We start from the raw sequence: 57,671 nt of genomic DNA, 5'->3' as shown, positions 1-57,671 counted from the left end.
ACGAATTTTCTCTGCTGCCATTTCGGTGTAGCAGGTCGTTGAGCCGTAAAAGAGTCCGATTTTCATTATATTCGTCGTTATTTGTGTTGCTGTTGTGGAAGATTCTAACCATAAATTGAGGAAGATTGCAGCGAATATCCTATGTGGGATGATTTTTTATGGTATTGGATTGGCAGGTGCTTTAATCTAAATACTGTAAATATAAACAGATAAGGAAGCATTCATGACGGCACAACAGCCTGTCAATCAACAAGATTTTTCGCTTGTTGAGCAATTCTTAGATGCGATGTGGATGGAGCGTGGTCTATCAGAGAACACGTTGGCTTCCTACCGAAACGATTTAATGAAGCTGCTCGTGTGGATGGAAAAACATCGATACCGTCTTGATTTTATCAGTTTGTCTGGCTTGCAAGAATATCAAAGCCACCTTGTAGACTTAGATTACAAACAGACGTCCCGTGCGCGTATGTTGTCGGCTATTCGTCGTTTATTTCAATACCTGCATCGTGAGAAGGTGCGCGCTGATGACCCGAGTGCGCTCTTGGTTAGCCCTAAACTGCCACAACGTTTACCCAAAGATATTAGTGAAGAGCAAGTGGACGCGTTGCTCGAAGCGCCAGACCCGAATGACCCTATAGAATTGCGCGATAAAGCGATGCTAGAGCTACTCTACGCGACAGGGTTGCGTGTGACAGAGCTCGTCAGTTTGACCATGGAAAATGTTAGCTTGCGCCAAGGGGTGGTGCGCGTGACTGGTAAAGGTGGTAAAGAACGCCTGGTTCCTATGGGGGAAAACGCGGTCGATTGGATCGAGACGTTCATTCAACAAGGGCGCCCTGCGTTACTTGGTGATACATCATCTGATATTGTTTTTCCTAGTAAACGCGCAAGACAGATGACTCGTCAGACGTTTTGGCACCGTATTAAATACTATGCTTTGATAGCAGGGATTGATACTGATCAGCTGTCGCCGCACGTACTGCGTCATGCCTTTGCCACGCATTTATTGAACTATGGCGCAGATCTCAGGGTCGTACAGATGCTTTTAGGACATAGTGACTTATCGACCACGCAAATTTATACTCACGTGGCGACTGAACGATTGAAGCAGATCCACAGTCAACACCACCCAAGAGCATAACAATGGTTAGATTCATCCATGTCCTCTTGGAAAAACGATTTTACATTAAGGTGAATTTCATGAGCGTATTACGCCGACTAACTCTGCTGACTTTACCATTTTTTGTTACCGCTTGTGGTGCAGAAGAAAGTCAGGCTCAAACGGAGACTCCTGCGCAACAAGTGGCGCCAGCTGCACAAAGCGGCTTTGATGAAGCAGCATTAAAAACTAAGTTCTCAAAGCTTGGTTTATCTATCGTTGATATTCAACCATCAGACGTCGCTGGCTTATTGGAAATTCAAACCAATGGCGGGATCCTGTTTGCTTCAAATGATGGTAGCCATTTTATCGCCGGTACGCTTTATGCCATTAATGATGATGGCAGTTACAAAGATGTCATAGCAGAGCGTCAAGCGCCGCTTAACGCCGAGAAAATTGCGCAGTTCTCCGATAGCATGATCGAATACAAAGCCGACGATGAAAAGTACGTTGTGACCGTATTCACCGATATCACCTGTGGTTACTGTGTGCGTCTGCATAGCCAAATGCAAGGCTATAATGATCTAGGTATTACAGTGCGTTACATGGCTTACCCTCGCCAAGGTGCAACTGGCCCTGTAGCGGAGCAAATGGCAACGATTTGGTGTGCTGAAGATCCGGCGTCGGCAATGCACAACGCGAAAGTGAATCGTACATTTGATAACCCTGCGAAAGACTTGAAACAGTGTAAAGAAACCATCCAGGCGCATTACAATCTAGGTCGCCAATTGGGTATTTCTGGTACGCCAGCAATCTTCTTACCGAATGGCGAAATGGTTGGTGGCTACCTACCACCTGCAGAGCTATTGAAACGTTTAAAGCAACTATAATCCATTAGGAGCAGAGTCGGCAAAGTTGTCGGCTCTTTTAAGCATGATAGAAATTCAACGACGTCCTGAACCTGATCTTTCCCTTCTTCCTGATTCCATTCCTCCGATTCTTAAACGTATCTACATCAACCGTGGGATAACGGATCTTTCACAATTAGAAACGTCGGCCCGTGGGTTGCATTCATATCAAAAACTCGGGGGGATTGAGCAAGCTGTCGATCTTTTGTTTCAGGCGATAAAAGAACAAAAACGCATCATCGTTGTCGGTGATTTTGACGCTGATGGCGCGACAAGCTCAGCATTATCAGTGCTCGCGCTGCGTATGCTTGGTAGTCACAATGTGGATTACCTAGTGCCAAATCGTTTTGAAGACGGTTATGGGTTAAGCCCAGAAGTCGTTGACCAAGCCTTAGAGCTTGGCGCTGAGATGATCATGACGGTGGATAACGGCGTCTCATCAATCGAAGGCGTGCGTTACGCAAAAGAAAATGGCATTACTGTGCTTGTTACCGATCACCACTTGCCAGGACAAGTGTTGCCTGATGTGGATGCAATGGTGAACCCAAACCTTGAGAGCTGTAGCTTTCCATCTAAAGCGCTTGCGGGTGTAGGGGTCGCGTTTTATCTCATGATGGCACTATGCGTTCATATGCGAAAACACAATTGGTTTGCAGAACAGGGGATGCAAGAGCCCAAATTGATGGAACTGATTGACCTTGTTGCACTGGGTACCGTCGCCGACGTCGTTCCATTGGATGAAAACAACCGCATTCTTGTACACCAAGGTTTGCAACGTATTCGTGCTGGCAAAGCGCGTCCCGGCATCCAAGCATTAATTGAGGTCGCGAAGCGCGATGCGCGTCGTTTAGTTGCGTCTGACTTTGGCTTTGCTTTAGGTCCACGTATTAACGCTGCAGGTCGTCTTGATGACATGTCTTTCGGTGTTGAACTATTGATGTGTAACAACATCCACGCTGCTCGTCGCATGGCAAGTGAATTGGATGGCTTGAACCAAACTCGTAAAGAGATTGAAGAAGGCATGAAGCAAGAAGCGATGGCTTTCTGTGAGCGCCTTCAGTTTGGTGAAGGCAATGAGCTTCCTTATGGCTTAGCCTTATTCCAGCGTGATTGGCACCAAGGTGTGATTGGTATTTTGGCTTCGCGCATTAAAGAGAAGTTTCACCGTCCAGTCATTGCATTTGCTGATGGCGGAGAAGGGACGATTAAAGGCTCGTGTCGTTCTATTCCGGGGCTACACATGCGCGATGCGTTGGATTTCATCGACACACAAAACCCGGGTTTGATCATCAAGTTTGGTGGACACGCCATGGCAGCAGGCTTAACGATTAAAGAGCAGGATTTTGAGCGTTTCAGTCGTTTGTTTGATGAAGTGGTAAAAAAGGAACTCGATGAAGCGGCGCTAAAAGGCGTGATCATGTCCGATGGCGAACTTAAGCCGGAAGAGTTCTCTATGCATGTTGCTGAACAGCTGCGATCGGGTGGCCCTTTTGGACAAGCTTTCCCAGAGCCAATCTTTGATGGTGAGTTTAAAGTACTGCATCAAAAGCTGGTGGGTGAGAAGCATCTTAAATTGATGTTAGAGCCGCTTTATAAAGGTCACCCTACCAATGTGATGATCGACGGTATCGCATTCAATGTTGATCTACGTCGATGGCCAGATGCATCGGTTAAAACAGTACGTCTCGCGTATAAGCTGGATGTGAATGAATTTCGTGGTAATCAATCATTGCAATTGATGATCGACCATATCGAAGCTAAGTAATACCTAGATTAACCTTTCTTATAGAGTACGGTTGTCCCTAAGTGGGTGTAAAATTTTATGACCGTGCTCTCTCTCACCGCAATCTGATTTCTCATCCGAAATTTTCCTGTATCTCGGTCACATTTTTCAGTAGAATTTCTCGGTTAAATTCTATTCTAAAATGTTGAGTAAACATGTTTGAAATCAATCCAATTAAAAACCGTCTGCAGGACGTGTCTCAGCGCACAAATGTCCTGAGGGGGTATCTTTGACTATGACGCGAAGAAAGAGCGTCTAGAAGAAGTCAACGCAGAACTTGAACAACCAGATGTATGGAACGAACCTGAGCGTGCGCAAGCACTGGGTAAAGAGCGTGCATCACTAGAAGCGGTTGTTGAAACCATTGATCTACTAGAGCAAGGTGTGGAAGATGTAGAAGGTCTTCTTGAGCTGGCTGTAGAAGAAGAAGATCAAGAAACATTTGACGAAATTGAACCAGAACTTGCTGAGTTGGAAGAGAAGCTAGAAAAGCTTGAATTCCGTCGTATGTTCTCTGGCGACCACGATAGCTCTGATTGTTACATCGATTTGCAAGCTGGCTCTGGTGGTACAGAAGCACAAGACTGGACTAACATGCTGCTGCGTATGTACCTACGTTGGGCAGAAGCGAAGGGCTTCAAAGCTGAAGTGATTGAAGTCTCTGAAGGTGAAGTCGCGGGTCTTAAGTCGGCAACAGTTCGCATCTCTGGTGAATATGCGTACGGTTGGTTACGTACTGAAACGGGCGTTCATCGTCTTGTTCGTAAATCTCCGTTCGATTCAGGCGGTCGTCGCCATACGTCATTTGCTTCTGCGTTCATCTATCCAGAGATTGATGAAAACATCGACATCGACATTAATCCTTCCGACCTACGTATTGACGTTTACCGTGCGTCAGGCGCAGGTGGTCAGCACGTAAACACCACAGAATCTGCGGTACGTATTACGCACGTACCTACGAACACAGTGGTTCAGTGTCAGAATGACCGTTCTCAACATAAGAACAAAGATCAGGCAATGAAACAGCTTCGAGCGAAGCTATTTGAGCTTGAATTGCAAAAGCAAAATGCGGAAAAACAAGCTAATGAAGACGCTAAGTCTGACATTGGCTGGGGTAGCCAGATCCGTTCTTACGTATTGGATGACTCACGTATTAAGGACCTCCGTACGGGCATTGAAAACCGTAATACTCAAGCGGTTCTTGATGGCGATCTGGACAAATTTATTGAAGCTAGCCTGAAATCAGGTCTATAAAGCTTTTCACCGACAAAAACAGGATACATCGAAAATGACTGATGCTGTTCAAAACGAAACTGTACTAGAAGAAAATAAGCTGATTGCTGAACGCCGCGCTAAACTGGATGCAATCCGAAAGAGCTGCAAAGCGAACGGCCATCCAAACGACTTCCGTCGTGACGCACTAGCGGGCGACCTTCAGAAAGAGTTCGGTGAAAAGACGAAGGAAGAGCTAGAAGAGCTTAACCACGTAGTAGCAATCGCTGGCCGTATCATGGCTAAACGTGGTCCATTCTTGGTAATTCAAGAAACTTCTGGCCGTATCCAAGCTTATGCTGACAAAGCGGTTCAAAAAGTACTTAAAGAAAAATACCAAGGTCTAGATATCGGTGACATCATCGGTGTTAAAGGTGCACTTCATAAGTCTGGTAAGGGTGACCTATACGTGAACATGGAAGAGTACGAGTTGCTAACCAAAGCACTACGTCCACTTCCAGAAAAGTTCCACGGTCTAACTGACCAAGAGATGCGTTACCGCCAACGTTACGTTGACCTGATCGTTAACGAAGACTCTCGTCAAGCGTTCGTAGTACGTTCTAAAGTAATGTCTGCAATCCGCAACTTCATGATCTCTAAGCAGTTCATGGAAGTTGAAACGCCAATGATGCACGTTATCCCTGGCGGTGCGAGTGCGCGTCCATTCATCACGCACCACAACGCACTAGACATGCCAATGTACCTACGTATCGCGCCAGAGCTATACCTGAAGCGTCTAGTTGTTGGTGGTTTTGATCGCGTATTCGAAATCAACCGTAACTTCCGTAACGAAGGCCTTTCTCCACGCCACAACCCAGAATTCACAATGATGGAATTCTACATGGCGTACGCAGACTACAAAGATCTGATGGACCTAACTGAAGAACTACTAAGCTCAGTGGCGCAAGAAGTTCTAGGTTCAACGTCAATGCCTTACGGTGATGAAACGGTTGAGTTTGGTGGTACTTACACTCGTATGAGCATGTTCGAAGCAATCAAGCACTACAACCCAGACCACGCGCAAATCCAAGCGCTAACAGAAGAAGACCTACAAAACCGTGATCTAATGGTTTCTATCGCGAAATCTGTTCACGTTGAAGTAGAACCTTTCTGGACATGCGGTCAGCTTCTTGAAGAGATCTTTGGTGAAACAGCAGAACCTAAGCTAATGCAGCCTACGTTCATCACTGGTTACCCAGCAGATATTTCTCCGTTGGCTCGTCGTAGCGATGATAACCCGTTCTTTACAGACCGCTTTGAGTTCTTTATCGGTGGCCGTGAAGTAGCGAACGGTTTCTCAGAGCTTAACGATGCTGAAGACCAAGATGCACGCTTTAAAGCACAGGTTGAAGCGAAAGAGTCTGGTGACGACGAAGCAATGTTCTACGATGCAGACTACATCACTGCTCTAGAGCACGGCCTACCGCCAACAGCAGGCCAAGGTATCGGTATCGACCGTTTGGTTATGCTACTGACTAACACGCACACTATCCGTGACGTGATCTTATTCCCTGCAATGCGCCCGCAAGCGTAATTCGATAGGATGAGTAAAAAAACCACCTTCGGGTGGTTTTTTTTTGCCTTTTAGTTAAGGTAATTCAAGTTGTTGCACTTGCCTTTTAATGGGATATGCAAATAAACATTCGCCAAATCTCAATCTATTGCATAGTCTTAATACTGAGACAGACGTGAGGGGGCGGAGTCTCGATAATGTTACCCGCTCGCAAAGATAAGTTTGTGGCACAAAATTTCTATTAACAATGAAAAAGGGTTAGAGAATGGCTGGGCAGTTTAAGATGGATTCCATCCCGGGATCGCTTGTGGTAGTTGGCGGTACTTATGAGCCTTGGTTATCGGTACTGGAGCAAGTGGGCTGGAAGTGTCATCAAGTAGGTGACTTACGCAAAGCTAATACGCTGTTAGAAGATATTGGTCCATGTATCGGTATTGTTGATCTCAGCCATGACGAGTTCAGCTTGAATGGTTTGGCGAACTTAGTCAGCTCTCACAAACACGTACGTTGGTTAGCGTTTATTCGTGAATCTCAGCTTGGCACTGACACCATATGCCAGTTCATTGTTAACTTTTGTATCGATTTTTTCACAGCGCCGATCCCAGATGCACAGTTATTAAGCACAATAGGTCACCAGCTTGGCATGCTTAAATTGGAGAAAAAAGTTTGGCCTAGTTTTGGTAGCAGTTTAGATATGGGTTTGATCGGTGAATCTATCCCGATGAAACGTTTACGCGATCAAGTGAAGCGCATTGGTCCAACGGACGTCAGCATTCTGATTTCTGGGGAAAGTGGGACTGGTAAAGAGGCGGTTGCTAGGGCCATCCATAAAGTCTCTTCACGCTCTCATAAACCGTTTATGGCAATTAACTGTCGCGCACTCAATGAACAACGTTTCCAAGCTGAAGTATTTGGTATTAACGCCGATGAAGATATGGAAGCATGCCTGCTTGAACAAGCAGATGGTGGCACCGTGTTGTTTAATGACATTCTTACCATTTCAAAAGAGCAGCAAATGAATCTGCTGAGATTCTTGCAAGAAGGCACCATTGATACCAAAGATGGCGTAAAAGCGGTTAACGTGCGTATTCTTGCTGCTAACTCGTCGGATGTTGAAAAAGCTTTGATTGACGGTGACTTCAATGAAGAGCTTTACCATTACATCAACGTTCTGCGCATCAATGTCCCTAGCTTGAAAGAACGTGCGAGTGACATCGCATTGCTGGCTCGTTTCTACTTACAAGAGTTCTCAAAAGAGTACAACTCGCAAGCAAAAAGCTTTTCTGAGGATGCATTCAAGGCACTGACACGTTATTTCTGGCCTGGAAATGTGCGTGAGCTGATGAACCAAGTGAAGCGAGCGGTATTAATGTCCGACAGCGTAATGATTGAAGAGCATCACTTAGATTTACCTCAACGTAATGACTCAAAGCGCAGCTTGAAATCAATCCGTGAGAAGAGTGAACGTGATGCGTTGCTGGTTGTTTTGGAATCTCATTCTGGTCAAGTTTCAAATGCGGCGAAAGAGCTCGGAGTTTCGCGTGCAACCATGTATCGACTACTTAATAAACATAACTTGATTTCCGAACAAGCCATGTAGTTGGCCTTTCCCTGTGTTAAATAGGCGAATAAATACAATAAAAGAGAGTGGCCACAGAGCCGCTCTTTTTATTTTTTGTTTGGTTTGATTTATAAAATCCGCAAATTTATATATTCCTCAGGTGAATATGTTATACATAAAAGTATATGAAACTAAATTGCGGTGTATTGATTTGTTTTTAATCAAAAAGGCAAAAAATGTTTGATATATATTCATCAAAGCTTACAATTTAACCGTAACTCAATGAGTTATACCTTTCATAAACGGATTAATTTTTAGCTAGGAGGCGCAAGATGAAACATTACGTTGTTAACACCACTGCTTGCGCTGATCGTATGCCTATCGCTCCGATAACCCTTAAATCGGATGATACCAATACCACTGGCTCACAAGATAAAAATTAATCCGTAACCTAATTTATGTTTACTAGGCTGCGGAAAAGTAGCGGCTTAGTATCAACAGAATATTTCTGTTCATTTTACGCACTATTTTTCCCAGTCGAATACATCGATAATCGGAGAAAATATTATGCGTCACTCTATTTACCTACAATTGGCCACTTTGCTATTGAAAGCAGACCTTAAACGCGAAGAAAAGCAATGGCAGCGCACCATACGCCGAACTGCTCATGATATTCCATGGACGAATGTTCATCTATTGAGAGATATTGGTTTAGATCGCGATGGTCGTTCTACACGTGCCAATGTTCCGGATGCAGTTAAAGTTGAACGTCGAGTTCGTCACCTTCGTCGAGTTTTAACGTCGCGAATAATGACGTAATCGTTAGCGTGTTGGACTGACTGAGTTGCTAACGAGTCATTCAACACGCTTAACTTTTTATATGAAGTATGACTTCATTGGATAAACAGCTGATCTTGAAGATCAGCTGTTTTCGTTTGAAGGGAGCTTTACTGTTAAGGGCAAGGATTCGAGTAAGTTGTACCTATTGCTTGAATTTCAGTAAGTAGTTCGTCGCTAAGTTGCAAATCAATACTGTCGATATTGGCTTTTAATTGGTCTAGGTTTGTTGCTCCGATAATGTTAGAAGCAACAAATGGACGCTGATTGACAAACGCGAGCGCCATTTGTGCAGGGTTTAGACCATGCTCTTGAGCTAAATTGACGTAAGCTTCGGTCGCTTTAACACCTTGTGGAGTGAAGTAGCGCGCAAAACGCTCCCACTTAGTACATCGAGCGCCTTCAGGTTTTGCCCCGTTTAGGTATTTACCACTCAGGCAGCCAAATGCCAAAGGAGAGTAGGCAAGTAACTGAACGCCTTCGTAATGGCTGATTTCAGACAAGCCAACTTCGAAGCTGCGGTTCAATAAGTTATATGGGTTTTGAATGGAGACAATTCTTGGCAAATCGTGTTTTTCTGCCAAACGCAGTAGCGACATTACACCCCAAGGCGTCTCGTTGGATACGCCGATATAGCGCACTTTACCTGCATTCACTAATTCAGTAAGCGCTTCCAACGTTTCAATTAACGTGACTTCTTCTTGTTTGTCAGGGTATGGGTAGTTGAGTTGACCAAAGCAGTTGGTTTGACGCTGCGGCCAATGTAGTTGGTACAAATCGACATAATCGGTTTGTAGACGATTAAGGCTGTCATCAATTGCTGTATGGATGTGGCGACGATTAAGGCTCATGTTGTCTCTAATGTGAGGAACATTGCGAGGGCCTGCCACTTTTGTTGCCAGTACTACTTTTTCTCTTTTGCCGCTTTTTGCCAACCAATTACCGATGTATTGCTCGGTGAGCCCTTGTGTTTCCGAGTTTGGCGGTACAGGGTACATCTCTGCGGTATCGATGAAGTTCACCCCATGAGCGAGGGCAAAGTCGAGCTGCTCAAAGGCGTCCTTTTCTGTGTTTTGCTCGCCAAACGTCATAGTGCCGAGGCAGATTTTACTGATCTCAAGTGATGAGTGCGGTAGTTTTGTGTATTGCATATCACGTCCTTGAAGAGTTACCGACTAAATAAGTGACTCCAATATAGGGGATTTTTAGCCGCAATCGCAAATGATTTACGTATAAAGGAAGAGCAAACTCGAAAGCTACAGTTAGCCTAACTACACTTAAATGATCGTGTGAAGGAGGTATGTTATGCAGAAGCATCAATTGGACATGTGGTTACATGGTCCACATAAAGATACTTATAAAACTCCCAAAGTATTTGTGATTGGGTGTTCTGATGTCTCTGACTATCTTTTAGCTGTGGAGTACAAGCATCAACTTGAGCCGATTAAAGACGGTGAAGACCCGATACATTTTGGCTCTCTAGACTTAGTAAAAGAAGAACTATTGAGGCTAGGGGTCGATAAAGCGTATTTAAGGCTGCGCAATGCGTATGACGAATGTGGCACTGAAGAGGCAGCCTCGTACTGCGATATTGAGTTATCGCTCGTGACGCACTAAATAGCTGATATGGTTTTATTCTGGTTGAGTGTTAATGTAGTGCTTGAGTAAGATCTGTTCAGTAAACTGTGTTCTAAGGTAAAAGCCTCGGGGCAGAGTTTTCATCGGCTTACCATTTGAGTTGTATGCTTCGGTGAGCGCTTTTGCATTTGCGGCTTTAGGGCGAAGATGCAGCGCTTCTCCGTGTCTGGCGGAAATTTGATCAAATCTTCCCAAGACGATCATCTCCATTAACTCTTCCCAGTCATTTCGCAAAATCCGTTCTTCTTCTTCATCTGGTGACCAAATGAGTGGACTGCCCACTCGTCTTTCAGCGAGTGGGATTTCTCGTTCTCCTTCTACGGGTACCCAAAGCACACGAGATAGCTTGTTTCGAACATGACTTGTTTCCCATGTAAGACCATGAACACCAGTGAGGGGGGCCACAGAAACAAAGGTTGTTTCTAAAGGTTTGCCAGAGTAACTAATCGGAATACTTTTCAACTCGATCCCTAGTTTTGCGAAATCTTGTTGAGGTTTACTGCCTGCTGGAGCGCCCAAGTGCCATTCGAGTAATTGACCCACCCAACCTTTATCACGTTTTAAGTTTTCAGGAACAATCATATTCGCCTCGGCGGCCAACTCAGCAAAACTGAGTCCTGCCATATCATGCGCTCGTTCCAATAGCTCTGCTTCTGTTTGTGGTTCTGGTTTCATAGTTACAAGGTGGTATTACAAAAAATATAGTTTATCAAACTCCGACCAAATCTACTGTTTAAGATTTCACCGAGGCGGTGTAAGAACGATCAATTCATAACTTATCCACAGGTGGAGGAGGTATTGATAAGATCCTGACGAGGTCTGTATGAATAAACAGGGGTTAAAATGCATTTTTGGGGTTGATTTTGTTGTAATCATCTAAACGAATAGCAGGTAAGTGTGGATAAATAGCCTGTTGGTGGATCTTTGACCGATCTGAGTTTGGTGAAAAGATCATCAAGAAATTGAAGATCGAATTATCGTTATTTTTAAAAATAAATACTTTTTTATCAATGTGTTATGTTTGTTTTTTTGTTTATTCATTTGTTTTTCATTTGATGGGATTGAACTGAATTACTCATTTGAATTGAATTCTTCACAAAGTTATTCACAGAAAAGGTGAATAAATGTGGGCAATGTCTCACTCTTGTGTTGATAAGGTATGGTTTGATTAAAAGATATCCAAAAATGCTGAAAAGGTAATAAATCTTGCTCATATCACATCAGTAAGTTTGCTAGTAATGGGGATATGTGGAAAAATCACGGTAATAAAAAATTTATTCATAGAGGTTAGCCAGTGATAGATGGCGATGGTTACCGACTTAATGTTGGTATTGTGATATGTAATAACCATGGTCAGGTCTTCTGGGCTAAACGATACGGGCAACACTCATGGCAATTTCCACAAGGTGGGATTGACGAAGGTGAAACCCCTGAACAAGCCATGTTCAGGGAGTTATACGAAGAAGTCGGTTTAACGAAAAAAGACGTTAAGATCATTGCAACAAGTCGTCATTGGTTAAGATATAAGCTACCAAAGCGATTGGTGCGTTGGGACTCCAAGCCTGTTTGTATCGGCCAAAAACAGAAATGGTTTCTGCTGAGATTAGAATGCGATGAGTCTCGCATTAATATGCAACGCGGAAAATCCCCTGAATTTGATGGTTGGCGCTGGGTAAGTTACTGGTATCCAGTTAGGCAAGTTGTTTCTTTCAAGCGAGATGTTTATCGACGAGCGATGAAAGAATTTGCATCCTTAGCCATGCCTTTTCGAGAGAGAAAAGCGAAAGGGAAAAGAAAAAAGCAACGTAGAGGATAATCATGCTCAGTCAGCTAAGGGAAATAGTTGAGAAAGTCTCCAGGGTCGATGATGTGCATCTGGCACTCGATATATTGGTGAAAGAGACTTGTGCTGCCCTTAGTACTGAGTGCTGTACTATCTATCTTGCTAATGAAGAAATGCAGCGCCTTGAGTTAATGGCAACTCAAGGCCTTATTTTTGAAGGTGATAGTATTCATATCAACTTCAATGAAGGCTTGGTTGGGTTGGTAAAACGAAGCGCTGAACCCCTTAACCTTGCCGAAGCCTCAAAACACCCCGAGTTCAAATTCTTTCCTCAACTCGGCGAACAGATTTACCACTCTTTTTTAGCTACTCCAATCATTCATCGTAAACAAGTTTTAGGTGTGTTGGTGATCCAACAAAAAACGCCGCGCTTGTTTAGTGAAATGGAAGAATCGTTTCTTGTTACCTTATCCGCTCAGTTAGCGGTGCTCATTGCACATGCGCAGAATCTTGGGCATTGGCAGTTAGCATCTAAACCCACGGTATTAAAAGGTTTGCCTGCGTCTACTGGTGTCGCGATTGGAGAGTTCTGGTTCGACAATACCCAGCCGAGTTTATCGGATATTTTCCCTTCGTCCACGTTAGATAAGGAACGCGAGCACGAGACACTACTGGTGGCCATAGAGCGAGCGTTAAATGACTTTCGCCGCATGCGGAAAAAACTGGACAGTGAAATCAACAAAGATGCGCTGGCGATCTTCGATCTGTTTACTCACTTACTGAATGATCCGATGCTTCGCGGTGATTTGAAGAAGCAGATTGAAAAAGGAGACAGGGCAGACTGGGCGTTACGCCAAGTTGTAGAGTCATACTCGAATCGATTTGCCAGAATGTCGGATGTATACATGCGTGAAAGAGCGCAAGATATCCGAGAGTTAGGGCAAAGGCTGCTCTATTTTCTGCACAACAGTGAGCAAGAAAATTCTGCAATTGATCGTCCCATTATTTTGGTGGCGAACGAACTCACTGCCACCTTGCTCGCTTCTGTACCTAAAGAGTTCTTGTTAGCCGTCGTATCATTAGAGGGAGGCGCAAACTCTCACGCTGCCATTTTATCTCGAGCTCTTGGGGTCCCTGCAGTCATGGGCGCCAACATTAATCCGGATGTGGTGAATGGCAAACTCGGGATAGTCGACGGCTATACGGGTGAGATCTTCTTGGAGCCAAACCGCCAGTTGTTGCGAGAGTATCGCAGCTTAGTAAGCGAAGAGTCTGAATTGTTTGCCATGGTAAACAAGGACCTCGCACTCCCTGCGGTTACGCAAGATAATCACCATATCGAAATTATGCTGAATGCGGGACTCAGTGCAGACAGTAATATTGCCATCAACACAGGTGTTGATGGTGTTGGGTTGTACCGAACTGAGATTGCATTTTTACTTCAGCATCACTTTCCTTCGGAAGATGAGCAGTATCATCAATACCAAGCAATACTTAACAGCTATCCGAATCAACGAGTAGTGATGCGTACTTTGGATATTGGTGGTGACAAACCTTTGCCGTATTTGCCCATCGAAGAAGATAATCCGTTTCTAGGCTGGCGTGGCATTCGTTTTACATTGGATCATCCAGACATTTTCTTGATCCAGCTGCGTGCAATGTTAAGAGCGAGTGCAGAAAGCGGAAACTTAAGTATCTTATTGCCAATGGTCTCAGGGGTAAAAGAGCTAGACGATGCCATTAGCTTGATTAATCAAGCTCACAGCGAAGCCGTTTTGCTTGATGATAGAATTCAGTTCCCACAAATTGGGGTCATGATTGAAGTACCATCGATGGTGTATCTGTTGCCAACGATTGCTCACCGTGTTGATTTTGTTTCTGTCGGGACAAACGATTTAACTCAGTATTTATTAGCGGTAGATAGGAACAATTCGCGCGTAGCGGATGTCTATGAATCTATGCATCCTGCGGTACTGTTAGCGCTTAAGCAAATCCATGAGGTGTGTGATAAATATCAGGTGCCCGTGTGTATTTGTGGTGAGCTAGCGGGTGATCCATTTGGCGCTCTTCTCTTACTTGGGTTAGGGTATACCAGTTTGAGTATGAACACCTCCAACGTGGCTAAGGTGAAATATTTGATTCGTCATAGTCAACAAGAAGAATTAGAAAAATTAGCGGAGCAAGCAATGACAAAATCCTATGGGGAGGACATTCATCAAATGATGCATGACTTCTTCATTCAACAGGGCTTTGCGGGCTTTATCCGTGCAGGTAAAAAGTAGGAAATCGTGACCGTCTCTTTATTTTTGTTATTGTTGGCGCTAGGCGCTTTTGTGGGTGTGATGGCGGGGTTACTCGGTATCGGTGGTGGTTTGATTGTGGTTCCTGCCTTGTTGTATTTGCTTCCTCTTGCTGGGATCTCTCCAGAAATGAGTATGCACATGGCCTTAGCCACTTCGTTAGCGAGTATTATTGTCACGTCTGGCTCATCGGCGATGAATCACCTTAAGCTCGGCAATGTCGATATGTTTGTCGTAAAATGGTTGATGCCTGGTGTGGTCATTGGTGGCTTTGTTGGTGCCAATATTGCTGAGTGGATCCCTACACACTATTTGCCGAAAGTGTTTGGTGTCATTGTTCTTTGCCTGTCAGTACAAATGTTTCGTTCCATTAAAGTTACGAGCAGTAAACCTATGCCGAGCAGCCCTGTGACTGTAGTTTACGGCACGGGAATTGGTGTCGTATCAAGCCTTGCTGGTATTGGTGGTGGCTCACTGTCGGTACCATTTCTAAATAAACACGGGATAGAGATGCGTAAAGCGGTGGGTTCATCCTCCGTTTGTGGTTGCGTGATTGCTATTTCTGGTATGATCGGCTTCATCTTACATGGCTATAAAGTCGAAGGCTTACCTTCATACAGTATTGGTTATGTTTATCTTCCCGCTTTATTAGCGATTGCTATGGCCTCGATGCTCACAACAAAAGTGGGTGCGAAGCTGGCAACTAACCTTCCAACTGCGGTATTAAAAAAGATATTCGCGGTGTTCTTAATGTTTGTTGCAGCGACCATGCTGCTCTAAGTTTGTACCCAAGTCATTCTCGCTGAACCAAGCATCTAGAGGTTACTTGGGTATATTTATTTTGTTGTGATAAGAAGAGAATGATTTATGTCTCAGGGATATATTGAATTTCCCAATATTGATCCGGTTTTAATCTCTATTGGTCCTGTTTCGGTTCGTTGGTACGGTTTGATGTACCTTGTTGGCTTTATGTTTGCTCTATGGTTAGCGAACCGACGTGCGGATAAGCCTGGAAGTGGTTGGACACGAGAGCAGGTTTCTGATTTGTTGTTCGCAGGCTTCCTTGGCGTGGTGATTGGTGGCCGTGTAGGCTACGTGCTTTTCTACAATTTTGAGCTCTTCCTGGCTGACCCTTTGTATCTATTTAAAGTGTGGACCGGTGGTATGTCTTTCCACGGGGGCTTACTGGGTGTGATTACTGCGATGTTCTGGTATGCACACAAAAACGGGCGAACTTTCTTCGGTGTTGCTGACTTTATCGCGCCGCTTGTGCCATTTGGTTTGGGTATGGGGCGTTTAGGTAACTTCATGAACAGCGAGTTGTGGGGCCGAGTAACGGATGTGCCTTGGGCGATCGTTTTCCCAAATGGTGGTCCACTGCCACGTCATCCATCGCAGCTTTATGAAATGGCGCTTGAAGGTATCGTCCTTTTCTTCATTTTGAATTGGTTCATCAAGAAACCTCGTCCTCTAGGTTCTGTTTCAGGACTCTTTCTTGCGGGTTACGGAACCTTCCGTTTCCTAGTAGAATACGTGCGCGAACCAGACGCTCATTTGGGTTTATTCGGTGGCTTTATTTCCATGGGACAGATTTTATCCCTGCCAATGGTGGTTATCGGTGTCCTCATGATGGTTTGGGCATACAAACGTGGTCATTACAAAGACGAATTACCACAAAAGACGAAGTAAGGTATTGGTGTGAAACAGTATTTAGATTTGTGTCAACGCATCGTTGACCAAGGTGTTTGGGTTGAAAATGAGCGTACAGGCAAGCGCTGCCTGACCGTAATCAACGCGGATTTAACCTACGATGTTGCGAACAATCAATTTCCGTTGGTCACCACACGTAAAAGTTTTTGGAAAGCAGCCGTTGCAGAGCTACTAGGGTACATTCGTGGTTACGATAATGCGGAAGATTTTCGTAAGCTGGGCACGAAAACCTGGGATGCCAATGCCAACCTAAATGATGCCTGGTTGAATAACCCATACCGTAAAGGCGAAGACGACATGGGCCGTGTCTATGGGGTTCAAGGGCGCGCCTGGGCGAAACCTGATGGTGGTCATGTTGACCAGCTACGTAAGATAGTGGATGACTTAACGCGTGGCGTTGATGACCGCGGTGAAATCTTGAACTTCTACAACCCGGGTGAGTTCCACATGGGGTGCTTGCGTCCTTGTATGTACAGTCACCATTTTTCATTGCTGGATGATACGCTTTACCTGAATAGTACTCAGCGTTCGTGTGATGTACCGCTTGGCTTAAACTTCAATATGGTTCAAGTTTACGTGTTCTTGGTGATTATGGCGCAAATTACGGGCAAGAAACCTGGTCAGGCATTTCATAAGATTGTGAATGCTCACATTTATGAAGATCAGCTTGAACTGATGCGCGATGTTCAGTTGAAACGTGAGCCATTAAAAGCGCCGACGTTCCATATCAACCCAGAGATTAAATCTCTAGAAGATTTGGAAACATGGGTCACACTGGATGACTTTTGGGTTGAAGGGTACGAGCATCACGATCCTATTCGTTACCCATTCTCAGTGTAACGAGTATCGTTCTTCAAGATATAGAAAAAGCTCCGAATGGAGCTTTTTTCTTTTTTGTACTTAGAAGGTATTATTTTAGTGCACTGACAATATAACGGTGAATTGGGTTGGTCTGCATCGGTGTGGACAGTGCCGGGCTAATAAACTTAGGTTGAGTGAATATTTCTTTACTCACTAATGAACGGATAAGCTCAAAGTACTTCAGCTCTGTTTTCCCGCACAACAATAGTGAAAAGTCATCGCCCAATTTATCATAGGCATTGAGCACCTCTCGGAATCCTCTAAGATACAAGTAATCCTTCGTTAAACCTCCACCTCGATACACTCGGGCAGTCGTTGTAAATGCTTGAAGATCAGAAGCTTTATACTGTTCTTTTAATAGCATGAACGTATGGCGGAAATCGCGATCCTTGATCATCGACTCTACTGCCAGAACTCGTAAGGCTAAGGTTCTTAGGCGCTTGATACTGAAATGTCCTGACAGATACTCACATAATATAGCCAGCCCTTCTTGAGTGTTGGTATTGGCAGGACAACCTAAGCTCAGTACTTTTAGCGGTTGTTGACGACCGTTAAGCGTAGTCAGGAGATGTACTCCCATTTCATGATGTGCAAGAGCCTCCAGCTCATCAGTGGTGATGTACGCCGCGTGGTTAATTTTGACTCGAGATCCTGAAACTAGTGCGTTTGCTAACATCCCGTCCAACACCTGTATTTCACATTCATACCCATTGCGTTGAGCAAAATTTTGCATGAAACGTGCTATTGCACGGCTATCGTGCTGAGGTTCTTTTTCTTCTTCTGTAGGAAGGTGCAATATGAAATGGGCGTTGGCAATATCTTTGGCGCTCGGTTCCCCATAATAGCGTAAGGAGTTATAAAGAAACTCTTGCGTACCTATGGTATTCACTTGATCCAGTTTATCTGCATAAGACTGAATTACATCCGCGTACAGCCTCTGCAGTTGGGTGTCTTGAATGTTTTCTAGAGGTAGCTCATATAGACGTCGCTTTGCACTGTGGGTATCTACGTTAGTAATTGAATATTGAAAATTAGGCTCTTGAGAATATTTGTTTTTAATGAAACGTTCTCTTTCTTGAGCATAATTAAGAGGATTCACGCTACTAAGGATATCAATATCAGCAACCAGTTGGGTTAGGTTTTCGTCTATTGCGAGTAGCTGATCAGAAATAGCGTCATTAAGCTGCGTCATGTTGTCGACTCCAAATGAGATAGCTCAGCATAAGCATGCTGATGTGGCTCAAATTATCACCGGACAATCGATTTGAACAGTTTAATTATCATAAAAAAGGCTCCACGATGTGGAGCCTAAACAATAAGCGATGGTATGTCGTTGTTGTTACGTTGTTAGGGCTAGAATTGCACCTGGTAGAATAACGAATACTGACATTAGGTAACCACCAACAACTGCTTTATTCTTAATAGCCATTTCAGAAATCATCTCAGCGCCTTTAACCGGAATCTCACGTAGGAATGGAATTCCAAAGATAAACAGCGTCGCCATGATGTTAAATACTAAGTGGACTAGAGCGATTTGTAGTGCGAATACTGCGAACTCTCCAGATACCGCTGTCGCTGCTAGTAGTGCCGTAATACAAGTACCTATGTTAGCACCCAGTGTGAAAGGGTAGATATCTCGTACTTTCAACACGCCAGTACCAACCAACGGAACCATTAAACTTGTCGTGGTTGAGGAAGATTGCACTAGAACGGTCACGATTGAGCCTGATACGATGCCGTGAATAGGACCACGACCGATGGCGTTTTTCAAAATTTCACGTGCGCGACCAACCATTAGGCTCTTCATCAATTTACCCATCACGGTGATTGCAACGAAGATAGTCGCAATACCCAAAGCAATAAGCATGACGCCGCCAACAGTATCACCGAAGGTAGAAAGTGGCTCTTTAATTGCGCCTACGACTGGCTTTGTAATTGGTTTAATAAAGTTGAAGCCTTTAATGCTCATATCACCAGTAGCAAGCAGTGGAGAAACAAGCCAGTGAGAAACTTTCTCTAAAATGCCGAACATCATTTCCAACGGAAGGAAAATAGCGACAGCAAGCAAGTTGAAGAAGTCGTGAATGGTTGCACTTGCAAATGCACGTTTGAACTCTTCTTTACAGCGCACGTGGCCAAGAGACACAAGCGTATTGGTCACTGTGGTACCAATGTTAGCACCCATCACCATAGGGATAGCGGTTTCTACAGGTAAGCCACCTGCAACCAAGCCTACAATAATAGACGTTACAGTACTTGAAGACTGAATTAAGGCTGTTGCCACCAAGCCGATCATTAGACCTGCAACTGGGTGTGCGGCAAATTCAAATAGCACCTTAGCTTGATCGCCAGTTGCCCATTTAAAGCCACTACCAACCATAGATACTGCTAGAAGAAGCAGATATAACATGAATGCCAAGTTAGCCCAGCGTAACCAACGAGCTGTGCTCGAAATTGGTGCCACTGTTGAAGTAGCTTGGTTCATCATAATTTTCTCCGTTGACCTTTCAGTTCATTTTTCGGTCTGTAGTTGAATCTGCGGGCGATGTTAGAGAACAAATATTTCAGTAATATTACAGATTTCTTGCTGTGAGAGATTTTTATTGTTCTTTTTGATAATGGCGTAAAAGAGGAAGAAAATTAATTTTTAACTTGTTGATTTTAATGGTTAAATTTTGATTTCGTTTTGTTTGGTTTTTGCGTTTTTTTTGTAGAGAAAATGCGCCTCAGTTCAACTTTTATGACAGTGTTGACTTTATACTTTCGGTAAAACTTATGCTTTTGTAAGGTATTGTATGGTTTTGTCGAGTTTATTGTTTGTCTCTGTCACATTTGGTATAAAAAGTATCACTTTCTTTTCGGGACTCGATCATGTCACATCTAAACTACAACCATCTCTATTATTTCTGGATGGTGTGCAAACAGGGCTCTGTAACTAAGGCGGCTGACGCGCTCTTCCTGACACCGCAAACCGTGACAGGACAGATTAAAGCGCTTGAAGAGCGCATGAAAGGAAAGTTAACCAAGCGCAATGGTCGTACAGTTGAGCCCACTGAGTTAGGTCAGCTTGTGTTTAAGTACGCCGACCGGATGTTCGGTTTGAGCTATGAGATGTTAGATATCGTCAATTACAGCCAGCACTCGAACATTCTATTTGAAGTTGGTGTAGCCGATGCATTATCTAAGCGCTTGGTCAGTAAAGTACTGATGACGACCGTCCCGGAAGATAACAGTATTCATTTACGCTGTTATGAATCGACCCACGAACTGCTACTTGAACGCCTTTCTCAGCACAAGCTAGATATGATCCTTTCAGATTGTCCCGTTGATTCTACTCAAAGTCCTGGCCTTTATAGCAAAAAGTTGGGTGAAAGTAGCATGAGCTTTTTTGCTTCTTCTGAAATTGAAAATGTGCGATTCCCTGAGATCTTGGAACAAAAAAAACTTCTGATTCCCGCGAGCCGAACGGCTATGGGGCGTAAAGTTATTCAATGGTTTGATCGTCAAGGCCTTCAACCCAATGTGCTGGGGGAGTTTGATGATGTTGCGTTGATGAAAGCTTTTGCTCGGTACCACGATGATGTGATTTTCTTGGCACCGACCGTATACATGTCGGAGATTGAAGACGACCGAAATTTACAGCTAATTGGCCATGTCGATGGGCTAAAAGAAGAGTACTACGTGATTTTTGCGGAACGAATGATCCAACACCCCGCGGTAAAAAATGTTTGTGATGCTGATTTCAGTCAAATGTTTGAGTAAACCCGTATCGTTGCGTAAATAAATAGATTACTATCAATAAAAATATAATTCTAAATAATATCTAAGTAAGCAAGATACTTGTTTTAGTGAGCAAAACTATTAATTATTGATGGCGCACCAATTAAAATCCTTGGTGGATAATATTGGTGTATCACTAACAACTAAATTAGAGGTTCTAATAATGAAGACTCTGGAAGTGTATCTTGATTTTCTTAGATATATAAATCAGTGCAACACAACAAGCTGGCCAGGGTTGGAATAAGTAAGTTGTAGCTAGAGGTCCAACACATGAATCTACAAGAAATGGAGCAGAACTCCGCAAAAGCCGTCGTGTTGCTCAAAGCGATGGCAAACGAGAGACGCCTACAAATCCTTTGTATGCTGCATAACCAAGAGCTGTCCGTGGGAGAGCTGTGTGCAAAGTTAGAGCTAAGCCAGTCGGCATTATCTCAGCATCTTGCTTGGCTTCGCCGTGATGAGTTAGTCACGACAAGGAAAGAAGCACAGACGGTGTACTACACATTAAAGAGTGATGAAGTGAAAGCGTTAATAAAAACACTGCATAGTCTTTATTGTGCTGAGAGTGCTCAACATTAATTAAATAGTCCTAATATACTGCTCATCTTAGAGTGTGAATCTAACTTGTTGGAATATTTGAGAGTGGCGTTAAACTTTTGATGATAGGGTACTACTCATCGACCAATTTGCTTTGTTCTCAAGTGTTTTATTAGTGCTTTCTAGTTTGAGCGTTATATGGGTAATGAATAAGCTGATGTCTTTAAATGGGACATTCAGAAAAAGAAAAGCTGGCATTGCCAGCTTTTTTTATTAAGAAAACTTTGTAGATATAAAAAAACCGACACAAGGTCGGTTTTTTCTTCACTGTAAAATCAGGACTCTATTAAAGAGCTTTGATTTGTGCAGCGAAACGAGACTTATGGCGAGCTGCTTTATTCTTGTGAATAAGGCCTTTAGTTGCCATGCGGTCTAGGATAGGTGTAACTACAGCGAATGCAGCAGTTGCAGCTTCTTTGTCGCCTGCTTCGATAGCAGCAACAGTTTTCTTCATGTAAGTACGCATCATTGAGCGACGGCTAGCATTGTGCTGACGACGTTTCTCAGCTTGGATAGCGCGCTTCTTAGCAGATTTACTATTTGCCAAGGGTCTAACTCCCAAAAACTTAGTTCTGTGACAATTTAAGGGCGAGGAATATCCCTCATTTGCGCTTAAATGTCAAATGATTTGTGCAAAAACCGATCTAAGCCAAAACAAATTTTGGTAAGAGAGGTTATCGCGGTTAAGATGGCGGGGATTCTAACAGCATTTTTATACCAATGCTAATAATTATCCGCGAAAGGCACACTTATTCCTTACAACCCGCGGATAGATTTTTGACGTCTATTTGCAGCACCTGTCAGAGAAACAGTATAGGGTTAGCTGTCTTATGGTGATATTCCGAGGTTACAGTGAGTAAACGACTACTCAAGTCTGGCATGATCGTCAGTGCTATGACATTTATTTCCCGCGTTCTTGGCCTAGTTCGTGATGTTGTAGTGGCAAATTTAATGGGGGCAGGAGCAAGCGCAGACGTCTTTTTCTTCGCCAATAAAATTCCTAATTTTTTACGACGTTTGTTTGCTGAAGGTGCTTTTTCCCAAGCGTTTGTACCTGTTTTAACGGAAAGCCATGCTCAAGGCGACATGGATAAAACTCGGGAGCTCATTGCTCGTGCGGCGGGTACATTAGGGGTGATAGTCTCAATTGTTACCATCTTAGGTGTTCTAGGTTCCGGAGTGGTGACTGCACTGTTTGGTTTTGGTTGGTTCCTAGACTGGATGCATGGTGGTCCCGCGGCTGAGAAGTTCGAACTTGCTAGCGTGATGCTCAAGATTACCTTTCCTTATTTATGGTTCATCACTTTTGTTGCCCTATCGGGAGCCATTCTCAATACACTAGGTAAGTTTGCGGTTTCTTCGTTTACTCCCGTCTTCCTCAACGTAATGATCATTTTGGCAGCATGGTTTATCTCGCCGCAGATGTCACAGCCAGAGATTGGCCTTGCCATCGGTGTTTTCCTTGGTGGTTTGGTTCAGTTCTTATTTCAAATCCCTTTCCTTATTAAAGCGGGGGTTATGGTTAAGCCGAAATGGGGCTGGCGCGATCCGGGCGTGGTGAAGATCCGAACCTTAATGATTCCTGCTTTGTTCGGTGTGTCGGTAAGCCAAATCAACTTGTTGTTTGATACTTTTATTGCCAGCTTTCTGCAAACCGGTTCGATCAGTTGGTTGTACTATTCAGATCGCTTGTTGGAATTCCCGTTAGGTCTGTTTGGTATTGCTATTGCAACGGTGATTTTACCAGCATTATCACGCAAACATGTTGACGCACAAAATGAAGGATTCGCACAAACCATGGACTGGGGGGTGCGCATGGTGATCTTACTTGGCCTTCCTGCAATGCTTGGTTTGATGGTACTGGCAAAACCTATGTTGATGGTGTTATTCATGCGAGGTGAGTTTTCGCCACAAGACGTACATCAAGCATCATTGTCACTCTTTGCTTACGCTTCAGGCTTGTTGAACTTTATGCTGATTAAAGTGCTCGCTCCGGGTTATTACTCGCGTCAAGACACTAAAACGCCAGTGAAATACGGCATCATTGCGATGGTTACCAACATGGTATTTAATGCAATTTTTGCGTACTTCTATGGCTACGTTGGCTTGGCTATCGCGACGGCACTATCGGCATTTGTGAATATGGCACTGCTGTATCGTGGCCTGCACATCGCAGAGGTATACCAAATCACTAAGCGAACCGTCTTCTTTATTATACGTTTAGCTATTGCTGGCGCGGCGATGGTGGCGGCAATCTTATGGCAACTGGAAGATATGTCAGTATGGCTGGGCTGGAGCTTTGCTCACCGAAGCGCGGTGCTAGGGATGTTGATCGGTTTAGGAGCCGTAGTTTACCTAGTGGTTCTATTTTTAACTGGTGCGCGTTTAAAAGACCTAAAAGCTGGGACAGACTGAGGGTGATTAGTATATAATCCGTCAGTTTCACACAGTGTAAAGTAAAACAGAGGCAGAAAGCAGTATCCAATGGAACTGATTAGAGGCATTCACAATATCAACCCGCGACATCATGGTTGTGTGCTGACTATTGGCAATTTCGATGGTGTCCATAAAGGCCATCAACAAGTATTGCAGCAAGTGTCTGAGCAAGCGGACAGGCTATCCTTGCCTTCTGTTGTGATGACCTTTGAACCTCAGCCGATGGAGCTGTTTGCCAAAGACAAGGCACCTGCAAGGTTGACGCGATTACGCGATAAGTTCGTGCAATTGAGTAAGCTCGATATTGACCGCTTACTGTGTGTCAATTTCAATCGCCATTTTGCAAGTTTAACCGCGGAAGAGTTTATCCGTGACTTGTTGGTCGAGCGTTTGGGTGTTAAGTTTCTTGTCGTTGGTGATGATTTCTGCTTTGGCAAAGGCCGTACAGGTAACTTTGCAATGCTGCAGGAAGCAGGGGAAAAATACGGCTTTGATGTCGTAAGTACCCAGAGCTTTTGTTTACAACAATTACGTGTCAGCAGTACGGCTATCCGTCAAGCGCTGGCGCGTGACGATTTGCATTCCGCGCAACAGATGCTGGGAAGAAACTACAGCATCAGCGGTCGTGTTTCTCACGGAAGAAAGCTAGGTCGAACCATTGGGTTCCCTACTGCAAATATTCCTTTGAAACGCTGTGTTTCTCCGGTTTCCGGAGTCTATGTTGTTCAAGCGCTTGGCTTAGGAAATAAGCCAGTTGGTGGTGTTGCTAATATTGGTCAAAGACCAACCGTCAATGGTGTTCGCCAACAGTTAGAAGTGCACTTATTCGACTTTCATGCCAATTTATATGGCAAGCAACTAGAAGTGGAACTTTTGCATAAACTTCGAGATGAGCAAAAGTTTGAGTCGTTTGAAGCACTTAAACAACAAATCGAATTGGATGCTGAAGCAGCAAGGGTGTGGCTGCGTCAGCTTAAGCGTTGAGCGGTTTATTCCACCGTTCAACATAATGTCTAATTTTCGCCCAATATAACGGAATTAAGAATCGATGAGTGAGTATAAAGATACCCTGAACTTACCTGAAACAGGGTTTCCAATGCGCGGCAACCTGGCCAATCGTGAGCCAGAAATGCTTAAGCGTTGGTACAAAGAAGATCTTTACGGTGAAATCCGTAAAGCTAAGAAAGGCAAAAAGTCATTCGTATTGCACGATGGCCCTCCTTACGCAAATGGTGACATTCATATTGGTCACGCACTAAACAAGATTCTTAAAGACATTATTATTAAATCCAAAACACTTTCAGGTTTTGACGCACCTTACATCCCAGGCTGGGACTGCCACGGTCTACCAATCGAATTAATGGTAGAGAAGAAAGTAGGTAAGCCAGGCCAAAAAGTGACAGCAGCGGAATTCCGCGAGAAATGTCGTGAATACGCAGCAGGTCAGGTTGAAGGTCAGAAAGAGAGCTTCAAACGCCTTGGTATCATGGGTGAGTGGGACAAGCCATACCGCACTATGGATTTCGCAACTGAAGCGAACATTATTCGTGCTCTTGGTAAGATCGCAAGCAATGGTCACCTGCTAAAAGGTTTCAAACCTGTTCACTGGTGTACAGACTGTGGTTCTGCTCTTGCTGAAGCGGAAGTAGAGTACAAAGATAAAGTATCGCCATCTATCGACGTTCGTTTTAAAACGGCTGACGAAGCGGCACTATTGTCTAAGTTTGAACTGACAGAAGGTCATGAAGGTCACGGTGACGTATCTATCGTTATCTGGACAACAACACCTTGGACACTGCCAGCAAACCGCGCAGTATGTCTACGTGATGATCTAGAGTACGTGCTTATCCAAACAGAAGGCGACAACGCTGAGCGTATTATCGTTGCTGCTGAGCTGGCGAAAGACGTAATGGACCGTGCGGGTATCGAGCACTTCCACAACCTTGGCTTTGCTAAAGGTGCGGATCTAGAGCTGTCTCAATTCCAACACCCATTCTACGATTTCACTGTACCGGCGATCCTTGGTGATCACGTTACGACTGATTCAGGTACTGGTGTTGTTCACACTGCTCCTGGTCACGGTCAAGAAGACTTCGCGGTTGGTAACAAGTACAACCTAGAAGTAGCAAACCCAGTTGGCTCAAACGGTGTTTACCTACCAGATACAGAGCTATTTGCTGGTCAGCACGTATTTAAAGCGAACGATGCAGTAGTAGAAGTACTAAAAGAAAAAGGTGCACTACTACATCACCACGCTTACGAGCACAGCTACCCACACTGTTGGCGTCATAAGACCCCAATCATCTTCCGTGCTACACCTCAATGGTTCGTTTCTATGGACCAAGCTGGCCTACGTGCTAAAGCATTAGAGTCAATCAAGAATGTAGAGTGGATGCCTGAGTGGGGTCAAAGCCGCATCGAAGGTATGATCGAAGGTCGCCCTGAGTGGTGTATCTCTCGTCAACGTACTTGGGGTGTGCCAATTGCTCTGTTTGTTCATAAAGAAACAGCAGAACTTCATCCAAACACGCTAGAGCTGATCGAGAAAGTCGCGAAGCTGGTTGAAGAGAAAGGCATCCAAGCATGGTGGGATGTAGATGCCGCTGAACTACTAGGTGCTGACGCTGACCAATACGAAAAAGTGCTAGATACGCTAGACGTATGGTTCGATTCAGGTGTCACTCACTTCTCTGTTGTTGATGCTCGTGAAGAGTACAACGGCAACAGTGCAGACCTATACCTAGAAGGTTCTGACCAACACCGCGGTTGGTTCCAATCTTCTTTAATTTCATCTATTGCGATGAAAGACGAAGCACCTTACAAACAAGTACTGACACACGGTTTCGTGGTTGACGGTCAGGGTCGTAAGATGTCTAAATCTATCGGTAACGTGGTTGCGCCAAAAGACGTAACCAACAAGCTAGGTGCTGACATTCTTCGTCTATGGGTTGCTTCTACAGACTACACTGGTGAAGTTGCGGTTTCTGATGAAATCCTAAAACGCAGCGCAGATGCGTACCGTCGTATCCGTAACACAGCGCGTTTCTTCCTAGCTAACTTGAGCGGCTTCAACCCTGAAACAGACATCGTTCCTGTTGAAGAGATGGTTGCGCTAGATCGCTGGGCGGTTGGTCGTGCACTAGCAGCACAAGAAGAGATTGTTAAAGCATACGAAGAGTACAACACACACGGTGTGACTCAGCGTCTAATGCAATTCTGTTCAATCGAAATGGGCTCTTTCTACTTAGACGTAATTAAAGACCGTCAGTACACAGCAAAACGTGGCGGCAACGCTCAACGTAGCTGTCAGACTGCACTTTACTACATCGTAGAAGCGCTAGTTCGTTGGATGGCGCCAATCATGTCGTTCACTGCAGATGAAATCTGGAACGAAATGCCAGGTCAACGCGACAAGTTCGTATTCACTGGTGAGTGGTTCGACGGTCTATTCGGTCTTGCTGAAGGTGAAGAGCTGAACAACGAATTCTGGTCTGAGATCCAAGCGGTTCGTGGTGCGGTAAACAAACTTCTAGAAGATGCGCGTAAAGAGAAAACCATTGGTGGTGCACTACAAGCTGAAGTGACTCTATTTGCTGATGACGCACTAGCGGCGAAGATCAACAAACTTGAAGATGAACTGCGCTTTGTTCTACTAACCTCTGCGGCGAAAGTTAAGCCTCTAGGTGAGAAGACGGATGCAGCACAAGCCACAGATATCGAAGGCTTATTTGTTGAAGTAGCAGCAGCTGAAGGCGAGAAGTGTGATCGTTGTTGGCACCACACGCCAGACGTAGGCACAATTGAAGGTCACGAGAAAATCTGTGGTCGTTGTGTGTCTAACGTAGACGGCGAAGGTGAAGTACGTAAATTCGCGTAATTGCCTAGAACGACTGAACTTTTTTTTAAATTAACAGCCCCAGTATTTACTGGGGCTGTTTGTAGGTAAAGTAATGAGTGAAAAAGCACTGACGTTAAAGCAATCTGGAGTTCGCTGGCTGTGGTTAGCAATTCTGGTATTTATTGCAGATATTGGCATCAAATTGGTGGTGATGGACAACATGGGCTACGGATGGGCAAACCGAATTGAGGTGTTGCCATTCTTCAACCTACTTTACGTTCATAACTACGGTGCCGCTTTCAGCTTCTTGAGCGATCAAGCTGGTTGGCAGCGCTGGTTATTTACAGGTATCGCGTTTGTTGTTACGGGTCTTTTGACCTACTGGATGAGTAAGCTTCCAGCAAAAGAAAAATGGAACAACATTGCTTATGCACTGATTATTGGTGGTGCAGTGGGCAACGTGTTTGACCGCGTCGTTCATGGCTTTGTTGTTGATTACCTAGACTTCTTCTGGGGTAACTACCACTGGCCAGCATTCAACCTTGCTGACATGGCGATCTGTATTGGTGCGGCAATGATTATTCTGGATGGCTTCCGTAAAAAAGACGCTGACAAGTAATCTTTTGCGGTATATCGAATAACCCTAAGCGTCGTCCGTTGATTCGAGCGACGCTTTTTATTATGTTGGAGCGCCAATCAGCATATCAATGTATAAAAAGACCAAGCTGACAGCGTAATAACCCAAGAACAAGGAAGCATTAACGTGACAACAATAACCAATGAATCGGTAGTAACCCTTCACTTTACGATTAAAATGAAAGACGGATCGGTTGCAGATAGTACTCATAACATGGGTAAACCAGCGAAATTTGTGATGGGTGATGGCAGCTTGAGTGAAAACTTTGAGCAGTGCTTGATAGGCCTCGAAACAGGCGCACAAAAAGCGATTGAGCTAAAGGCAGAAGACGCGTTTGGTATGCCAAACCCTGATCATATTCACTATATGGATCGCACTAAATTTGTAGGTGATGCAGAAGTGGAAGTTGGTACAATCATGGCCTTCAGTGGCCCTGATGGCATGGAAATCCCGGGCATCATTACTGAGATTGCAGGCGATTCAGTCACTGTGGACTTCAACCATCCTCTAGCGGGACAAGACGTGACTTTCGAAGTTGAAATTTTGTCAGTAGAATAGCGAACCAAATAAAAGATAACTTCCATGAGCAATGAAATGAAAATCCTGTTAGCTAACCCACGTGGTTTCTGTGCTGGTGTTGACCGCGCGATTAGCATCGTAGAGCGTGCGCTAGAGATGTATCAGCCACCGATTTATGTGCGTCATGAAGTGGTGCATAACCGTTTTGTGGTTGAAGGTCTAAAACAGCGTGGTGCTATCTTCGTTGAAGAACTGCACGAAGTGCCAGACAACAACATTGTGATTTTTTCTGCTCATGGTGTATCGCAGGCAGTTCGTCAGGAAGCCAAGCTGCGTGATTTGACCGTATTTGACGCAACGTGTCCTTTAGTAACCAAAGTGCATATGGAAGTGGCGCGTGCGAGCCGTCGTAATATGGAAGTGGTTCTGATTGGTCACGCAGGTCACCCTGAAGTCGAAGGTACGATGGGGCAATACGCCAGTGAAACCGGTGGTATGTACTTGGTTGAAACTCCAGCCGATGTTGAGAAACTGAAGGCGATTGTGAAAGATCCATCCGATCTTCATTACGTAAGCCAAACGACGCTTTCTGTCGATGAAACTGCCGATGTTATCGAAGAGCTACGCCGCGTGTTCCCAGATATCCAAGGTCCACGTAAAGACGATATCTGTTACGCGACACAAAACCGCCAAGATGCCGTACGTGAATTAGCTGGTGACGTAGATGTGATGGTTGTGGTGGGCTCTAAAAACTCATCAAACTCTACACGTCTTAAAGAGCTAGCTGAAAAGCTAGGGACACCTGGCTACTTAACCGACTGTCCGGAAGATATCAAACCTGAGTGGTTCGAAGGCAAAACAAAGGTCGGCGTGACTGCGGGAGCATCTGCTCCGGAAGAGCTCGTTAATCAGATTCTAGAGCGAATCAAAGAACTCGTTGGTGCCGAAGCGGTTGATGAAGTACTTGGTCGCGAAGAGAATATGTTCTTTGAAGTACCTAAAGAACTGCAAATCAAGCAAGTGGATTAATCTCCATTTATCGAATATTCAAAAGGCGACCTGTGGGTCGCCTTTTTTACATCTCTCTTAACTCATTTAGGTAATCACGAATTTGGTCTTTTCCTAAACCATCGATAATCATATCAGACATCTTCGTGATTCTTCGCTCAAGCGATTGAGCAACCTTTTCGCAATGTGCGTACATGTCTTCATCAGAACCATCGGTCGGAAAAGCATCAACTTGCCAGTTTACTCGAACACCACCTGCAAGCCACTGAGGAGCGGTTTCTTTATGTAAAGAATCACAGAGAATAATAACGATGTCGGGAAGAAACTGAGTTCGCTCCTCCCATGAATGCGTGTGGATATGCGGAATGGGGAGTTGGTGGTCATCTAAATATTTTTGTACCACTGGGTGCACCTTGCCTGTGGGATGTGAGCCTCCACTGGTGACACTAAAATCTGCTGGCAGGATATTGGTTGCGATTGACTCCGCGAGGACGCTTCGTCCAGCGTTGTGCTTACATATGAATAAAACTTTATACATCATCGCCTCGTCTTTTCAGAGCGTCCTATTTATACGCTAGCGGAAACTCAGCGATGATGTGTGAAGTTTTTGTGTTAGTGGCTAATGCCGAGCATCTCTTTGAGCACCTTTAAGTAGCGGCGGCTTACTGGTATCTCAAAGCCTGTTTTGGTAATGATTTCCGCTAACCCATTTTCCAGTAACTTGATTTCGCTAATCGCTTTAATACTGACTAAGTATTGACGATGGCAGCGGACTAGAGGGGTTTTCTCTTCCAACGTTTTTAATGTCAGTTGGGTGCTCGCGGTTTGGCTGGTGGAGCGTACATGCACGCCGCTGATATCACTGTAAGCACATTCCACCGTGTCGGTGGCCATGATAACGATGCGGTTGTGTCCGATGCACGGTATCTGAGCCAACGTGTCAGGTGTAATAGCAGACAGTTGTTGCGTTAGGGCGGATTGGCTAATGACTTTGTTTAGTCGTTTGACCGTTTTAGTTAACCGGCATGGGTCGACAGGTTTGAGCAAGTAATCAAAGGCATTGTCTTCAAATGCTTGAATCGCATACTGATCATAAGCCGTGACAAAAACCACATAAGGCATGGTTTCTGGATCAAGCATCCCAAGTAGTTCAATCCCCGTGACTTGAGGCATTTGGATATCGAGAAACACTACATCAGGCTTAAGTTCATTGATTTTTTTTAGGCCAAGGATTGCGTTTGAGGCATCGCCCACGACCTCAACTTGGCCTGTTTCATCCAGTAACTCTGCTAGCTCTTCACGAGCAAACTGTTCATCATCAATGACGAGTGCGGTTAACATCCAACATTACCTTTATTGCTTCAGCGTGCTTTTATGATTTTGGGGGAATGATAAAGCTCATTTTAGTAAATTGATGTGGCTCGCACGTAATTTTTAGCGCTGCATCACGTCCAAATTGATTAGTGAGACGTTTGTCGACAATTTCTAAACCTAGCCCTGAGTGGTTTTCTTTTGGCGGTTCAAAACTGCCTGCGTTGTCTTCGACGGTAATCAAGTGACCTTGTGGGTGTGCTTCGCTGTATATATGAACTTTACCACCTTCAAGCATGTTTGAAATGCCATGCTTAATGGCATTCTCAACCAAAGGCTGGAGTGTAAAGCTTGGTAATTTGATGTCCAGCAATTCAGGTTGAATATCGATTTCAACCTCTAAGCGGTCCGTAAAACGCGCTTTTTCGATGCTCAAGTACGAGTTCACATGTGCAAGCTCTTCCTTTAGCGTCACGGTATTAATGTTCTGCTTTAAATTGCTGCGGAAGAAGTGCGATAAATTTTGGATTAGCTCGCGCGCTTTGTCAGGGTCACGACGAGTAATCGCACTAATAGTATTGAGTGCATTAAACAAAAAGTGTGGATTCACCTGAGCGTGAAGCAATTTTATTTCTGCTTGGGCGAGTAAGGCTTGTTGTTGTTGGTAATCGCCATAAAGGATTTGGCTAGATAGAAGCTGGGCTATTCCTTCCGCCATCGACATGTTGGCCGTCGAGAACAATTTACGCTTCGGTTCATACAGCTTTATGGTACCAATGACCTCTTTCCCTGCACGCAGTGGGATGATCAGCGCAGATCCGAGCTTGCAATCTTTTGCAATGGAGCATTGGTATGGACGCTCCGCACCATCAAGATAAATGATGTCGTTTTTCTCCATGGAGTCTAATGTGCTTTGCGATGAAATCGGCGTGTTCGGTTTATGGTGATCATCGCCAATGCCCACAAACGCCAAGATCTTTTCTTGGTCAGTAATCGCGACAGCGCCCACTTTGGTTTCTTCGTAAATAATACGTGCGATTTTCTCTGCGTTTTCGGTGTTGAAGCCGTTGCTTAGAATTCCCACTGAGCGATCAGCAATGGTGAGCGCTCGACGCGAAAACGTCGCAGAAAACTTTTCAAAGATTGCTTTTCTGTCTTGCAGGATACTCATGAACAACGCTGCACCAAATGAGTTCGCGATGATCATAGGCGCTGCAATAGCGGACACCAGTTCATAGGCTTGATCAAAAGGTTTCGCGACGGCGAGCAGCAAAATCATTTGCACCACTTCTGCAACAAACGTGACGCTGAATACGACGCTTGGATTAAACAGCAATGCGCCTTTATTTCGCTTGATAAGGTAAACGTGGAGCAAGCCACCAATTACGCCCTCGGCGGTGGTTGAAATTGCGCAGGCTAGGTCAGTAAAGCCACCAAGAGAGTATCGATGGATGCCACCAGTAAATCCGACGGCGAAACCTACAACAGGTCCACCAAACAGCCCGCCCATAACTGCGCCGATCGCACGAGTATTGGCAATAGCATCGTTGATGTGCAGACCGAAATAGGTGCCGAGAATACAAAAGCCAGAGAAGAGTACGTAACAAATTAGGCGGTGGCTTAAGCGCGAAGAAATACTCAGCAAAGGTAAGATGATTGGCGTTTTACTTAGCATGTAAGCCAAAACTAAGTACACACACATCTGTTGTAAAAGGGAGATGACCAGTTCCATAGTGAACCTAACCTAGAATCAATGTTGTTATTGTATACCTAAGTAACCTCAAGATGCTTGGCTCAGATAGATAAGAACAGCTAAGTAAATGATGCTGCGCTGTGCTTTCTGAACCTTAAAGTGACTTGGGTATAAAACAAAAAGAGCCTGCAATTGGCAGGCTCCTATCTTAGTCACTCAGATGTGACGAGTATTACGCTGTTTCTGATACGGCTTGTGGTTTCTCTTCGTCAGCCAGTTCAGTTTCACCTTTACCCTTAGAGGTTTTGATAACGTAACCTGTCACAGCTAGGGCAAACACAATACCTACGATAGTTGATAGTTGCATTGGCAGACCAAAACCTAGCGAGCTGTTGTTTAAGATGAACGTGACACATACCGTGGTCATGAAGATAGCTGGGATAGTGGTAATCCAGTGCAGCTTGTTGTGACGCAGTAGGTAAGCGGACGCAGTCCAAAGCATCATTACCGCTGTTGTTTGGTTTGCAAAACCGAAGTAGCGCCAGATAATGCCGAAGTCTACTTGAGTTAAGATACCGCCGATAACGAACAGTGGAAGTGCCATCAGTAGACGGTTACGTAGCGTTTTTTGTTCCATGTTGAAGTATTCAGCAAGGATCAAGCGGCTTGAACGGAACGCTGTATCGCCAGACGTAATTGGTAGGATAACCACACCCAGGAACGCAAGGATACCACCGAACACACCTAGCAGACCAAATGATGCGCTGTATACCACGTTACCAGGGCCACCGTTTTTCACAGCTTCTGATAGAGCGTCTAGAGAGCCGAAGAAAGACAGAGCGATAGCACACCAAATTAGCGCGATAACACCTTCACCAATCATTGCACCGTAGAATACGAAGCGACCGTTTTTCTCATTTTCCATACAACGCGCCATCAGTGGAGACTGAGTTGCGTGGAAGCCAGAGATAGCGCCACATGCGATAGTGATGAACAATGCAGGCCATAACGGCATGTCATTTGGGTTGAGGTTAGAGAACATGTCCGAAACTTGGAAGTCACCCATTACTGTGTGTTCGCTAGAGAAAGCAACGGCTGTCATTAGGCCAACAGACATAAAGATAAGTAGGGCGCCAAACAGTGGGTAGAAACGACCAATGATTTTATCGACAGGAACAATCGTCGCAATGATGTAGTAAGCAAAGATAGCAATAACCATTGTAGTCATGCTTACGCTCAAGCTTGTTTGATCATTGATGAGGTTAGTAATCATGCCAGCAGGGGCTGAAACGAACACTACGCCAACTAGAAGCAATAGGACAATGGCAAAAATATTCATAAAGTGTTTTGCGCCATTACCTAGGTAGCGACCTGTAATGGTAGGTACAGATGCACCGCCGTTACGCACTGAAAGCATGCCTGAGAAGTAATCGTGTACTGCACCAGCAAAAATACAACCGACTACAATCCAAAGCATCGCCGCAGGACCGTATAGTGCCCCCATGATCGGGCCAAAAATTGGACCCACACCTGCGATGTTAAGTAGTTGAACTAGGTAAACTTTCTTTGTTGACATTGGAACGAAGTCAACACCGTCCGATTTGGTGTGAGCTGGCGTTTGGCGTTTTTCATTGATGCCGAAAATCTTCTCGACGAAAGCGCCGTAGATGAAATATCCGCCGATTAGGGCTGCGACACAGGTTAGAAACCACATCATAGCAATTGTCCTTGGTCTTAGTTGGGTAGGGTAATTTTTTAATCTCAGGATGCATGTTATGCGTCACTTGTGTTAAATGCATTCGGTTAGTAGATGAGTGGTCGAATAGAGCACTGAGTGGTCGATATGCTGCTTGAGCGGTTTTTAAAAATGGCGAAAGGTTGATGACAGTCTTGAGCGGCTGATTTGAGTCATCAGTGGTTAAATCTGCAAGCTCAGCGGCAAGCGCCAATAATTAGTGGTAAGCTTATTTTTGAAAACAATTACTTAAGGAAGAACCATGAAAAAGGTAACGGTAGGTCTGGCACTGGCTTTACTTGCAGGATGCACAGCAACGACAGCAGATCTTGCCAAGTCGGGAGATTGGCATCAGATCGGATATCAAGATGGTATAACCGGACACACATCGCGCACGATGAGCGAGCTTCGTGAGTTGGGTAGTGTTAAGCAAAATGACTACGACCAAGGTTATTTAGAAGGTTTACGTGAGTACTGTAATCCTGCTTTTGCGTATCAAATGGGGTTATCTGGTCAGTATTACGAAGGGGTTTGTGAAGGTACTGAGCAAGCGCAAAAATTCCGCATGGAATGGCAACGTGGTTGGAATGAATACTCAAATTAATAGTCAATAAAGCCGTTGTTACACTGTCTGCATCACATAAATGTGGCAAAATCTTCCTTGTTAAACTATGTTCATATTGCTTGATAGTGAGCACAGCAAAAAAAGGAATCACATTATGTCAACGCAAATGGCTGGTGGCTGGAGTCCATTTCATGAACTCACAGCAGAGAATAAAGAAGTATTTGCTAAAGGTATCGAGGGGTTTGTCGGTGTCAAATACTCCCCTTTGGTTGTGGCTACTCAAGTCGTAGCCGGACAAAACTATGCGTTTTTCTGTAATGCAGAAGTTGTCTACCCTGGAGCACAACCATACCCAGCAATAGTTCATATGTTCAGTGACCTTGAAGGTAAAGTCGGTATTACTCACATTGAACGATTGAACTACTAAATTAAGCCATAAAAGGCGCCTGACTTTTAAATAAGTGAGGCGCTTTATTGATTAAGATTGATTAGTTTGCGCGATCACGACTTTTCTTAAATATCCTTGCTTGGCGTTCAGTTGCTCAGTCGCGCTTTCTCTATCCAGCCCGGTTAAAATCATCAAAATCGCTAACTTGGCGTCGTAGTCCGTTTCTTTGAGCGCCGTTTTAGCCTCTTGGTTAGTACAATCTGTTGCTTGCATAACAATACGAGCCGCTCTTGCAACTAGCTTTGCATTCGTCGCTTTCACATCTACCATTAAGTTCTGATAACTTTTGCCTAGGCGAATCATGCTTGCGGTAGTGAGCATGTTCAGTACGAGTTTTTGTGCCGTCCCTGATTTTAAGCGAGTGGATCCCGTTAACGCTTCAGGTCCAACAACGGGGCTAATCGCAATATCAGCAATATCTGCAATCGGAGAGTCAGGGTTACAAGATAGTGCTACAGTGGTGGCACCAAGCTCGTTCGCATACTCTAAGCCACCAATCACGTAAGGTGTTCGTCCACTTGCCGCAATACCAACGACGACATCGCGTTGTGTTAGCGTATTCTCTTTAAGATCTTGCTCACCCAATGCTGGATCGTCCTCCGCCCCTTCTTTTGCACGGAACATTGCCTCTTTTCCACCGGCAATAATACCAACGACCATCTCTGGATCTGTGCCAAAAGTTGGTGGGCATTCTGAAGCGTCCAAAACGCCAAGTCGACCACTGGTACCCGCACCGATGTAAAACAACCGACCTCCGACCTTAAATGCTTCCGTGATCTTATCAACGGCTTCAGCGATCTCAGGCAATACTTTTTCAACGGCAAGAGGAACGAGTTTGTCCTGTTGGTTGATGCGTTGAACAATATCGAGAGAAGGCAGCAAGTCGATGTCCATGGTGTCTGGATTTCGCCCTTCAGATACCAGATGGGATAAAGCTGCGATAAGTGCATCGTTCGTCATAATGAATTAAGCCTTTTTGTTTAGGATCTATTGCCCTTAATTTTTTGAATAGAGTACACCCAGTGAAGCGAGACGACTTGCCCCCGTAACTTCCGGTAAGTTGCTAGGGAGGCCGTGAATATGGCGCTGCGCAAGCCAAGCAAACGCCATTGCTTCCATGTAATCGCCATCAACACCTTTTTCTGCCGTTGTCGCAACGCTCCATTGTGGCAATAACTTGGCCAGTCGTTGCATCAAAAGCGGGTTTCTTGCTCCACCGCCACAGACCAATAGTTGAGGTGTGATGCCATGAGAAAACTTGTCGACTTCGTTGGCAATGGTAATTGCAGAATACTCGCAAAGTGTACGTTGTACGTCTTCGATTGGTAAATTGTGATGGGCCAGTTGTTGATGCAGCCAGTCAATATTGAACAGTTCTCGCCCGGTACTTTTAGGGGCAGGCATGGCGAGGTAAGCTTCTTTGAGTAATTGAGTCAACAAAGTAGCGTTTACCGTTCCTTTAAGTGCAAATTGTGCATCTTCGTCGAAGCTTTGCCCAGTATGCAGCGCACACCATGCGTCCATCAACATATTGCCCGGGCCTGTGTCATAGCCAATGACTGGTTGTTCTGGATGCAGTACCGAGATATTGGCAATGCCTCCAATGTTAAGCACCACAGTTGTGGAATCCTGCATCGCAAAAATGCTTTTATGGAAAGCAGGGACGAGTGGGGCACCTTGTCCACCTAGCGCCATGTCTTTACGACGAAAATCCGCTACCGTATCAATGCCTGTCTTGACCGCGATAATGTTGGCATCGCCCAATTGAGTGGTAAACGGCAAGTTTCCGGTAGGCTGATGGAACACTGTTTGACCGTGATTACCAATCGCACGAATTTGCTCTGCGACGTAACCAGACTTATTGAGCAGCTGTAACACGGCATCTGCAAATAGGTGGCCGAGCTGGTGGTCAAGTTCACCTATGGTTTTTAAATTTGTTGCTTGACCGGTACAAACAGATAACAGCATGTCTTTTAGCGCTGCGGGCATTGGGTAGTCGTCGTGCGCAATCAGGCGAACATGCTCATCGCTTATTTCAACTAGAGCGGTATCAACGCCATCCATACTCGTTCCAGACATCACACCAATGTACAGTTCGTTAAATTTCATAGCCGATCTCGTCAATTCTTCATTCACTTATTGTAAAGCAAATCTGAAGCGAATAACCTCATCGAATACGAGATATTCAGCCGATTTTGAGGAGAAAACATGGGACCGTTATGGGTTGACGTTGCGGGGTATGAACTGACCGCTGAAGACAAAGAAATCTTGGAGCATCCTACGGTTGGTGGCTTAATTCTATTTGCTCGCAACTATCATGATAGCGAACAGCTTCAAGCACTTACTCAATCCATCCGAAAGGCGGCTAAGCGCCCGTTTTTGATCGGTGTGGATCAAGAAGGCGGCCGAGTGCAGCGCTTTCGTGAAGGTTTCTCATTAATTCCTGCTGCTGATGAGTACGCTAAACATCAAAATGGTGAAGAGCTTGCTCGTATGGGCGGTTGGTTAATGGCAGCAGAGCTGATTGCCCATGATATTGATTTAAGCTTTGCCCCGGTACTTGACCAAGGCCATCAATGTAAAGCGATCGGTAACCGCGCATTCGGTGAAGATGCCGATACCATTCTTCGCTATAGCACTGCATATATGCAGGGAATGAAGAGTGTTGGCATGGCAACGACAGGCAAGCACTTCCCTGGACATGGTGGCGTGATTGCAGACTCACATCTAGAAACACCATACGATGAGCGCAGTGATATTTTTGAACAAGATATGGCGATCTTCAAAGCGCAAATTGATGCCGGTATTTTAGATGCCATGATGCCTGCTCACGTGATTTTCCCACATTATGATGCTCAACCAGCCAGCGGTTCTGAATACTGGTTAAAACAGGTCCTGCGTCAGCAATTGGGTTTTAAAGGTTTGGTTTTTTCGGATGACTTGACCATGGAAGGCGCTGCGATTATGGGCAGCTCAGCCGAGCGAGGTGCTCAAGCATTGAGAGCTGGTTGCGATATGTTGTTAATGTGTAATAAACGAGAAGCGCACGTTGAGGTATTAGACAACTTACCGGTTTCAACCGTGCCACTCGCGGATGGATTACTGAAAAAACAGTCATTTTCTCCAAGCGAACTTAAGCTATCTCAAGAGTGGAAAGCGGCGAGTGAAGCGATGAAACGCTTGACTAGCTAAACCTCTTGTAAAAGATTCAAAACAGCGATGAGAAGCCAAAGTTAATTATACTTTGGCTTTTTATTTGACTGTAAGCTTAAGTTTACACTAAATGTTTTTTATTCTGTACGCTTGTTTTTCTTTTTTAGCCTGTTATCTTGTCGTTAAAGCTTAGTTGTCTCACCAAAGGTTTGGTTGGGTGTAAAAATAAATATACAGGTTAGAGTTATGCAGAAAAGTGAGTTGAGCAATATTAATATTATCGAAGAACAGGTTCTTATTACTCCGGAGGAACTAAAAACCAAGCTTCCTTTGAGTGAAAAAGCACGTCGCTTTATTCAAGAGTCTCGTCAAACTATCGCTAATATTATTCACAAGAAGGATCACCGCCTGCTTGTTGTATGCGGTCCATGTTCTATCCACGACGTAGAAGCGGCGAAGGATTACGCAAAGCGACTTAAAGCACTCTCTGAACAACTAAGTGACCAACTGTATATTGTTATGCGTGTTTACTTTGAGAAGCCGCGCACCACGGTCGGCTGGAAAGGCCTGATCAATGACCCACACCTAGACGGCAGTTTCGATATTGAACACGGTCTGCATGTTGGACGCGAACTTCTGGTGGAGTTGGCAGAGATGGAAATCCCGCTCGCGACTGAGGCTCTAGACCCAATTAGCCCACAATACTTGGCGGATACTTTTAGCTGGGCAGCCATCGGTGCTCGTACGACGGAGTCACAAACTCACCGTGAAATGGCAAGCGGCCTGTCTATGCCAATCGGTTTTAAGAATGGCACCGATGGCAGTTTGGCAACCGCAATTAACGCGATGCAAGCTGCGTCCTCTAGCCACCGTTTTATGGGAATTAACCGTGAGGGACAAGTCGCACTGTTGACCACCCAGGGCAATGCTAATGGACATGTGATCTTACGTGGCGGCAAGCAAACTAACTACGATTCGGTATCAGTCACTGAGTGTGAGCAAGAGATGGCGAAATCTGGTCTTGATGCTTCATTAATGGTGGATTGCAGTCACGCCAACTCACGTAAAGATTACCGTCGCCAGCCATTAGTCGCGGAGGATGTGATTCATCAAATCCGTGAAGGCAATAAATCTATTATCGGTCTTATGATTGAAAGCCATATCAATGAAGGAAATCAATCTTCTGACTTAGCTCTTGAAGAGATGAAATACGGTGTATCTATCACTGACGCATGTATCAATTGGGATTCAACTGAGGCACTATTACGTCATGCACATGAAGAGCTAGTGCCTTTCTTAGAAAATCGTCTAAAGGCTAATTAATACAGGATTTAAGGAACATCAATGGCAGTTGAACTTAACGCATTACGCGATCAGATTGATGCAGTCGACAAGCAAATGTTGGAGCTATTGGCTCAGCGTTTAGCGCTCGTAGAGAAAGTTGGGGAAGTAAAAAGCGAACATGGTTTGCCAATTTATGCTCCAGACCGCGAAGCGGCGATGTTAGCTTCTCGTCGCGCTGAAGCTGAAAAAATGGGAATTCCTCCACAGCTTATTGAAGATATTCTGCGTCGAACAATGCGTGAGTCTTATGCCAGCGAGAAAGATTCCGGTTTTAAGTGTTTGAACCCTGATTTACGCTCAGTTGTTATTATTGGTGGTAATGGTCAATTGGGTGGCCTGTTTGGGCGTATGTTCAAATTGTCGGGCTACCAGGTCAAAGTTCTCGGCAGTAAAGACTGGGATCATGCGGATGAGATTCTAGACAACGCGGGTTTAGTCGTGGTCACGGTGCCGATTCATCTAACGGAAGGGGTGATCGAAAAACTGGGGAACTTGCCGCAAGACTGCATTCTGTGTGACCTGACTTCTATCAAGTCGAAGCCTCTGCAAGCAATGTTGAATGTGCACCAAGGTCCTGTAGTTGGTTTACACCCAATGTTTGGCCCAGATGTTCCGAGCCTTGCCAAGCAGGTTATTGTGTACTGTGATGGTCGTGGTCACGAGCATTACCAATGGCTATTGCAACAGTTTGGAATTTGGGGCGCAAGCTTGTGCCAAATCGATGCACAAGAGCACGATCATGGCATGACGTTGATTCAGGCGTTGCGCCACTTCACTTCGTTTGCTTACGGTATGCACCTTAGCAAAGAGAACCCGAACATCGATCAGTTGTTGAAGTTAAGCTCGCCAATCTACCGCCTTGAATTGGCGATGGTGGGACGACTGTTTGGTCAGGATCCGAACTTGTACGGTGATATCATTTTCTCTTCTCAAGAGAATATCGATATGATCAAGCGATTCCATCAGCGTTTAGGTGATGCGGTAGCGATTCTGGATAGCAGAGACAAAGCGCGATTCATCGAAAGCTTTAAGCAGGTGAGTGATTGGTTTGGTACTTATTCTCAACAATTTATGAATGAGAGCCAAAACTTACTCAAACAGGCGAATGATAATATTCATCGCGGCTAATCACGGGTCATTTAGCCGTGCAGAGTCCGAAACAAAAAGAGCAGCGTAAGCTGCTCTTTTTCGTGTTGATGGACAAATCAGTTCGTCGCAGTATTACTCGTATCTTCACTTGATACTGTGTTGATACTGGTATCGCGATAGGGTGAATTGGTTAAATTGACTTGTAGGCGTACAACGTTATCAATCAATTGAACCAAAGGTCCCCATTTCACTTTTTTCTCTTTTTCAAAGACGTCATTGAAGTTTTCTGGTGTCCACTCCATTAAGTATTGAGGGTTGAGTGCTCGTCCGAGGAAGCGTACTTCATAGTGCAAGTGTGGCCCTGTGGAGTTGCCAGAGTTACCGCATTGAGCAATGATGTCGCCTTTACTAACAAACTGACCGCTTTTCACTTTGAAGCGTTGTAGATGAGCAAAGGAGCTCATAAAGCCAAATGAGTGACGAATGGTGACATAGTTACCATAACCACGATTGCTCGGGCGAACGGTTTCCACCACACCGTCAGCCGGTGCCAGGATCTCTTCTCCTCTTTTACAAGTCAGATCGATACCAGTATGAACATGCCTCTTACCTGAAATCGGATTAATACGACTGCCGTAAGAAGAAGAAATACGTTGGTATGTGACTGGACTGTCATTTGGTATCAAACGGAACATCGTCGCGCGAACAGCAGAATCGATAGCGGCTGCGTCAATTCGCTCCTCTAACCCCATGCTGTTCTCATCGATCATCAACTCTTCGTCTGCGAGACCTAAAACCGATTCAACGTCGAATACCCGTTTGCCCAATAGCTGAATTTGATTGTTTTTGTCCGTCAAAGACTGGGAAAGCGAATGATTGGTATCAAGCTGTTCTTCGTAAAGAGCCGTCACTTCGGCCTTTTCACTTTCCAGTTTGGCGATGATTTGTGTTAGTTCGTCTTTATTGTGCATCTGCTGCTGATTAAGGTACCACGCGCCACCAACGACGGCGGGTAATGACAATACTGAAGCAAATACTGCTAGGACCGAACTGCGGCCCAAATAGAACTGCTGATCGCCGTCTTTCGTCGGGATCTGCATGATGATTTTTTTAGACATAGTTATTGTTACTTAAATAGGCGTTCATTTATTTTTCTCCTAAAAACCTGAGAGGTGCTCTAACTCTCGATTCAGAAGGTCGTTATTGCCTACATTCAATTCTATAAATCGTTTTAGTTGGCTAATGCTTTCGATGTCTATCTTAGCGATCTTCAACCTAATCTCACACTTAGAGACATTCACAATTTGCGCTTTTAACGTAATCACTTGTTCGGATTGATCAAATGAAAAAGTCACATGGACTGGAAGGGTTGGATCCAAAGCCTCAGTCTCTTCCACTTTCATGAGTAAACCATGCAAGGAAAGATCTTGAATCCTAGCTTCAATTGCCAAGTCACGTTGTTCTATCTTAGCTGGAGCTTGATGGAGAATACGTGAAAAGCGTCGTCTCTCTGTCATATGAATATTCTCGTCAGGTCGTCAAACAGAATTGAATAGTATATCAATACGAACAAAAAATGTTCGATTGTTGTTTGAAAAGTGTCGAGGTCGCTACAGAGTGACGTAAGTGCTATGTCATGTTCTTAACGAACGAGACGGGCTAATGAGCTCTTTTTATAACAAAGAAAACAAAGGCCGCTATGATAGCGGCCTTTGTACAAATTACAATCAAACTTTGTGGGTTGCGATTACTTCGCAATGCGCTTGTATTTGATACGGTGTGGTTCTGCGGCTTCAGGACCCAATGTTTTCTTCAACCAATCCATGTACTCTGTGTAGTTACCTTCGTAGAAGTTAACTTGGCCTTCGTCACGGTAGTCAATGATGTGGGTTGCGATACGGTCAAGGAACCAACGGTCGTGCGAGATAACCATTGCACAACCAGGGAACTCTAGTAATGCTTCTTCTAGAGCACGCAGTGTTTCAACGTCAAGGTCGTTGGTTGGTTCGTCGAGTAGCAACACGTTACCGCCCGCTTTAAGCAGCTTCGCAAGGTGGACACGGTTACGCTCACCACCCGATAGTTCACCAATAATCTTTTGTTGGTCACTGCCTTTAAAGTTAAAGCGTGAACAGTATGCGCGAGCTGGGATTTCGAAGTTGTTGATCTTAATGATATCAGCACCTTCAGAGATCTCTTGGAATACGGTTTTAGAATCGTCCATGCTGTCACGGAACTGATCGACCGATGCCAGTTTTACTGTATCGCCCATCTCAATTGTGCCCGAGTCTGGTTGTTCAGTACCACTTAACATCTTGAATAGCGTCGATTTACCTGCGCCGTTCGCACCGATGATACCAACAATCGCACCTTTAGGGATGCTGAATGACAGGTCATCAATCAGAACACGACCGTCAAATGACTTAGTTAGGTTCTTCACTTCAATGACCTTATCACCTAGACGCTCACCTGGTGGGATAAACAGTTCATTGGTTTCATTACGTTTTTGGTGATCAGAGCTTTGCAGTTCTTCAAAGCGAGCCATACGTGCTTTTGACTTCGCTTGACGACCTTTAGGGTTTTTACGTACCCACTCAAGCTCTTTCTCGATAGTCTTTTGGCGAGCACTCTCTTGGGAGGCTTCTTGTTGTAGACGAGCGTCTTTTTGCTCCAGCCATGAGGTGTAGTTGCCTTCCCATGGGATACCTTCACCACGGTCCAGTTCTAAGATCCAGCCCGCAGCGTTATCTAGGAAGTAACGGTCGTGGGTGATGGCCACTACGGTACCTGTGTAATCCACTAAGAAGCGCTCTAGCCAAGCAACTGATTCTGCATCTAGGTGGTTGGTAGGTTCATCAAGCAATAGCATGTCTGGCTTAGAAAGTAGCAAGCGACAAATAGCCACACGGCGGCGTTCACCACCTGATAGGTGCGCAATTTTTTGGTCCCATTCAGGTAAACGTAGTGCGTTTGCTGCACGCTCAAGCGCATTTTCTAGGTTATGACCATCTTTCGCTTGGATAAGGGCTTCTAGCTCGCCTTGCTCTTTTGCAAGTGCGTCGAAGTCTGCATCTGGTTCAGCGTATGCTGCGTAGACTGCGTCCAAACGTTTCAGAGCGTCAGCAACGTCAGCAACCGCTTCTTCAACAACTTCACGAACGGTTTTTGATTCGTCTAATACTGGTTCCTGAGGTAGGTAACCTACGTTTAGACCAGGTTGTGGACGCGCTTCACCGTCGATATCCGTGTCGATACCTGCCATGATACGTAGCAGTGTGGATTTACCTGCACCGTTCAGACCTAAAACACCGATTTTCGCACCAGGGAAGAAGCTCAGAGAGATGTCTTTAAGAATTTGACGCTTAGGTGGCACAATTTTGCTCACCCGCGACATGGTATATACGTATTCAGCCATTGCCGATCGTTCCTAAATTAACTGTCATTCAAACCCATCATTTTATACCAACTGCTTTGTTTTTGTTACCGCATTGCAAGAATTTCCCTAACGAATGGATTTCTTATTTTGAGCTGACCGGAAACTTACACGGTTAGGGTATACACTTTTGTTATTCGTTAAGAATGACGAAGTGTTTTCTATGCGAGTTAGAAACGCTTTGTCTCCATCGTCTTAAAAGTTTGACGAGTACAATTTTTAATACACTAAGTTGCTTTACATGGACATCTGCATTCTGTGTAAATAGATGCATGTGTGAAAATTGCCTTAACATCACATGAACTCTAACAAAACTAGGCTTTAGGGCAGTATATGTCTGGGGAAAATGACACAAATGAGATTCAACGTATCTGAATTGGCTAAAAACGTATGCTGCGCCGCCGCGTTGTGTGCTATGAGTTTGAGTGCTAATGCCGCGCTGAGTTTGGAAAAGCAGCGCGAAGTATATGAGCAAGCTCAAGATTTATTAGATAAAAATGACATCGACGGATACCTTTCGATTCGTCCTAAAATTTCTGACTATCCACTAACGCCTTATGTGGATTACCGCACTTTTATTAGACAGTTACCGGAAAAGTCACCACAACAGGTGAACGAGTTTATTTCTGAGCACGAGTCTTTTCCATTTTCTCGTCGAGTTCGCGCTCCATACCTCAATCATCTTTATAAGCAAAAAGATTGGAAAACCATTACTGAGTTTCAAAAAGTCATTCCTAGTGGTGAGCGTTACCAATGTATTTTCTACGTCGCTCAGTTAAAGCAAGGCAAGAAAGTCGCGGCATTTAAAGGGGCTGAACATATGTGGTTACGTGGCATCAGCATTGCTGATGAGTGTGACCCATTATTTGCAGCATGGGACAAGGCGGGTGAGCGTACCGATGAACTGATTCTACAGCGTATGTTACTGGCGTTTGATGCTCGTAATGGCGGTTTGATGAGTTACTTGCTCAAACTGCCTAAATCAGCGCAGGCAAAGCAACAAGCCAAAGAAATGAAAGCGTTGTTTGATAATCCTTCAAGTGTTGCGGAATTCGCGAAGAAAAAACCTGCGAATGATTTTAATCGAGCGCAAAGTGAATATGCGTTAGAAAAGTTGGCTCGTATGAACACTAGCCAAGCACAAGGTGCGTACGATGCTGTCATTGAAGGACAGAAGTTTTCTCCAGAAAAAGCGCAAGAACTTGCCGACTATATTGCATTTCGATTGACTCGTACGGAGTCTGAGTCATTAGCTAAATGGCGCGATGATAAAACGAAAACCAGTCAGTACTTACCGTTGATTGAAACGCGCATCCGCTTAGCGATTCAAAATGCAGATTGGAAAGGCGTACAAGAGTGGATTGCTGTTCTAAATAAAGAAGAACAAGCCACGCTACGCTGGCAATATTGGCTTGGAAGAAGTGAAATAGCGTTAGGTGATGACATCGCGGGGAAACAGCGTTTAGCAACTCTGCTTGGGCAACGAAACTTCTACAGTGTGGCTGCCGCCAATGCAATCGGGCAATCAATCAAATACCCAACGCATACGGTTAAGTTGGATAAGAAAGTTGTTCAACCCTATCAAGACTCGTTAGCTCGTATCGAAGAGTTGATCGCGACGGATAAAATCGCAGCAGCGAAGAGTGAATGGGCACACTTACTGCGCCGCGTAGGGAAAGATGAAAAGGCGATGTTGGCGGCTTATGCATCATTTAAACGTTGGCATCACCTAACGGTGACCGCGAGTATTCAAGCGCAGATGTGGGATAATATCGAACTTAGGTTCCCAATAGCACACCGCTGGTGGTTTAACTTTTATGCGAAAAAGCACAACATTGATCCCGTCACGATGATGTCTCTCGCTCGACAGGAAAGTGCGTTAGATGTTGAAGCCCGCTCTCCAGTTGGCGCTCGTGGTCTTATGCAGATCATGCCTGCGACGGCGAAGTACACGGCACGTAAATATAAGTTGAGTTATCAAGGTACGCAGGATCTCTACAATGTAGGAAAAAATATCGAAATTGGTAGCCATTATTTGCAAGGTTTATTAGAGGATTACGATAATAATCGTATTTTTGCTCTTGCTGCTTATAATGCAGGTCCTAACAGAGTAAAAACGTGGCGAGAGCGTACCCAAGGAAAAGTGGATGCTTATGCCTTTATTGAGGCAATTCCATTTAAAGAGACGCGCGGTTATGTACAAAACATCTTGATGTTTGAAACATACTATCGTGATCTTTTGGGTATCGATGGCGCGTTCTTGAATCAACATGAGATCAATACCAAGTATTGAGTGAGGTAACTTGATGTCGCACGAACCCGAGTACAAAGACTGGCAACAGATTATTGAGCTAATTCGAACAAGTATGGGCACCCAGCAAGATGACATGCTGTTAACAATGCTGATGTCACGTGATGAGAGAGAGTCATTAATATCACGCGTTAATATAATTAACGAACTTCTTAAAGGAGAATTATCTCAACGTCAGATCAGTCAGATGCTTGGTGTGGGCATTGCCACCATTACTCGAGGCTCTAACGAACTAAAGTCGAAATCTGATGAAGAAAAAGACAAGTTGAAAGTCTTGTTAGAACAAGTTGCGGTATCTAAGTAGACAGTATATCCAATTTGCTTTTAGGCCTTGGTGTTACAAGTGACTAAGATAACGTATTACAAAGGGCGGAAATATCCGCCCTTTTGCGTATCTAGAGACTAGGCTGAGTGTTATAAATTTGAAGGAAAGTGCTCAGGGTTTGTGAATGGAATTAAAGCCAGAATCAAGGCTTGGTGATAGACCGAGCTTCGAGTTAGCTGGTTTTGGGTTAGCAGGCTAATAGCGCCACCTTTCTGTTTGATGTTATCAGTACCAAACACTTCGTCCATTACATCTCCCAACTCATTCGCATCCTTGAGTTTTTCCAAGACTTTTGGCGGCAACATTAAGCTTGCAGAACGAGATTCACCGCGGTGAGTCTCTGATTCAACCACCATCCAAGCAAACGTCACGTTTGCTTCAATTCCCGCTTCGAGACCGACATAGTAATCCGCGTTTGGCATCTCTACTTTTGCGTTTTTAACGCGGTTTAGCGCACCACGATGAGTTTCTTCATTCGTCATGGGCTGATCTGCGACCTCACTCGGTACACTGATGCCAACGAAGTTGAACTCTTGATGCGGAAATGCATTACGAAATGCACTTTGAACTGCATTAATTTTGGCTGGGTTTAGCGATGCGATTACGACTTTTTGGGTTGCCATGATCTTTTTACTCACTGGTGTCTATTAACTCAATTTTACTTGCGTAGGCTTTACGTTCTCACTCGGGTAACAGCCTAATACTTTCAAGTGCTTAGTGATTTTTGTTAGCTCTTCAAGTGCCTGTTGCATTTCTGTCGAAGCAAGATGTGATGTCAAGTCTACGTAGAACATCTCTTCCCACGGGTTCCCCATAATTGGGCGTGATTCCAGCTTGGTCATATTGATGCCGTAACGTTGCAGCACTAATAGTGTTTCAACCAATGAGCCTGCCTCTTGGGAGGTCGACATGATCAATGTGGTTTTTGCTGGAATCTGAGTAGAAACTTCAACCGGTTTACGAGCAACCACGATAAAGCGAGTATGGTTTTCGGTTTGGTTTGCGATGTTGCCTTGAATTGCTTGCAAGCCATATAGCTTACCGCTTGATGCATTACCAATTGCAGCCACATCATCACGATCCATCTCTTGGACTTTCTGCATTGCATCTGCTGTGCTCGCGCAGGATTCCAGCTTTACCCCTTTCATACGGCTTAAAAACTCACTGCACTGTTGGTGTGGCTGAGGGTGAGAATACAGCGTTTTAATATCTTCCAGACGAATGTCTTTTTTCGCAACCAAGCAGTGTTCGATTGGTTGAGTTAGCTCTCCAACGATGTAAAGCGTCGTGTGTTGTAGTAAGTCATACACTTCATTAATAGAGCCTGAGCTGGTGTTTTCGATTGGCAGAACGCCATAATCAGCATGGCCAGATTCAACCGTTTGAGTCACTTCTTTAAAGTGCTCGCAGTTGAGCTCGATAAGCTCCGTATTTTTACGACTGAAGTATTCGCGACTTGCCAAGTGCGAATAAGAGCCTTTGGCTCCTAAAAAAGCGACGCGAGCAAGTGGCTTACGGCTTTGCTGTGGGTTAACGAGATTTTGCAGATAACTTTGTTGAAGCAGAACTGAGTCTTCAATGATGGTATGGAAAAGTTTGGTGATGTACTGCGCGTCAAGTTCGTATTTATCTTGGCCATTAGAAATCAGCTTGACCAATAATTGCTGTTCACGGACGGCGTCGCGAACAGGCTTTGAGGTTTGTACTTTGCTTTTGGCTACTTCAATGCTGAGTTTACGGCGCTCAGACAATAAGCTGAGAAGTTGGTCATCCAACTCATTCAAGCGTAAACGAATTTCTTCGAGGGAAATAGGTTGGTCAGTCATCAATTCTTTCCTTATAAAAAAGCCTCCCGATTTGGGAGGCTTTCTGTTTGTTTTTGACTTTTCTTTCACAAACGAGTTCGCCCCTCCAACTATGGGAGGAAAAAGAAGTCAAAAATAAACAGTGAGGTTAAATGCATAAATAGTGCTTAATTTATGAGTGTTTAAACACAATAAGCAAGGCTGGGGAGAGCGTCAAGCAAAAAAATAGCGCCTTTCGGCGCTATTTCCTCAATCTGTTCAGTTTACTCTTCTTCTTCCACTAGCTCAGGCTTACTTGCACGTCGAGCTTCAGGTTTGTGGGTCAGCTTGTTCAATTGTCGTTCTAGTTTTTGCTCCACTTCGTTGATAGCTGCGTAAAGATCTTCGTGAGTTGCTGAGGCAATGAGCTGGCCTTTAGGAACTTTGATAACCGCTTCGAATTTCTTCTGTTTGTTTGGTTCCTCACTGAAAGTTGCTTGGCAACCAATTAGGTCTACTTGCCATTTCTCCAGTTTTTTAAATTTGCTCTCAATATGAGCTCGGATTGCAGAGGTGATTTCGATGTTTTTGCCAGTGATATTCATTGTCATAAGTGTTTTTCCTCTGTTGCATCCCTCATGGGTTGAGTTCAGATTACCGCTTTAAGCATAAAAAAATGTGATTCAGATCATTATTTTGCTCGGGTTTTTTATGATGAAAAATGAATGTGATCTCACTCAAGAACTTCTGAGATTTATCGTGAAATTGCTTGTTATCGGTTAGTAAATCCGTAGATTGGATAGAGTACTCAGCTGAAAACGGCCTCGTTTTTAGGGAAGTTTTACGGCCTAATATTTGAGGTGGTTAAAATTTAACTACACGTAAGGTGTGATGACGATCACTGAGTCTTTCCAATGAATCCATTTAAAAAGCCGCTTACTGTACAAGCGGCTTTTTACTGTCTGGCATTTGGCTGACTTTTCGTAGCGGTATCATGAAAATGGGGTCTTTTGGGGCTAGTGAAACCCTTTCTAGACTTTTGACTTGGTCCAAGCTTTCTAGTTGTTTGTATATTATGTAGTAGCGATTAATGCTTGTGACGTACCCAACCGTTGAGCTTAAACTTTTCCGCATAACGACTTCAACGTTATTAAACCAAACATTAGGATCGTAACCTTGTTGGGCTGCACGCTTACGAATACGCTCTACATTGCCGGGGCCCGCATTGTAAGCCGCCAATGTAAAGTAGAGTTTATTTTGTGCAGTAATATCAGGGTCACTGAAGTACTGCTTACGCAAAAAAGCTAAGTATTTCACTCCAGCATGAATGTTGTTTTCTAATTGTCGAACATTTTTGATATTGATATTCGGATCTTGAGCGGTGCTAGGTAGGACTTGCATTATGCCAACGGCACCTCGACTTCCAACTAGGTCGTTATTAAATCCTGATTCCTTGTAAGCGATTGCAGCGATCAGTAAATAGTCGATATCGTATTTCTCACCATAGCGTGAAAATAGCGCCGCGAGTTTTTCTAGTTGAGCAATTTTCTTAGGGTTAAGAGCTCTGTTCAACCATCCCGTATTATCGATGTATTTACCGTAAATAACGTTACCGAGTAGTGTCCCAGAGCGAGACTTCTGGATGAACTTATTCACGACGGCTTTTAATTTGGGACTATTTTCTCGCATTGCCCAAGCAATTTTGCCATTTTTGCGGATAGGGATTTTTTTGTGAACCCGAATATCATCCATCACTTTCAGCCAAAGCTTGGCTTTATGGCTATCGAGAACAATGGCTTTGACGTAACCATTGTTGAGCATTCCGACCAGCTCATAATCTTGAAGTGTTTCTTCAATAAAGTGCACGATAACAGGCGGTAAGCCTTTTTTGTTTAGTTTCTTATTTAGTGTCTGAATGCTTTCAAAGTAGCTAGAACTGGCGCGCACCCAAATCTCTTTGCCGCTCAATTGTTCGATTTTCGTCATCGTTGGTGTGCTTTTGTTTGTCACTACCCACTCTTGAATACCAGTGAGGATGGGTGAACTGAACTCCACTTTCTGTTTGCGCGTGTCGGTAATAGTCAGGTTGGCGACAACTAAGTCACCTGAACCGTTTTCTAAGGCTGGCAGTAGCTGGTCGCGGGCAACAGGAATAATTTGTACGTTAAGCTTTGGTTTGAGTTTACGAAGGTCTTTTTCGAAATGCGCCAGCAATTCTGCGCCTATGCCTTTTGGTGTGCCGCCCTCAATGTAGTAAAAGCCTAAATCAGCAGAAACTAAGACGCGCAGTACATTCTTCTCCTTGATGACATCGAGGTCTCCGGTATAAGGAGGCTGTTTGAGCGGCGAGATTTGCAGTGCGCAAACGGAAGCAGACAATAGGAGCAGCATAACTGCGCAAAGCTTAGATATCGTCACGTTCACATCCTTTTTATAAAGGGGGGGAGGAGAACTTTAAGCATATGTGGAGCTAGGAAGATCATCAAGAAAGGGCTGAATACACTATTGAGAGTAATAAAAAACCGCCACGGTAAAAACGGTGGCGGTTCAGTTTAAAGCAAGTTCAATTACTTCACAGGGTTGAGCTCGATAAGCTTTTCAGTTCTTGCTACGGCGTCTTCCAAACCAAGTTGCTTGTAGGCCTCTAGCTGGATAGTCAGTGACTTACGTGCAGCTTCTGTGTCTGGATACGCTTTTTGCAGCTCTTGGCTGCGATTAATAGCAGCGACCCAAGCTTCACGGCGAAGGTAGAAGTCAGCAGTCGCTAAATCATAGTTCGCTAGACGGTTTTTCAGCGCGACCATACGTTTTTGTGAATCTTCTGCATATGGGCTATTCGGGTAGCGTTGAAGTAGTTTTTTGAAGTCATCAAACGCTTTTTTTACCGGTTCAGGATCGCGATCGCTTCGATCTACGCTGAATAAATCATGCATAAAGTTACGATCTTGCGCCATGTGGCTTAGACCTCGCATGTACAGCACCCAATCCATCTTTTCATGGGTTGGGTTTAAACGCATAAAGCGAGAAATGGTTGCCAAGCCCAAAGCAAGGTCGTCGTTTTTGTAGTACGCATAGATTAGGTCAAGCTGCACCTGTTCTGAGTAGGCACCGAATGGGTAACGTGAGTCTAATGCTTCCAGTTTCTCAATTGCAGAAAGCCAATTACCACTTTGAAGAGAAATCTGTGCGTCTGCATACAGTTCCGAAGGCGGCACATCAGGAACGATTTCTTCTTTGCTTGCACATCCAAACAGAAGGGATACCGCTAAAAGGCCTGTTAAAGTCTGACGTTTCATATCAGGAGTCTGTTCCTTGAATCTAAATATTTCTTAAGCTGCCGTTACTTTCTTTCCAGTAACAGATACAATGACGTAATAGTCTATTTTTTCACAGTCGTGAGCATTAGTCTCACAGTTTTTAAAAAAGTTCGATATGGCTCAGCAGATTGTATTAACAAATACCGTAAAAGATAGCCAGTTAGGTCAACGTTTAGACCAAGCTATCGCCGAATTATTCGCGGACTTCTCTCGCTCGCGCCTAAAAGAGTGGCTGCTTGATGGGAAAGTTCAAGTTGATGGTGAAGTTGTCACTAAACCTCGTACCAAAGTAATGGGTGGCGAGGAAATTACATTGCAAGCCGAGTTAGAAGATGAAGAACGCTGGGAAGCGCAAGATATCCCGCTAGATATCGTCTATGAAGATGAAGATATTATCGTTATCAACAAACCTCGTGACTTTGTGGTTCATCCGGGCGCTGGTACGCCTGATGGCACTGTACTTAATGCGTTGTTGCATCATTACCCTGATATTGCAGAAGTACCTCGTGCAGGTATCGTGCACCGTTTGGATAAAGACACAACGGGTTTGATGGTGGTGGCGAAAACCGTTCCTGCACAAACTCGTCTGGTTCGCGCACTGCAAAAACGTAATATTACTCGTGAGTACGAAGCGATAGCTATTGGTCGTATGACAGCGGGCGGTAAAGTGGATCAACCTATTGGTCGTCACTCTACTAAGCGCACGCTTATGGCGGTAGCACCAATGGGCAAACCAGCAGTAACGCACTACCGTGTTGCTGAACGCTTCCGCGAACACACGCGTATTCGCTTGCGTCTAGAAACGGGTCGTACGCACCAGATTCGTGTGCACATGTCTTATCTTCAGCATCCGCTGCTCGGTGATATTGCATATGGTGGACGTGCTCGCATCCCGACAGGTGCGTCTGAAGAGCTAACGGCAATGATCCGTGGCTTCGATCGCCAAGCATTGCATGCAGTAATGCTGCGCTTTGAGCACCCAATTACGGGCGAAGTTCTTGAGTTTCATGCCCCTGTGCCTGATGACATGGTTGTGATGACTGAAGCGCTTCGTCAAGATACAGAAGAGCACGGCTTACCGGAAGAGTTCTAATATGAAGAGAATCATTCCGAATTGGCCAGCGCCTAAAAATGTCAAAGCTTTCGCCTCAACACGCATAGGCGGATTTTCGACAGGCCCTTACCAAGGGCTAAATTTAGGTGCTCACGTTGGGGATGATTTGTCTTTAGTAGAGAAGAACCGAGCTTGGTTGGCGCAACAGGCAAGCATGCCAAATGCGCCAATCTGGTTAAACCAAACGCATTCAACCGTTGTGGCTGAAGCAAATGAACCAACAACACAGGTGCTTGATGCGGATGGTGTATTTACTTCTTCAAGCCATGTTATTTGTTCAGCGATGACCGCCGATTGTTTACCTGTATTATTGACTAATACACAAGGTACGCAAGTAGCCGCTGTTCACGCAGGTTGGCGCGGCTTAGCAAATGGCATTGTCGAAAATGCGTTAGCGTTGTTTTCTGGTGAAGTGATAGCGTGGCTTGGCCCCGCCATTGGCCCTCAAGCCTTCGAAGTGGGTGAAGATGTTCTGCAAGCTTTTGTTGATTTTGATTCACAGGCGAATCAAGCATTTGCTCCACGCGATATCGACGGTAAATGGTTTGCTGACATGTCGGTGCTGGCAACGCAACGTCTAAACCGGGCTGGTGTGACACAAGTGTTTGATTCTGGACTTTGTACTTACCAAGATAAAGCCTCTTTTTACTCTTATCGCCGTGATGGTAAGACTGGTCGACAAGCAACCTTTATTTGGATCGAAGACTAGCTATAAGCACCAAAGTGCTAAGATGCATACTACTATTTTTGCAAAGCTATCTTTATTCATTCACTCCCTTGAAATTCCCCACCCGAGTATCCATCTTTCTAACTGTCAAAAGAATTTCCTTTAGTTGAGGTTAGGAAGGTAGATATGCGTCTTGATCGATTCACAAGTAAGTTTCAAATCGCTATCTCTGATGCTCAATCACTAGCGTTAGGGCGCGATCATCAATATATCGAGCCAGTTCACCTCATGGTGGCTTTGCTTGATCAAAATGGCAGTCCAATTCGTCCATTGCTTACTATGCTGGATGTGGACGTAACGCATTTACGCTCTAAATTGAGTGAAATGTTAGATCGATTACCAAAAGTCAGTGGCATCGGTGGGGATGTTCAGCTCTCTAGCTCGATGGGCACATTGTTTAACCTGTGTGACAAAGTGGCGCAAAAGCGTCAAGACTCCTATATCTCGTCTGAAGTCTTCCTGCTTGCCGCTTTAGAAGATCGCGGACCATTGGGGCAATTGCTCAAAGAGATCGGCTTAACAGAGCAAAAAGTCAGCCAGGCAATCGAAAAGATCAGAGGTGGTCAAAAGGTCAATGATCCGAATGCAGAAGAGCTTCGTCAAGCATTGGAAAAGTTCACCATAGACCTTACCGAACGTGCAGAGCAAGGTAAATTGGATCCGGTTATCGGCCGTGATGATGAAATCCGTCGTACTATCCAGGTATTGCAGCGTCGTACTAAAAACAACCCTGTGATTATCGGTGAACCAGGCGTAGGTAAGACAGCAATTGTTGAAGGCTTAGCGCAGCGCATAGTTAACAATGAAGTACCTGAAGGTCTGCGTGGTCGCCGTGTGCTATCACTGGATATGGGCGCACTGGTTGCTGGCGCGAAATACCGTGGGGAATTTGAAGAGCGTTTAAAATCAGTATTGAATGAACTTGCTAAAGAAGAAGGCAACGTCATCCTCTTCATTGATGAACTACACACTATGGTCGGTGCTGGTAAAGGTGAAGGCTCAATGGATGCGGGCAACATGCTAAAACCGGCATTAGCTCGTGGTGAGCTGCACTGTGTTGGCGCAACAACATTGGATGAATATCGTCAGTACATCGAAAAAGATGCAGCATTAGAACGTCGTTTCCAAAAAGTGCTGGTGGATGAGCCGACCGTTGAGGATACCGTGGCGATTTTACGTGGCTTGAAGGAGCGTTATGAGCTTCATCATCACGTCGAAATTACTGACCCAGCGATTGTTGCTGCGGCGAGCTTGTCACATCGCTATGTCTCCGACCGTCAGTTGCCGGATAAAGCGATCGACTTAATCGACGAAGCGGCTTCAAGCATTCGTTTACAAATTGACTCTAAGCCGGAGTCCTTGGATAAGCTTGAGCGTAAAATCATCCAACTCAAAATTGAGCAGCAAGCACTAAGTAACGAGCACGATGAAGCGAGTGAAAAGCGTTTGAAAGCGCTTAATGAAGAACTCAATGAAAAAGAACGTGAGTACGCTGAACTAGAAGAGGTTTGGAATACAGAAAAAGCAGCTCTTTCTGGCACTCAACATATTAAGTCTGAGCTTGAACAAGCTCGTATGGACATGGAGTTTGCTCGCCGTGCTGGCGATCTAAACCGTATGTCGGAGCTTCAATATGGTCGTATTCCTGAACTTGAGAAGCAGTTAGATCTTGCAACCCAAGCTGAAATGCAGGAAATGACGCTATTGCGTAATAAAGTAACCGACAACGAGATTGCAGAAGTACTTTCTAAGCAAACCGGCATTCCGGTATCCAAGATGCTAGAAGCGGAAAAAGAGAAACTACTTCGTATGGAAGACGTGCTGCATAATCGTGTGGTAGGGCAAAGCGAAGCGGTCTCTGTTGTATCGAATGCCATTCGTCGTAGTCGAGCTGGGCTTTCTGATCCAAACCGACCAATTGGCTCTTTCTTATTCTTAGGTCCAACTGGTGTGGGTAAAACAGAGCTTTGTAAGACACTTGCGAGCTTTATGTTCGACAGTGAAGATGCGATGGTCCGTATCGATATGTCTGAGTTCATGGAGAAACACTCAGTGGCAAGGTTGGTTGGTGCACCTCCAGGCTACGTCGGATATGAAGAGGGTGGTTATTTAACGGAAGCGGTTCGTCGCAAGCCGTATTCGGTAATTTTGTTAGACGAAGTAGAGAAAGCGCATCCGGATGTATTTAACATTCTGCTGCAAGTTCTCGATGATGGGCGTTTAACGGATGGTCAAGGTCGTACTGTTGACTTCCGTAATACGGTTGTGATCATGACATCTAACTTGGGTTCATCTCGTATCCAAGAGAATTTCGCAACTTTAGACTATCAAGGTATCAAGAGTGAAGTGATGGATGTGGTTAGCAAACACTTCCGCCCAGAGTTCTTGAACCGTGTTGACGAAATAGTGGTGTTCCATCCACTTGGTCAAGAGCACATTAAGTCCATTGCTTCTATTCAATTGGAACGTTTGGCGAAACGACTAGAGGAGAAAGGCTATCAACTAGAAGTTTCCGACAAAGCGCTCGATTTGATCGCTCAAGTTGGTTTCGATCCTGTGTATGGTGCGCGTCCTTTAAAACGTGCAATTCAGCAGAATGTCGAGAACCCGTTAGCCAAATCAATTCTTTCTGGTGAAATCGTTCCAGACAAGACAGTGCAGCTAATTGTTACTAATGACCAAATTTGTGCTCATCAATAATTGTATGGATACAGTAAAATTGAGATAAAAATCACACTAAAGGGGCCGTTTGGCCCCTTTTCTGTAGTTTTTAGAGTCTTTTGTCTGTTTTCTATACGAATAGACTAAAAAGGTGAGTTTTTTTAAAAAATGCACTTGTGTTCTTTAATGAACTCCCTATAATGCGCCTCCGTTGTCACGGGAAAGCAAGTGAAGTGGAACCTAAACAACTACGGTTAGTGAGTTAAAATTAACTCGCAGATAAATAACTTAAAAAAGTGTTTGACACGATAAGTTATCTAGCTAAAATAGCCGTCCACTTTGAAGAGAACTTCGAAGTGTGCTCTTTAAAAATATAGACCTATCAATCTGTGTGGGCACTCGTTGATGATAATCCAATTCGATACTTCGGTATCAAATTAGGTTTCAATGATACGAAGTGACCATTGAATCGAAAGATTCAGCACAGTCAATTCAAACATTACGTTATGTAATGTTCAGTATTCATTGAGCCGAACAAAATCTTAAATTGAAGAGTTTGATCATGGCTCAGATTGAACGCT

The 57,671-nt window shown here is 44.6% G+C and carries 51 protein-coding genes and 1 other annotated feature (1 of these 52 running past the window's edge); of the genes, 31 read left to right on the top strand and 20 right to left on the bottom strand.

Annotation, left to right across the window (positions count from 1 at the left end; genetic code table 11):
• A protein-coding gene (gene fldB, locus R7F07_RS12450; RefSeq protein ID WP_005381790.1) for a flavodoxin FldB crosses the window boundary here: on the bottom strand, nt 1-66 show its 5' portion. Its footprint begins 453 nt before the window's first position; only the first 66 of its 519 coding nucleotides appear in the window; it begins with the start codon at nt 64-66; the stop codon falls past the left edge of the window.
• A 157-nt stretch (nt 67-223) separates the two neighbouring features.
• Between fldB and xerD the strand changes: the two genes are divergently transcribed.
• From xerD to R7F07_RS12415, 7 genes are all read left to right on the top strand, one after another.
• Nucleotides 224-1,141, top strand: coding sequence for a site-specific tyrosine recombinase XerD (xerD, locus tag R7F07_RS12445; RefSeq protein WP_005381788.1), 918 nt, complete (start codon nt 224-226; stop codon nt 1,139-1,141).
• Nucleotides 1,142-1,200: 59 nt separating this feature from the next.
• Nucleotides 1,201-1,989: a bifunctional protein-disulfide isomerase/oxidoreductase DsbC gene (gene dsbC / locus R7F07_RS12440; protein WP_005381786.1), complete on the top strand. Its 789-nt coding sequence runs from the start codon at nt 1,201-1,203 to the stop codon at nt 1,987-1,989.
• Between the two features lie 43 nt (nt 1,990-2,032).
• Nucleotides 2,033-3,772 carry a single-stranded-DNA-specific exonuclease RecJ gene (gene recJ / locus R7F07_RS12435; protein WP_017821504.1) on the top strand — a complete coding sequence of 580 codons (1,740 nt, stop codon included), beginning with the start codon at nt 2,033-2,035 and terminating at the stop codon, nt 3,770-3,772.
• 173 nt (nt 3,773-3,945) lie between these two features.
• Nucleotides 3,946-5,044 (top strand): peptide chain release factor 2 gene (gene prfB / locus R7F07_RS12430; protein ID WP_102949721.1). Its coding sequence is split into 2 segments (ribosomal slippage): nt 3,946-4,020 and nt 4,022-5,044, totalling 1,098 coding nucleotides; the frame shifts between segments, so codons are not numbered across the junction.
• A gap of 34 nt (nt 5,045-5,078) precedes the next feature.
• Nucleotides 5,079-6,596, top strand: a complete 1,518-nt coding sequence (gene lysS, locus R7F07_RS12425; protein ID WP_005382861.1) for a lysine--tRNA ligase — start codon at nt 5,079-5,081, stop codon at nt 6,594-6,596.
• Nucleotides 6,597-6,840: 244 nt separating this feature from the next.
• Nucleotides 6,841-8,175, top strand: coding sequence for a cyclic-di-GMP-binding transcriptional regulator VpsR (gene vpsR, locus R7F07_RS12420; RefSeq protein ID WP_017635067.1), 1,335 nt, complete (start codon nt 6,841-6,843; stop codon nt 8,173-8,175).
• 528 nt (nt 8,176-8,703) lie between these two features.
• Nucleotides 8,704-8,955: a hypothetical protein gene (locus R7F07_RS12415; RefSeq protein ID WP_005381776.1), complete on the top strand. Its 252-nt coding sequence runs from the start codon at nt 8,704-8,706 to the stop codon at nt 8,953-8,955.
• Nucleotides 8,956-9,089: 134 nt separating this feature from the next.
• Here R7F07_RS12415 and R7F07_RS12410 read toward each other — a convergent pair whose 3' ends face one another.
• Nucleotides 9,090-10,124, bottom strand: coding sequence for an NADP(H)-dependent aldo-keto reductase (locus tag R7F07_RS12410; RefSeq protein WP_171342768.1), 1,035 nt, complete (start codon nt 10,122-10,124; stop codon nt 9,090-9,092).
• A gap of 154 nt (nt 10,125-10,278) precedes the next feature.
• Here R7F07_RS12410 and R7F07_RS12405 point away from each other — a divergent pair, with 154 nt between their 5' ends.
• A complete protein-coding gene (locus R7F07_RS12405; protein WP_005381772.1) occupies nt 10,279-10,590 on the top strand; it encodes a DUF6482 family protein in 312 nt (103 codons plus the stop codon).
• Nucleotides 10,591-10,605: 15 nt separating this feature from the next.
• On the opposite strand, the gene mutH is transcribed toward R7F07_RS12405, so the two are convergent.
• Nucleotides 10,606-11,286 carry a DNA mismatch repair endonuclease MutH gene (gene mutH / locus R7F07_RS12400; RefSeq protein ID WP_017821501.1) on the bottom strand — a complete coding sequence of 227 codons (681 nt, stop codon included), beginning with the start codon at nt 11,284-11,286 and terminating at the stop codon, nt 10,606-10,608.
• Nucleotides 11,287-11,905: 619 nt separating this feature from the next.
• Here mutH and rppH point away from each other — a divergent pair.
• The 5 genes from rppH to R7F07_RS12375 all read left to right on the top strand — a co-directional run bounded on the left by rppH (nt 11,906) and on the right by R7F07_RS12375 (nt 17,244).
• Complete coding sequence (gene rppH, locus R7F07_RS12395; RefSeq protein ID WP_005381953.1) at nt 11,906-12,427, top strand: RNA pyrophosphohydrolase; 522 nt, start codon at nt 11,906-11,908, stop codon at nt 12,425-12,427.
• 2 nt (nt 12,428-12,429) lie between these two features.
• Complete coding sequence (ptsP, locus tag R7F07_RS12390) at nt 12,430-14,676, top strand: phosphoenolpyruvate--protein phosphotransferase (protein WP_104975865.1); 2,247 nt, start codon at nt 12,430-12,432, stop codon at nt 14,674-14,676.
• 6 nt (nt 14,677-14,682) lie between these two features.
• Nucleotides 14,683-15,474 carry a sulfite exporter TauE/SafE family protein gene (locus R7F07_RS12385; protein WP_005385965.1) on the top strand — a complete coding sequence of 264 codons (792 nt, stop codon included), beginning with the start codon at nt 14,683-14,685 and terminating at the stop codon, nt 15,472-15,474.
• An 87-nt stretch (nt 15,475-15,561) separates the two neighbouring features.
• Nucleotides 15,562-16,383, top strand: coding sequence for a prolipoprotein diacylglyceryl transferase (gene lgt, locus R7F07_RS12380; RefSeq protein WP_005381948.1), 822 nt, complete (start codon nt 15,562-15,564; stop codon nt 16,381-16,383).
• A gap of 9 nt (nt 16,384-16,392) precedes the next feature.
• Nucleotides 16,393-17,244: a thymidylate synthase gene (locus R7F07_RS12375; protein WP_025768429.1), complete on the top strand. Its 852-nt coding sequence runs from the start codon at nt 16,393-16,395 to the stop codon at nt 17,242-17,244.
• 70 nt (nt 17,245-17,314) lie between these two features.
• On the opposite strand, the gene R7F07_RS12370 is transcribed toward R7F07_RS12375, so the two are convergent.
• Together R7F07_RS12370 and R7F07_RS12365 are read right to left on the bottom strand one after the other, a co-directional pair.
• Nucleotides 17,315-18,457, bottom strand: coding sequence for a flavohemoglobin expression-modulating QEGLA motif protein (locus tag R7F07_RS12370; protein WP_053306894.1), 1,143 nt, complete (start codon nt 18,455-18,457; stop codon nt 17,315-17,317).
• 147 nt (nt 18,458-18,604) lie between these two features.
• The gene (locus tag R7F07_RS12365; RefSeq protein ID WP_025768431.1) at nt 18,605-19,750 is read right to left on the bottom strand and encodes a Na/Pi symporter; all 1,146 of its coding nucleotides are present in this window, start codon (nt 19,748-19,750) and stop codon (nt 18,605-18,607) included.
• 386 nt (nt 19,751-20,136) lie between these two features.
• Between R7F07_RS12365 and nhaR the strand changes: the two genes are divergently transcribed.
• Nucleotides 20,137-21,027, top strand: coding sequence for a transcriptional activator NhaR (gene nhaR / locus R7F07_RS12360; protein ID WP_005381942.1), 891 nt, complete (start codon nt 20,137-20,139; stop codon nt 21,025-21,027).
• A gap of 288 nt (nt 21,028-21,315) precedes the next feature.
• Entirely contained in the window at nt 21,316-21,624 is a 309-nt protein-coding gene (locus R7F07_RS12355) for an ArsR/SmtB family transcription factor (RefSeq protein WP_005381940.1), read from the top strand.
• 304 nt (nt 21,625-21,928) lie between these two features.
• Here the strand turns inward: R7F07_RS12355 and rpsT are convergent, their stop codons facing one another.
• Nucleotides 21,929-22,189, bottom strand: coding sequence for a 30S ribosomal protein S20 (rpsT, locus tag R7F07_RS12350; protein ID WP_005381938.1), 261 nt, complete (start codon nt 22,187-22,189; stop codon nt 21,929-21,931).
• A gap of 305 nt (nt 22,190-22,494) precedes the next feature.
• On the opposite strand from rpsT, the gene murJ reads away from it, so the two are divergent.
• From murJ to ispH, 6 genes are all read left to right on the top strand, one after another.
• Nucleotides 22,495-24,057 carry a murein biosynthesis integral membrane protein MurJ gene (gene murJ, locus R7F07_RS12345; protein WP_005381936.1) on the top strand — a complete coding sequence of 521 codons (1,563 nt, stop codon included), beginning with the start codon at nt 22,495-22,497 and terminating at the stop codon, nt 24,055-24,057.
• Nucleotides 24,058-24,126: 69 nt separating this feature from the next.
• Complete coding sequence (gene ribF / locus R7F07_RS12340; RefSeq protein WP_005381933.1) at nt 24,127-25,062, top strand: bifunctional riboflavin kinase/FAD synthetase; 936 nt, start codon at nt 24,127-24,129, stop codon at nt 25,060-25,062.
• Between the two features lie 64 nt (nt 25,063-25,126).
• Complete coding sequence (gene ileS / locus R7F07_RS12335) at nt 25,127-27,955, top strand: isoleucine--tRNA ligase (protein WP_151514421.1); 2,829 nt, start codon at nt 25,127-25,129, stop codon at nt 27,953-27,955.
• A gap of 73 nt (nt 27,956-28,028) precedes the next feature.
• Nucleotides 28,029-28,535 carry a signal peptidase II gene (lspA, locus tag R7F07_RS12330; RefSeq protein WP_005385948.1) on the top strand — a complete coding sequence of 169 codons (507 nt, stop codon included), beginning with the start codon at nt 28,029-28,031 and terminating at the stop codon, nt 28,533-28,535.
• 144 nt (nt 28,536-28,679) lie between these two features.
• Nucleotides 28,680-29,111: an FKBP-type peptidyl-prolyl cis-trans isomerase gene (fkpB, locus tag R7F07_RS12325; protein ID WP_005381922.1), complete on the top strand. Its 432-nt coding sequence runs from the start codon at nt 28,680-28,682 to the stop codon at nt 29,109-29,111.
• 24 nt (nt 29,112-29,135) lie between these two features.
• Nucleotides 29,136-30,101, top strand: a complete 966-nt coding sequence (gene ispH / locus R7F07_RS12320; RefSeq protein ID WP_017636164.1) for a 4-hydroxy-3-methylbut-2-enyl diphosphate reductase — start codon at nt 29,136-29,138, stop codon at nt 30,099-30,101.
• 46 nt (nt 30,102-30,147) lie between these two features.
• Here ispH and R7F07_RS12315 read toward each other — a convergent pair whose 3' ends face one another.
• From R7F07_RS12315 to R7F07_RS12300, 4 genes are all read right to left on the bottom strand, one after another.
• The gene (locus R7F07_RS12315) at nt 30,148-30,618 is read right to left on the bottom strand and encodes a low molecular weight phosphatase family protein (protein ID WP_318110515.1); all 471 of its coding nucleotides are present in this window, start codon (nt 30,616-30,618) and stop codon (nt 30,148-30,150) included.
• 74 nt (nt 30,619-30,692) lie between these two features.
• The gene (gene btsR, locus R7F07_RS12310; RefSeq protein ID WP_064353638.1) at nt 30,693-31,421 is read right to left on the bottom strand and encodes a two-component system response regulator BtsR; all 729 of its coding nucleotides are present in this window, start codon (nt 31,419-31,421) and stop codon (nt 30,693-30,695) included.
• Nucleotides 31,422-31,452: 31 nt separating this feature from the next.
• Nucleotides 31,453-33,123 carry a sensor histidine kinase gene (locus R7F07_RS12305; protein WP_005381915.1) on the bottom strand — a complete coding sequence of 557 codons (1,671 nt, stop codon included), beginning with the start codon at nt 33,121-33,123 and terminating at the stop codon, nt 31,453-31,455.
• Between the two features lie 193 nt (nt 33,124-33,316).
• Nucleotides 33,317-34,801: a carbon starvation protein A gene (locus R7F07_RS12300; RefSeq protein ID WP_005381914.1), complete on the bottom strand. Its 1,485-nt coding sequence runs from the start codon at nt 34,799-34,801 to the stop codon at nt 33,317-33,319.
• A gap of 280 nt (nt 34,802-35,081) precedes the next feature.
• Between R7F07_RS12300 and R7F07_RS12295 the strand changes: the two genes are divergently transcribed.
• Nucleotides 35,082-35,423, top strand: a complete 342-nt coding sequence (locus R7F07_RS12295) for a DUF2799 domain-containing protein (protein WP_064368998.1) — start codon at nt 35,082-35,084, stop codon at nt 35,421-35,423.
• 115 nt (nt 35,424-35,538) lie between these two features.
• On the top strand, nt 35,539-35,811 hold the full coding sequence (locus R7F07_RS12290; RefSeq protein WP_171342767.1) for a hypothetical protein: 273 nt from the start codon (nt 35,539-35,541) through the stop codon (nt 35,809-35,811).
• Nucleotides 35,812-35,862: 51 nt separating this feature from the next.
• Here the strand turns inward: R7F07_RS12290 and murQ are convergent, their stop codons facing one another.
• Both murQ and R7F07_RS12280 read right to left on the bottom strand, forming a co-directional pair.
• On the bottom strand, nt 35,863-36,792 hold the full coding sequence (gene murQ / locus R7F07_RS12285) for an N-acetylmuramic acid 6-phosphate etherase (protein ID WP_017636161.1): 930 nt from the start codon (nt 36,790-36,792) through the stop codon (nt 35,863-35,865).
• Between the two features lie 36 nt (nt 36,793-36,828).
• A complete protein-coding gene (locus R7F07_RS12280) occupies nt 36,829-37,941 on the bottom strand; it encodes an anhydro-N-acetylmuramic acid kinase (protein ID WP_154204830.1) in 1,113 nt (370 codons plus the stop codon).
• Between the two features lie 99 nt (nt 37,942-38,040).
• Between R7F07_RS12280 and nagZ the strand changes: the two genes are divergently transcribed.
• The 3 genes from nagZ to tyrA all read left to right on the top strand — a co-directional run bounded on the left by nagZ (nt 38,041) and on the right by tyrA (nt 41,457).
• Nucleotides 38,041-39,024, top strand: a complete 984-nt coding sequence (gene nagZ, locus R7F07_RS12275) for a beta-N-acetylhexosaminidase (RefSeq protein ID WP_104975871.1) — start codon at nt 38,041-38,043, stop codon at nt 39,022-39,024.
• 207 nt (nt 39,025-39,231) lie between these two features.
• Nucleotides 39,232-40,308 (top strand): 3-deoxy-7-phosphoheptulonate synthase, encoded by a 1,077-nt coding sequence (locus R7F07_RS12270; RefSeq protein WP_005381904.1) that lies wholly within the window; start codon nt 39,232-39,234, stop codon nt 40,306-40,308.
• Nucleotides 40,309-40,329: 21 nt separating this feature from the next.
• On the top strand, nt 40,330-41,457 hold the full coding sequence (gene tyrA, locus R7F07_RS12265) for a bifunctional chorismate mutase/prephenate dehydrogenase (protein WP_005381901.1): 1,128 nt from the start codon (nt 40,330-40,332) through the stop codon (nt 41,455-41,457).
• A 77-nt stretch (nt 41,458-41,534) separates the two neighbouring features.
• Here tyrA and R7F07_RS12260 read toward each other — a convergent pair whose 3' ends face one another.
• The 3 genes from R7F07_RS12260 to ettA all read right to left on the bottom strand — a co-directional run bounded on the left by R7F07_RS12260 (nt 41,535) and on the right by ettA (nt 44,833).
• Entirely contained in the window at nt 41,535-42,536 is a 1,002-nt protein-coding gene (locus tag R7F07_RS12260; protein WP_171342766.1) for a M23 family metallopeptidase, read from the bottom strand.
• 39 nt (nt 42,537-42,575) lie between these two features.
• On the bottom strand, nt 42,576-42,935 hold the full coding sequence (locus R7F07_RS12255; RefSeq protein ID WP_005381897.1) for a PilZ domain-containing protein: 360 nt from the start codon (nt 42,933-42,935) through the stop codon (nt 42,576-42,578).
• 230 nt (nt 42,936-43,165) lie between these two features.
• A complete protein-coding gene (gene ettA / locus R7F07_RS12250; protein WP_005381894.1) occupies nt 43,166-44,833 on the bottom strand; it encodes an energy-dependent translational throttle protein EttA in 1,668 nt (555 codons plus the stop codon).
• 364 nt (nt 44,834-45,197) lie between these two features.
• Here ettA and sltY point away from each other — a divergent pair, with 364 nt between their 5' ends.
• Together sltY and trpR are read left to right on the top strand one after the other, a co-directional pair.
• On the top strand, nt 45,198-47,144 hold the full coding sequence (gene sltY, locus R7F07_RS12245) for a murein transglycosylase (RefSeq protein WP_373921177.1): 1,947 nt from the start codon (nt 45,198-45,200) through the stop codon (nt 47,142-47,144).
• Nucleotides 47,145-47,157: 13 nt separating this feature from the next.
• Entirely contained in the window at nt 47,158-47,466 is a 309-nt protein-coding gene (gene trpR, locus R7F07_RS12240; RefSeq protein ID WP_005381892.1) for a trp operon repressor, read from the top strand.
• A gap of 110 nt (nt 47,467-47,576) precedes the next feature.
• On the opposite strand, the gene yjjX is transcribed toward trpR, so the two are convergent.
• From yjjX to bamD, 5 genes are all read right to left on the bottom strand, one after another.
• Nucleotides 47,577-48,110 (bottom strand): inosine/xanthosine triphosphatase, encoded by a 534-nt coding sequence (yjjX, locus tag R7F07_RS12235; RefSeq protein WP_005381891.1) that lies wholly within the window; start codon nt 48,108-48,110, stop codon nt 47,577-47,579.
• A gap of 24 nt (nt 48,111-48,134) precedes the next feature.
• Complete coding sequence (gene pheA, locus R7F07_RS12230; RefSeq protein ID WP_017636154.1) at nt 48,135-49,313, bottom strand: prephenate dehydratase; 1,179 nt, start codon at nt 49,311-49,313, stop codon at nt 48,135-48,137.
• 12 nt (nt 49,314-49,325) lie between these two features.
• Nucleotides 49,326-49,447, bottom strand: a sequence feature (Phe leader region).
• A gap of 108 nt (nt 49,448-49,555) precedes the next feature.
• On the bottom strand, nt 49,556-49,882 hold the full coding sequence (gene hpf, locus R7F07_RS12225) for a ribosome hibernation-promoting factor, HPF/YfiA family (RefSeq protein WP_005381889.1): 327 nt from the start codon (nt 49,880-49,882) through the stop codon (nt 49,556-49,558).
• 325 nt (nt 49,883-50,207) lie between these two features.
• Nucleotides 50,208-51,689, bottom strand: a complete 1,482-nt coding sequence (locus R7F07_RS12220; protein WP_309474001.1) for a lytic transglycosylase F — start codon at nt 51,687-51,689, stop codon at nt 50,208-50,210.
• Nucleotides 51,690-51,838: 149 nt separating this feature from the next.
• Complete coding sequence (gene bamD / locus R7F07_RS12215) at nt 51,839-52,567, bottom strand: outer membrane protein assembly factor BamD (protein WP_005381876.1); 729 nt, start codon at nt 52,565-52,567, stop codon at nt 51,839-51,841.
• 136 nt (nt 52,568-52,703) lie between these two features.
• On the opposite strand from bamD, the gene rluD reads away from it, so the two are divergent.
• From rluD to clpB, 3 genes are all read left to right on the top strand, one after another.
• Nucleotides 52,704-53,681 carry a 23S rRNA pseudouridine(1911/1915/1917) synthase RluD gene (rluD, locus tag R7F07_RS12210; protein ID WP_005381875.1) on the top strand — a complete coding sequence of 326 codons (978 nt, stop codon included), beginning with the start codon at nt 52,704-52,706 and terminating at the stop codon, nt 53,679-53,681.
• Nucleotide 53,682: 1 nt separating this feature from the next.
• The gene (gene pgeF, locus R7F07_RS12205; protein WP_171342764.1) at nt 53,683-54,411 is read left to right on the top strand and encodes a peptidoglycan editing factor PgeF; all 729 of its coding nucleotides are present in this window, start codon (nt 53,683-53,685) and stop codon (nt 54,409-54,411) included.
• 144 nt (nt 54,412-54,555) lie between these two features.
• Nucleotides 54,556-57,129: an ATP-dependent chaperone ClpB gene (gene clpB / locus R7F07_RS12200; RefSeq protein WP_005381873.1), complete on the top strand. Its 2,574-nt coding sequence runs from the start codon at nt 54,556-54,558 to the stop codon at nt 57,127-57,129.
• Nucleotides 57,130-57,671: the final 542 nt, after the last annotated feature.

This window comes from Vibrio sp. YT-16 (genome assembly GCF_033337405.1).
GTDB classification, from domain to species: Bacteria; Pseudomonadota; Gammaproteobacteria; order Enterobacterales; family Vibrionaceae; genus Vibrio; species Vibrio alginolyticus.
Note: the sequence above shows the minus strand (reverse complement) of the source record. Positions and strands in the feature narration are given on the sequence as shown.

Excerpts from the sequence above, each read along its gene's own strand:
- R7F07_RS12280 (WP_154204830.1), bottom strand. The coding sequence starts at position 37,941 with ATGAAATTTAACGAACTGTACATTGGTGTGATGTCTGGAACGAGTATG.
- R7F07_RS12415 (WP_005381776.1), top strand. The coding sequence starts at position 8,704 with ATGCGTCACTCTATTTACCTACAATTGGCCACTTTGCTATTGAAAGCA.
- R7F07_RS12355 (WP_005381940.1), top strand. The coding sequence starts at position 21,316 with ATGAATCTACAAGAAATGGAGCAGAACTCCGCAAAAGCCGTCGTGTTG.
- pgeF (WP_171342764.1), top strand. The coding sequence starts at position 53,683 with ATGAAGAGAATCATTCCGAATTGGCCAGCGCCTAAAAATGTCAAAGCT.
- murQ (WP_017636161.1), bottom strand. The coding sequence starts at position 36,792 with ATGACGAACGATGCACTTATCGCAGCTTTATCCCATCTGGTATCTGAA.
- nhaR (WP_005381942.1), top strand. The coding sequence starts at position 20,137 with ATGTCACATCTAAACTACAACCATCTCTATTATTTCTGGATGGTGTGC.
- pheA (WP_017636154.1), bottom strand. The coding sequence starts at position 49,313 with ATGACTGACCAACCTATTTCCCTCGAAGAAATTCGTTTACGCTTGAAT.
- R7F07_RS12300 (WP_005381914.1), bottom strand. The coding sequence starts at position 34,801 with ATGATGTGGTTTCTAACCTGTGTCGCAGCCCTAATCGGCGGATATTTC.
- sltY (WP_373921177.1), top strand. The coding sequence starts at position 45,198 with ATGACACAAATGAGATTCAACGTATCTGAATTGGCTAAAAACGTATGC.
- ettA (WP_005381894.1), bottom strand. The coding sequence starts at position 44,833 with ATGGCTGAATACGTATATACCATGTCGCGGGTGAGCAAAATTGTGCCA.
- mutH (WP_017821501.1), bottom strand. The coding sequence starts at position 11,286 with ATGAAACCAGAACCACAAACAGAAGCAGAGCTATTGGAACGAGCGCAT.
- R7F07_RS12410 (WP_171342768.1), bottom strand. The coding sequence starts at position 10,124 with ATGCAATACACAAAACTACCGCACTCATCACTTGAGATCAGTAAAATC.
- R7F07_RS12260 (WP_171342766.1), bottom strand. The coding sequence starts at position 42,536 with ATGTCTAAAAAAATCATCATGCAGATCCCGACGAAAGACGGCGATCAG.
- trpR (WP_005381892.1), top strand. The coding sequence starts at position 47,158 with ATGTCGCACGAACCCGAGTACAAAGACTGGCAACAGATTATTGAGCTA.
- btsR (WP_064353638.1), bottom strand. The coding sequence starts at position 31,421 with ATGTTAACCGCACTCGTCATTGATGATGAACAGTTTGCTCGTGAAGAG.
- R7F07_RS12255 (WP_005381897.1), bottom strand. The coding sequence starts at position 42,935 with ATGACAGAGAGACGACGCTTTTCACGTATTCTCCATCAAGCTCCAGCT.
- R7F07_RS12405 (WP_005381772.1), top strand. The coding sequence starts at position 10,279 with ATGCAGAAGCATCAATTGGACATGTGGTTACATGGTCCACATAAAGAT.
- recJ (WP_017821504.1), top strand. The coding sequence starts at position 2,033 with ATGATAGAAATTCAACGACGTCCTGAACCTGATCTTTCCCTTCTTCCT.
- lysS (WP_005382861.1), top strand. The coding sequence starts at position 5,079 with ATGACTGATGCTGTTCAAAACGAAACTGTACTAGAAGAAAATAAGCTG.
- R7F07_RS12290 (WP_171342767.1), top strand. The coding sequence starts at position 35,539 with ATGTCAACGCAAATGGCTGGTGGCTGGAGTCCATTTCATGAACTCACA.
- tyrA (WP_005381901.1), top strand. The coding sequence starts at position 40,330 with ATGGCAGTTGAACTTAACGCATTACGCGATCAGATTGATGCAGTCGAC.
- bamD (WP_005381876.1), bottom strand. The coding sequence starts at position 52,567 with ATGAAACGTCAGACTTTAACAGGCCTTTTAGCGGTATCCCTTCTGTTT.
- lgt (WP_005381948.1), top strand. The coding sequence starts at position 15,562 with ATGTCTCAGGGATATATTGAATTTCCCAATATTGATCCGGTTTTAATC.
- dsbC (WP_005381786.1), top strand. The coding sequence starts at position 1,201 with ATGAGCGTATTACGCCGACTAACTCTGCTGACTTTACCATTTTTTGTT.
- ispH (WP_017636164.1), top strand. The coding sequence starts at position 29,136 with ATGAGCAATGAAATGAAAATCCTGTTAGCTAACCCACGTGGTTTCTGT.
- vpsR (WP_017635067.1), top strand. The coding sequence starts at position 6,841 with ATGGCTGGGCAGTTTAAGATGGATTCCATCCCGGGATCGCTTGTGGTA.
- yjjX (WP_005381891.1), bottom strand. The coding sequence starts at position 48,110 with ATGGCAACCCAAAAAGTCGTAATCGCATCGCTAAACCCAGCCAAAATT.
- rluD (WP_005381875.1), top strand. The coding sequence starts at position 52,704 with ATGGCTCAGCAGATTGTATTAACAAATACCGTAAAAGATAGCCAGTTA.
- R7F07_RS12270 (WP_005381904.1), top strand. The coding sequence starts at position 39,232 with ATGCAGAAAAGTGAGTTGAGCAATATTAATATTATCGAAGAACAGGTT.
- R7F07_RS12295 (WP_064368998.1), top strand. The coding sequence starts at position 35,082 with ATGAAAAAGGTAACGGTAGGTCTGGCACTGGCTTTACTTGCAGGATGC.
- nagZ (WP_104975871.1), top strand. The coding sequence starts at position 38,041 with ATGGGACCGTTATGGGTTGACGTTGCGGGGTATGAACTGACCGCTGAA.
- ribF (WP_005381933.1), top strand. The coding sequence starts at position 24,127 with ATGGAACTGATTAGAGGCATTCACAATATCAACCCGCGACATCATGGT.
- R7F07_RS12315 (WP_318110515.1), bottom strand. The coding sequence starts at position 30,618 with ATGTATAAAGTTTTATTCATATGTAAGCACAACGCTGGACGAAGCGTC.
- ptsP (WP_104975865.1), top strand. The coding sequence starts at position 12,430 with ATGCTCAGTCAGCTAAGGGAAATAGTTGAGAAAGTCTCCAGGGTCGAT.
- xerD (WP_005381788.1), top strand. The coding sequence starts at position 224 with ATGACGGCACAACAGCCTGTCAATCAACAAGATTTTTCGCTTGTTGAG.
- hpf (WP_005381889.1), bottom strand. The coding sequence starts at position 49,882 with ATGACAATGAATATCACTGGCAAAAACATCGAAATCACCTCTGCAATC.
- ileS (WP_151514421.1), top strand. The coding sequence starts at position 25,127 with ATGAGTGAGTATAAAGATACCCTGAACTTACCTGAAACAGGGTTTCCA.
- R7F07_RS12370 (WP_053306894.1), bottom strand. The coding sequence starts at position 18,457 with ATGACGCAGCTTAATGACGCTATTTCTGATCAGCTACTCGCAATAGAC.
- R7F07_RS12305 (WP_005381915.1), bottom strand. The coding sequence starts at position 33,123 with ATGGAACTGGTCATCTCCCTTTTACAACAGATGTGTGTGTACTTAGTT.
- clpB (WP_005381873.1), top strand. The coding sequence starts at position 54,556 with ATGCGTCTTGATCGATTCACAAGTAAGTTTCAAATCGCTATCTCTGAT.
- R7F07_RS12365 (WP_025768431.1), bottom strand. The coding sequence starts at position 19,750 with ATGAACCAAGCTACTTCAACAGTGGCACCAATTTCGAGCACAGCTCGT.
- lspA (WP_005385948.1), top strand. The coding sequence starts at position 28,029 with ATGAGTGAAAAAGCACTGACGTTAAAGCAATCTGGAGTTCGCTGGCTG.